Origin of the sequence: Enterococcus sp. AZ177, from assembly GCF_050544585.1 — a bacterium.
In the GTDB taxonomy this organism is placed as follows: Bacteria; Bacillota; Bacilli; order Lactobacillales; family Enterococcaceae; genus Enterococcus_L; species Enterococcus_L plantarum.
The window spans coordinates 2,190,318-2,247,988 of sequence record NZ_CP172944.1 but is presented as its reverse complement, the minus strand read 5'-3'; the positions used below and the strand labels follow the sequence as shown (position 1 = coordinate 2,247,988).

Genomic DNA, 57,671 nt, shown 5'->3' with positions numbered 1-57,671 from the left:
AATATGAAACAAGGAGAGACCTATTTAATGTATACATTAGGAATAATCATGTTGGACTATTCTTTTGATTTAGAAATGAGCGAGAAACTTCATTCCTATGGGTTTGAATCAAAAGAAATCAAAAAAATGGACCAATTAAGTGAAGTTGATGGGATTTTAATAAATGTAAATCAAAAAATAAACAATCATACAATCAAAGGGTTAGAGTGGTTGACTAATTTGAAGAAAGAAAAGTGTGGCGTTCCAATATGGTTGTATACAGATACTCCTATGACACCGATTGAACGGAAGTTGTGTCTTCATTTAGGGGCTAACGGTATTCTTGTTAGGGATAGCGAAGAAGAAGAGAATGACTTTATTATAATGAAAAATATATTAGGGTGTCTCGTTCAGCCAGAAAACTCATCGTTGGTCATTCTAAATAAAGAAGCACACAGTTTGTCATTTAATGGTCAGGAAGAAATTAGTTTTACACGATTGGAGTTTCAGGTGTTTTCTTTTCTTTATGATCATGCGGGTGAAGTTGTTACATATCAACAGATTTCCGATTATTTATGTAATGGAGAGCGGGAAGTCCAACAGTACCGTATCTCGAATATCATTTTTCTGATTCGGAAAAAATTAGGAGAAGAAGGAAAGGATTTAATTCGAACAATCCGAACGAAAGGGTTCCAATTAAATAAAATGCTTGTATAAACGGAGTGTTTGTAAATGCCTTGAATCGGGCTTTCTTTTCAAAATACCATATCTATTAGGAGTTGTTAAACGTGAGAAAAAAAATGAGTCTAGTCCTTTTGATTAGCTGTTTAGGTGTATTATGTCTAAATTTGTTTGGGAATACAAAGATTAATGCAGCGAATGAAACACTAGATAAAGAGTCATCAGTTTTCCAAAATGTTAGTTTATCAAAAATCGAGCAACAAACGGGCACTGTAGCGAAAAACTCGCTTAAAAACGGAGAATCAATTAATTATGATGATGTTTTTCAAGTGAAATACCATCTATCAATCCCCGATGAGATGAAGCTTACAAAGAATCAAACATTTACTACGAACCTTCCCTATCTTACCCCAAGCAGTAAAGAACCAGTTGAAGTAAAGGATAAAGACAAAAATATCTTAGGGAAATGGAAAATGATAACAGACGCTAAGGGGTCAAAGCGATTGTCGTTTCAAGTAAGTGATTTTTTCGTCGAATCAAAGAAACACGAAGCAGATATCGAATTTACTGCTCGTCTAGATTCTTCAATCACAAATAAAAAGCAGATAGTATCATTTAAATTTGAGACCAAGAAAGAATCCGATTTAGAATTAACGGTTTTAGAGGTTCCTTTCTTAGATGGTTCAACCGAAAAAGTAAACACTAAAATACCAGAAAAATCAATAGTAAAAGGTGACGAAAAAACTCGGTCTAAGAGAGCAACTGTGGTGTCACCAAGAACAAAAAATGCAACTGTGGAAAATAAAGCGGCTACCTATTCAATCAAGGTGTATACAATAGATAAAGAGGATCACAGCATACCTGTTAATGGGGTAATTGCGCTTTTTTCTTACGATAATCTATCAGAGGCAATAAGAATAGAGACGACAGTGAATGGTCAGCTTACATTTACTGATCTACCAGCTGGGAGGTATCGGGTTGCTGCTGGGGCAAGCCAAAGCGCTGGTTATTATGCACGTGTAGGAGTAGCAAATTATCATGAGTTCATTGTACCCTCTACTAATCAAACAGCTACTGTTGAATATTTGAGAGGTTGGGGAAGTGTTAGATTGACAAAGCAAGATGAGACAACTGGCGCTGTTCTTCCAGGAGCAGAATTTAAATTAGTAAAAAATAATCCAGATAATTCAATTGAAGTGGTGAAAGAAGGGATAGTTTCAACAAATAAAGGGATTGTTCAAGTTGATCAGCTTTTTGTAGGAAATTATTCATTCATTGAGACTAAAGCACCAGAGGGGTATATTCTTGATAGCACCCCGATAGTGGTTAGTCTCAAACATGAAATATTAGTGTATCCAGATCCTAAATCTAAACCACTTTGGACTCCTGAGAGCAAGAAAACTAAAACAAATAAAAAAGCAGATATAACAATGAGCAGTAGCACAGTTCCAACAAATTTAAATTTTGGAAAGACGAAAATTCAAAATTCTAGAAATGAAACATTCACTGCCACAGAGTATGGGTTTCCAACAGTTGGAAAAGTAGTGATTGATGATACGCGTTCCAATGGTGGCTGGACATTAAAAGTGAAGCAAAACTCAGATTTTGTTGCGACTGATGGTAGTCCTTTGGTGAATACAACGCTTGATGTTGCAATCGGTCGCGTAACGAATACAGCTTCTAATTTACCGAGTTATATAAGACAAGTCGTTTCGTTAAAAAGCGGGGTAGAAAATTCGATTGCTATAGCGAAAACGACAGAAGGAACAGGGAAAACAACGATTCCTTTGGATAAATTTTCGTTGACTGTTCCAAAAGAAACAACTAAGAAAATAAGTCAATATAATTCGTCGCTCACTTGGACACTTTCAGATGTTCCACAATAGATTCGATCAAATACGTTATCAAGCTTGAAAAAGCTTAATATAAAAAATATTTTTAGGGGGATTTTAAATGAAAAAGTTGATACATGCAACGTTATTATCTGGATTAGCATTAACTGCGATTGGGTTTTCCAATCAATCATTAGCTGTAGATAAAGACACGAAATCAACAAATGCAACAATTACCTATACAGAAGGGGATATGACGATTGATCCTGGAGATGGAAGTTTAGGCTCGGGTTTACCTGACAATTTAAACTTTGGTGCACACAAAATTCAAAATAAAACAGCCGAAAATTGGATAGCTACTGACAATGGAATGGAAGGTGGTCCAGTTACGACTGGTAAGCTGACAGTCAATGATGCTCGAGGAACCAAAGCAGGTTGGAGTGTGAAAGTGGTTCAAACATCTCAATTTACAGAAAAAGGTGGAACTGGACAATTAACGAATGCTGCATTAACTATCAAGACCGGTTCTGCGACGAATACAGGAGGAACAAGACCTACAAGTGGTAAAATCAATAATTCACTGACCTTAGTTCCTGGTGCTGGAGGAGAGCAATTGATATTTGGTGCTAAAGTAGCAACAGGTGATGGAATTTCAACATTAGAATTATCAAAATTCGAGCTGGCTGTACCAGTTGATACTGCTAGAAGAGCTGTAGAGTATCAATCTACATTGACTTGGACATTATCTGATACACCAGCACCATAAAAGAGTAACTAGATAAATTTTGAGAGGGATAACAATGAGTAGCAATCAAAAACGATTTAATTTTTTCGTTATAGGATTCGTTATCAGTTTATTTTTTGGCACAACTACAGTTGTTTACGCCACAATTGATGAAACATTTGCTGGATTTACAACAGATGCCAAATTACCTGATAATCAGTACACAAAAGAAGTCACTTATTTTGATTTGAAGATGATACCTAGTCAAAAACAAGAACTAGAAGTTATATTAACGAATGCTTCCTCTAAGGAGATTGTTGTTGTCCCTTCAATTAATCGTGCTCAAACAAATCGAGCAGGTGTAGTGACCTATTCGGTTAAAAGTGAAACAAACAATGCGGGTTTAACGTACAACATTGAAGATATTATAACCATTGCTGAAAAAGAGATCGTTTTAAAAGCCCATGAACAATATAAGCTAAAGTTGCAGGTGGAAATGCCAGAACAGCCATTTGAGGGTATTTTAGCTGGAGGATTATATTTATACAATAAAACAACAGCTAAAACAGAGGGGAACATAAAAAATCATTTTGCTAGAGAAATTGCCTTGATTCTGAGAACGACAGATAATAGTGAAGAAATACTCGGTGATTTAGCATTGACAAAGGTGCGTACGGATCAAGAAAATGCCAGAAATGTTATTAGTTTATTATTAGAGAACGCGCAACCAGCTTATTTATCAGCAGTGGACTTTAAAGGAAGCATAACAAAATCCGGCTCTCAAGAACCGCTGTTAACACTAGAAAAAAAGAATCTGTCGATTGCGCCAAATAGCACATTTGATTTACCGATTCCTCTAAATGGTGAGCCGTTTAAAGCTGGGAAGTATGAGTTTAAAGGTACAGCTACTCAAAAGGAAAGAGTCTGGCAATTTGACCAAAAATTTCAAATCACATCAGAAGAAGCCAAGAAATTAAACCAAAAAGATGTAAGTATCAAAAAAGAAACTATTTTTGAGAACCGTCTAGTTCTGATATTGATAGGTCTTCTAGTTTTGTTACTACTGATTCTAATCGTTTTACTTTTCCGTATATATAAAAAGAAACGTGCTAGAAGAAAACGGAAAGACCAACGAAGGAAAAAGAAGAAGCGAACGAAGGTGTTGAAAAAGTAGCTAAACAGAGAATCTACACAGAAAGGATTAGGATATGAAAAAATTAGTGTATATCATGGGTTTCATGCTCCTTTTTACCGTTTTATTAAGTTCGAACTATTCAGCAATGGCACAAGAGTACAATGGTCCCGCGAACATAACGACTGTTGGGGGAATACGCTTTTATGAAACAGACGATACAGAAACAACTACTACTTCTGATTCGTCTAATACAACAGAAACAGAGACTTATGAGAAACCAAAAGAGCTTTCGAGCAAACCGCGCTTTCCAAATACAGGAGAGACAAGTACGCGCTTTATACTTGTTATTGGTCTAGTATTCGTTTTTATAGCATTTGTAGGGTTGATGAACAAGAGAAGTAAGAAATAAACAATTCATTATGGGTTACTAAAGTATCAATACTTTAATAATAAAAAAAGTTTTTTAAGGAGAGATTGACAATGAAATTGACAAAATTAGTAATGAGCGGTGCCGCCTTGGCCACAATAGTAGGAATTGGGGCGTTAAATGCAGATGCAGCAACTTATAAAGACGCTACAAATGCCGCAACAAATGGGAATATTAGCTTTACGGATGATGGAACAAATAATATTCCAGATCCAGAAAATCCTGATAAACCAACGAATCCAGTTGATCCGACAGATCCAGATAATCCAGATAAACCAGGCGGCAATGAAAATCCAGGAGATTTAAAATTAGTTGTCGTGCCAGATTTTGATTTTGGCTCACAAAAAAAATCTAGTGGAGAAGTAACTGCGAATGCGAAAGTTGTTGCAGCATGGGATGAGAATAAAAATAAGGTTTATCGTGCACCATGGATCACGACGCATGATATGAGAACAGAACGCGATACGGGTTGGACTGTTTCAGTAACTTCAGGCCAATTTACATTGACTGGTGCGGGGAATCAAAACAAAGTAATCAATGGTGGCGAGATCGTATTGACAAATGCAAATTATGAAGGCTCAAGTACTACTAAACCAACCATTCATTCAAAAGCGGTTGGAAAAGACATTGCTACAGGATTAGTTTTAACACCTGGAACAGAAGTTTCAATAGCAAGTTCTGATTCGTCAGGAGCTCAAGGAATTGGTGATTATTCACTAGCATTAGGAACAAATGGTAACGGGACGTATAAAGCAGATTCAGTTACAGATGGCGTAACATTTAGAATGCCAGCGAAGACAGCTGTTGAAACAGGAGAATATCAAGCTGTATTAAATTGGGAATTAAAACCAATACTAATTCCTTTCGGATAATAAAATGAAATAGGAAAACTGAGGTATAGCTCTTTGAGTTGTACCTCAGATTTATAATGATTGAGTGGATGGTAGAATTACATGTTTTTTGAGGATACTCATTTACGTATTGCTCGTTATGGACTTTTATCTTAAACTCTAATTTCCAAGAAGGAGCAGTTAGATGCGTAAACTGAATAAATATATTTTATGCTTAGTAGGACTATGTTTGTTTCTTTTTTCAAGAAACGAAGGACACGCTGCGGAGTCAACGAAACAGGGAGGCACAGGAGCGGCTTTTTCTGTTGAGGCTATTTATCCTGAGAATCAGCAAAGAGGAGAAAGTGGTTACTATGATTTAAACGTCATACCAGGAAGTAAGCAAGAAATAAAAGCAAAAGTAAAGAATTATTCTGATCATACGATAGAGGTTTTTATTGACGTCACACGAGGAACTACTAGTGATGGTGGCGTTATTAGCTACAAAGAATTTGATAAAGAAAAAGATAGTAGCATGTTAATAGATATAAAAAAACTAGTACAGGTGAAGGAACCTATAGTGAAACTAGGCGCAAAAGAGAGTAAAGAAATAGTAGCTGAGTTAAGCGTACCAGAAGCTCCTTATGAAGGCCAATTATTAGGCGGACTTCACTTCTCAGAAAAGTATCAATCGTCTGAAGAAGACCAAAAGAAATCCGTGATCAATACTTTTTCTTATAGTCTTCCAATCATATTGACGGAATCAAGTACAAAAGCTGAAAATAAACTAGACTTGATTAAGGCAGAAGCAGGACAACGGAATTTTCATAATTTTATTGAAGCGATCCTACAAAATCAAGCACCTAGTATTATTCATAAAATGACAATTGATGGTAAAGTGATCGCTAAAAAGACGAATAAGGTAATCTATGCTCGAAAAGAAGATGCCTTTCAGATGGCACCTCATTCAACAGTAAGATTTGGTTTTGACATGAAAGACACTGAAATGATTGCTGGAAATTATGAAATTGTCATGAACGTGACAGCTGATAAACAGAAGTATGCGTTAAAAAAAGAATTCACGATTTCGAAAGAAGTGGCAAAGAAATTCAACGATGAATCTGTCTATTTACAAAAAGAAGATTCGAACCTTCTTTTATGGTTAATTATGGGAACTGGTGGCACCTTAATAGTCCTTATGTTGGCTATAATTATTTGGCGGAAACGAAAAAAGAGAAAACGTATTCAAAAAAGAAATGCAGCTAAACGTAAAAATAAAAAGAAAAGTAAAAAGAATAAAAAAGTAACTGAAGGATAATTATTTTAAAGGATGGTACAAAGGGAGACTATTTTTTAAAGAGAGAAACGCAATGATCCTGTGTTTTTCACTTGTAAATAATTAATCCTTATCAAAAAGTAATTAAAAATAAACAATTTACATGTTATTTTTTTAGTGGTACAATCAAAAAGGGGGTAAACAAAAAAATAAAAAGGGGATGGAAATGTATGGTATCAACAATAAGAAAGAAAATGCCGTTAATTATTTGTACTTTAATTGCTTGTTTTGCGTTACTTAGTATCAATTCAAGTGTGGCTTCAGCTGATGAAGGAAATTCGCTCACTAGAGCAGAAGGCAAATTAGTTCATGGCGTCTATACAGAATATTTTAGAAGAGATGGCATTAATTATATTCCAGTTGCAAGTCAATATGAAAATAGCAATTTAGATTTTGCTTGTAGTTTTAACAGAGAACCTTATCCAGGTATTAATCCGAATAATGGCTTTAGAGTAATTAAAACTGCCTATGTTAAACTAAGTGGTTCAGGTACTTACATGTTTATGACAAGTACTACTGGAAATACTCAAGTCTATATTGATGATGTTCTTGTTCAACCAACCTATCCATATGTTAATTTGCAAGCTGGTCAAATCATCAAGATCAAAGTCGTTAGTAATTTCCCAACGAATGCACAAAGTAAAGCTGGGCAATTCGTTACGGATTTTTATTGGAAATCTCCAGAAATTGGTCTTAATTTTCCAGCACAGCAAATTGCACAAGAATTGCTTTATACAACGCCCGATTTACAAGGTATAGATATCGTTGTTCCTGATACATTGGTTCATGGCGTTTATACAGAGTATGAAAGGCGTCAACCAATGGGGACTTTTATTCCTGTTGCAAGTCAATTTGAAGACGGTACACTTGATTTTAGGTGTCAATACAACAAGCAACCTTACCCAGGAATAGATCCTGCAGCGGGTTTCCGCGTGAAGAAAACAGCATACATTCAATTAAAAGATACTGGAACATACAGATTTTATTCTGCTAACAGTATTGTAATTCCACAAATCTATGTTAATGATGTACTTGTTCAAAATAGTTATCCAGTGTATCTTCAAGCGGGTCAGATTATCAAAGTGAAGGTAGTAGCAGCATTCCACAAGCCTTCTCCAAGTAATGGTTACAACTATGACTTGGCGTGGTCGACACCATCTAGTCCAGCTCCGTATAAACTAATTCCACAAGAATTACTTTATACAACACCAGACTTAAATGGCGTTTAAAAGAACCGAGTAGTAAATTGTTTACCCCTTTTAATACGTTATGATTCTAGAAATACGTAAAAGTAACAATGATAAAACCTCCCAAAGCTAAATATTTCCCCTTTCACGTGGTTTAATTCGGTAAGGATAAACCAAAAGAGAGAGAATATTTTATAGTTTTGGGAGATTTTTAGTATAAAAATAGTTAAAATTTTTTTGAGAAAGGTGGATAATATGAAAAAAATTAAAATGAAACATATGTTTTTAGCTCTAATGATTATTGTAAGTTTTTTGACTTCTGGTGTATCTGTAATGGCAAAAGGGAGCAACAGTAAAGCGGAAGGAACAGCTTCTATTAGTGCAATCCTGTTTGAAGATGTAAACGTCAACGGTCAACAGGAGACGGATGAGCCTGGAATGGAGGGAATCACCGTCAGATTACTAAACGAGTCTGGAACAGAAATTACGAAAACTATAACGAATGCACAGGGGAAATATACATTTGATAAGCTTGTATCAGATGTATATCAGTTAAAAGTAGACTATCCAGAGGGGTATATAAAGGTTACAAATGGATCTGTAAATTTCTCTTCTAGTGGGCTTTCTTTCCCGTTTGAACTAGATGAGGGGGAAATGTTTACGGATGCCTGGATTGGATTCCAGTCTACAGACCCAACTGTAACAGGAACCGTTTTTAATGATGAAAATAAGAGCGGTGATAAGGATACAGCAGAAAAAGGTTTTGCAGGAATCGAATTAGGTCTTTATGTAGCCGGAAGCACAAATCCTATTCAAACAGTCAAAACTGATGCAAATGGAAAGTATTCTTTTGTAAAGATTCCACCCGGTAAAACTTACGAAATAAAGCCAATTTCACTGCCATCCCAATATGAAATAATTAAAAATAGTAATTTTGATGAGAATGGGAAAAGCATTCAATTCGTTTTAGAAACACTAGATAAAAAATACAATGTAGACTTAGCATTATATGAAACGATTCCAGTAACTGGTATCAATGTGGAACCAAAAGAATTGATTCAGTATGTTGGAGATACTGGCAAATTGACAGTTACAATTACTCCAGAGAATGCAACGTATAAAGAGGTTTCTTACATCAGTGACGATCCAACTGTTATGACAGTGGATAAAGATGGAAACTGGGAAGCTAAAAAAGTTGGAGTTACGGTTATAAAAGTCAAGACTGAAAATGGCTTAACGTTTGAGGTAAATGTAACAGTCAAAGAAAGAGAAGGTGTTGGCGCTACATTCTATGACTATCCAAGATATTTGGGCTATTTTATACAGAAAGGAACAGGGACCGCGAAAAATTTTGATGATGATTATAATAATGTAGAACCTTACAAAGGTCTAGGAACTGATTATTATAAGGTAAAAAAAGTAGGATATGTGACGCTTAAAGACACTGGTCTTTATACTTTCTCGATTGAGGTAGATGATAATGGTGCCGTTTATTTAAATGACGAAAAAATTATTGATCGCGATAATATCACTGGAGGAACATTAAAGAATTTCCGCTATTTCAAAGCAGGACAAAGGATTAAAATTACAACGGAGCATTTTAATAAAGAAGCGCCGGTTTCCTATTTTCATTTAAGGTGGCAAACACCAAGTAACCCTTATTCTCCAAAAGCAATTCCAGATTCTGAAATTACAATGGAATAACTAGTTCATTTAGTCGCTATAACAGGTTGCTTACAAAAATGTAAGCAATCTGTTATTTTTTTCTATGGTGTGTTCGAATTATTTGGACTAGACTAACAACGTAGAGAAAAGGAGCGATAATGATGTTACAAGTAGAAAATTTATCTAAAACGTATGGACAAGAAATTAAATATGAAGCCTTAAAAGGATTGAATTTGACCGTTAATGACAGTGAATTTATTGGGATCATGGGGCCATCTGGAAGTGGAAAAAGTACCTTTTTGAACCTATTAGCAACAATCGATCAGCCAACAGCTGGACAGATTTTAATGAATGGAAAAGATCCAAATCAGCTGAATCAAGAGGAAATTGCTAAATTCAGACGAAGAGAGTTAGGCTTTATTTTTCAAAGTTTTAACTTGATGCCAACTTTAACTGTAGAAGAAAATATTGTATTACCCTTAACGTTGGATGGCGAAAAAATCTCAGTGATGAAAAAGAAACTTACTATTTTAGCGGACCGTTTAGGTATTGCAAGTTTATTAAAAAAACGAACTGCAGAAATTTCAGGTGGGCAGGCCCAACGTGTGGCTGTGGCTCGGGCAATGATTCATCAACCACAATTATTATTGGCGGATGAACCGACTGGAAATTTAGATACAAAATCATCAAAAGATGTAATGCAATTGTTGCAACAATTAAACGAAGAAGAAAAAGCAACGATTTTGATGGTGACTCACGATCCTCTAGCTGCAAGTTATTGCAAGCGAATTGTGTTTATCAAAGATGGTGAACTGATTGATGAGATCCATCATAATGGAAATCAAAAAGTGTTTTACGATGAAATCATGGTAAAACTATCTGAGATTGAAGGTGTCGATAATGAATTTTAGTCAATTTGTTATTCGAAACACTTTACGAAACAAACACCTGTACATGGCTTATTTCCTAAGTACCTTATTTTCTGTCATGGTGTTTTTCACATTTACGGTATTTGCTTTTCATCCAGCATTGTCTAATGGGCTAAATAAAAACGCACAAATGGGCATGCTGGCTGCAGCGATCATTATTTATGGTTTTGCATTTTTCTTTGTTCTTTATTCGATGGATGTGTTTATCCAATCTAGAAAAAAAGAATTTGGCCTGTTGATGATTCAAGGGATGAGCCCAAAGCAATTGAAAAAAATGATTTTTATTGAAAATCTAGTGATTGGATTTTTTGCGACAATCATTGGAAGCATTGCTGGAGTTGGTTTTTCACAAGTGATCTTATGGTTAAGTAATAAATTGATGCATGTGAATTTTGGTTTCTATTTTCCAGTACAAGCACTTGTTCTAACGATTATTTCGTTTGCTGTACTATTTTTAGCTATTTCGGTTTTCATTCAGTTCCGCTTACCAAAGTTGAGTTTACAGGAATTATTGAAAGCAGGAGATATCGGCAAAGGAACCATCAAAAGCTCACATATCAAAACTTTCTTAGCTATTTTGTTGATTGGCGTAGGATATGCAGTGGCTCTTTTAGTTAAAGGAATGCTAGTACCGATTGTCATGATCCCTGTGATTTTTCTCGTTGTGGTGGGGACACGTTTTTTATTCAATCAATTAAGTGTTTCAATTATTGAAGGATTGAAAAAGAAACAAACTATCTTTTGGAAAAAAACGAATATGGTTGTTTTTTCTGATTTAGCTTTTCGTATGAAAGATAATGCACGTTCATTTTTCTTAGTATCGATTATTTCCACTGTGGCCTTTGCCGCAATCGGTACATTGTATGGTTTTCAAAATATGATTTTAGAAAGTATGAACCAAGTACCATATGAATTCCAAATTTCAGGAACAGCGGAAGAAACAGCCGCTATAAAACAAAACTTCTCTCAATTATTGGCAGATAAAGGGATCCATGTTGAAGAAGGAGACCTAACGACCTATAAAAATGGAGATCAGGTTGAATTGATAAAAGAATCTGAGTATAATCACCTTGCAAAAATAGCAAAAAAACCAACCCTTCAAACGGAGGGGAAAGCGATTCAGCTGTTACCAAGCAACGTGACGGGAATGGAAGAAGCAAAAGTAAATGAAGTGACAGTAGCAGATGATGTGATTTTACCGATTACTAAAACAGAGAAAACGACTGTTGTCTCGGCTTACGGTACAACGGTTGTCGTACCAGATGATACAAATGTTCAAAATATGGAAAGTACGATCACAACTGTTTGGCAACCGCAAAATAGTAATTATGACGAATTGGTATCTGTAGGGAAATTCCAAGATAAAAATATGCCATTTATAGCAAAAAGTTATTCGCAACAAATGATCACGAATGGATACGCCCCAATTTTATTTGTGGGAATTTTTATCGGAATAGTTTTCTTTGTATCAGCTGGAAGTTTCCTTTATTTCAGATTGTATAGTGATATGGATGTCGATGTGGAGAAATTTAAGATGATTTATAAGATGGGGTTGGCGAAAAAAGAATTGAAGAAAATGATCTATCAACAAGTAGGTATCTTGTTCTTTACACCGATCATTGTCTCTGTGATCCACGGAGCGGTAGCGTTAACTGCAATGTATCATATGTTCAATATGGGGATGCAAATAGCTGGCTGGCAAGTGTTAGGCGTGTTCGTCTTGATTCAAGTTGTGTACTACTTGATAGCTCGTGTATTCTATTTTAAAAAAGTATATCGTTTAGTTCAAGCATCATAAAGACATACTAAGATTAGAGGGTAAACTCATCGACGGATAAGTTTACCCTCTATTTTTAGGTTTATAGTAAGAAGTGAAAGGAAGATCGACCATAACCTCTGCCAACGAGAACTCATCCACCCACTAGGCAACTCGAATTGTCTTGCTGCTTCACAGTAAGAAGCACCTGTCGTTTCTATAAAGTGTAATACATCTCGCTTAAATTCACTAGTATATTTTGTCAGTGAACGGTGTCTTTTGAGCCCTTCTTTCCCAAATAATTGATAGGAGTGTTTCCAATTGTAAATTAAGGCATTTGATGGGAGTCCGTATTTTTTAGCCAAGGCTCGTCCGCCCAGCGGGCTTTCTAGGTACTCTTTCACTAGCTTTAATTTGAATTCTACCTCATAATAACTCACAAAAAACAACCTCCAAAAATTGTATTTTTCACGTACAACTTTTGGGGATCACATCATTGTATCCTACTCACATTCTGTGATTAATCAAGGTTCCACGATTCCTTGGTCATCAATCCGACCAGAGAGTTCAACATCATTATCAGCGTAAAAAGATAGAGGAGTCTCTGAAGTTATAGGAGACTTTACAGCTTCTACTATGTCTTTTTGGAATTGTTTTATTCCCTCATCTGTTGTTGTGTCATATAAAACAGAGGGATGGCCTAAATCAAATGACAGGGGTTCACGATGTTTGTTTTGGATTTGGATTACTTGCTTTTTCAATGCTTTAGCATAGCCTAATTCGTAGTAACTATTCGGATCATGACTAGATAAATCAGTAATAATCAAATCCGCTTTTTCTAAACCATCATGAATTTTTTGCTCTATTTGGCGTTGATCTGTATCAAGATCAACTTTTAACAGGTCAAATGTTAATTTGTTTTTAACAAAGGCATCTTGAATGTAGCCAAACAGTAAATCGGTGTGACCTTTAAAATTACTGGTATTTTCATTGATTGGTGTTGTAAAGAAGCATACGTTTGTTTTCATAAAAAAGACCTCTTTTCTTATCTTTAAGTATAGCAACGATTGGAGAGTGAAACAAACAATACGAATGGAGATTGTTGAAGGGAAAATCAAAGGAATAAGAAATGTCTAAATCTGCGGACTAACCTAGATAACATATAGACAAATCGGGTACAATAAGTTATAGTATGAAGCGAATGTTTAGAAGAAATGAGGAAGAAAACTAGTGGAAAAAGCGTCCATTTATGGTTTAACAAAAGAAGAGCTGATCGCATGGTTCATCGAACATGACGAGAGAAAGTTCCGGGCCACTCAAGTATGGGAATGGCTTTATATTAAACGTGTCATGGCATTTACCGACATGACGAATTTATCAAAAGATGTCATTGAGTTATTAGAAGAAAACTTTATTATCAATCCTTTACGCCAAGTAATCATCCAGGAAGCAAAAGATGGCACAGTGAAATATCTTTTTGAATTACCAGACAAAAACATGATCGAAACGGTCTTGATGCGCCAAGAATATGGTATGTCTGTTTGTGTCACAACACAAGTGGGGTGTAATATTGGCTGTACTTTTTGCGCAAGTGGGCTACTGAAAAAACAACGCGATTTAACCGCAGGAGAAATTGTCGCTCAAATCATGCTGGTTCAACATTATTTTGATGAGCGTGGTCAAGGTGAACGAGTGAGCCACATTGTGGTAATGGGGATCGGTGAGCCGTTTGATAATTACGATAATTTAATGAACTTCCTACATACGATCAATGATCCTAAAGGTTTGGCAATTGGCGCACGCCACATTACTGTTTCAACAAGTGGGTTAGTGCCTAAAATCAAGGAATTTGCAAATAATGGCCTACAAGTCAATTTGGCGATTTCTCTTCATGCACCGAATAACGACGTTCGAACATCGATCATGCGTATCAACCGTAGCTTCCCAATTGAGAAATTAATGGAAGCAGTCGATGAATATTTGGAAAAAACGAATCGTCGAATCACATTCGAATATATCATGTTGAGTCATGTCAACGATCTACCAGAACATGCACAACAATTAGCTGATTTGTTAAAAGATAAGAAGAAGTTGACGTTTGTTAACTTGATTCCCTATAATCCAGTCAGTGAACATGATCAATATAGTCGTAGTGAAAAAGCGGATGTTATGAAGTTCTATGATATTTTGAAGAAAAACGGTGTTAACTGCGTTATTAGAAAAGAATATGGTACAGATATTGATGCCGCTTGTGGACAATTGAGAAGTAAGCAAATCAAAAAAGCAAGCAAAACTCGTTAGTTAAACCATACTAAGACAGAAGTTTATTTCCGAAGGGATTACTTCTGCCTCACTGTTTATTTGTATTTAGGGTGTGAAACAAAAGTGATTGTTACTTTTGTTTCACACCCTTTTGTTATTTTTCAGGTAAAATAGTGAAGCCATAATCTACAATATGTTCTTTTAAATAACGTAAATATTCTTCACCCATCGGAGATAAGGACATTTGAGCAGGTCGAATCCAACCAATCTCCATTGTTTCGTCCACTTCAAGAGGTAATGCCACAATGTTTTCATCATTTAATTCACGGCTTAATACACCTGAACTGATCGTATAACCGTCTACTCCAATCAAAAAATTGAACAACGTTGCTCGATCACTAACACGGATACTTTTTTTATTGTAACGTGTACTTAAAATTTCTTCTGAAAAGTGAAAGGAATTAAATTGACCTTGTTCAAATGAAAGGTAAGGGAAATCTTCTAAATCTGCTAAAGTTACTGATTTTTTTCCAACCAAAGGATTCTTTTTACTAACAAAAACATGTGGATGAGCGGTAAATAGAGGTTGAAAGAGTAGTTGCTTTTCTTTTAATAATTTACGGATCACTTTTTCATTAAAGGTATTCAAGTATAAAATACCTAACTCGCTTTGAAAGGTACTGACATCTTCTATAATATTATTGGTTTGTGTTTCACGAAACGTAAATTCATATTCATTTTTTTCGTAAGATTTGATCAATTGTACAAATGCATGAACAGCAAACGCATAGTGTTGCGCAGAAACTGAAAATAATCTTCGACGAGTTTCGGTGCCTTTGTATTTTTCTTCCATCAAATCGACTTGCTCCAGAATCTGACGAGCATAGGATAAAAATTCAGTTCCTTCTGTGGTAAGAACCATTCCTTTTTGTGTGCGTTGAAAAATCTGAATATTCATTTCTTCTTCTAATTCCTTTACAGCTGTTGAAAGGCTTGGCTGAGTGATAAAGAGATGTTTTGCCGCTTCATTGACAGAACCTAATTCCACGATTTTTACGATATAATCCAATTGCTTGATCCGCATGATCTACCCCCCTCTTTTTAATTAATCGTATTGAACCTACGTAACTTTGCGTTGATAATTATAATTAAATAAGCTTAGATTTCAACTTGGATCACTTGTACGCCCTGTTTCTCGATTTCTCGAATCACTTCAGGAGCAGCAAATGTATCTGTGATTAAATAATTAATATCTTTAATCATTCCACTCGTAAAATTAGAGGAAAATCCAATTTTACGATAATCTGCAACAACAATCACTAAGCCATTTGTTCGTTCAATGATGAGCGAATTTATTTTAGATTCATGTAAGACGGAAGTAGTAATCCCATTTTCGATACTAAGCCCAGAGCATCCGATAATTGAAATGTCAGAAGACATTTTTGAAAAAGAGTCAATTGCAATATCCCCCACTAAGGCTTCTTTAGGAAAACGAATTTCACCACCGGATAAAATCACGGTTGAATTTGGATTATGATCCAGATTGGCGACTTTGACATTATTTGTGACAATCGTTACACGTTTATTTTCTAAATTTTTTAAAGAGGAAAGCGCTGTAGAGCCTGTGTTGATAAATAATGTATTGCCCTCTTTAACAAATTCGGCTGCTTTCTTTGCAATCACATTTTTTAAAATTTCAATTTCTTCATTGTAATCTTCTATACCAGTTTTTGGAACGATTTGTGCTTTTCCATGAGCGCGTTGAACCAAGCCCATCTTTTCCAGCGCCGTTAGATCACGACGGACAGTTATTTCTGAAACACCAAGTTTCAGGCTTATCTCTTTCACTAACAAACTTGTTTCTTTATTCAGTAATTCAAGTAGTTTATCTCTACGATTTTTGATTGTTTGGTGCGAGCTTTTCATTTAAAATCCTCCCTTCTAAATCATTTGAGCAACTGCAAGTGTATTGCCAAGTGTTTTAGCTTCTTTTAACGAACGATATCCTTCCGGCAGCCTATTTAGCTTAAGTAAACACTGGCCTTTTAGGTAGAGCAGATAAGTTAACTCTCGGTTATTTAATCGATTTTGATCAATTAAATTTAATTCACTTAAACAGTTGTTATTTCTATTTTGATGAAAATATCTTACTCCAGCAATTTCATTCCATGAAAACAATCCCCGCATTTGCTTCTTCTTAACATTTTTTAGTTTAAACAAATTTTCTAGACAAGTATTTAAATTTTCTTCATCTTTTAAAAAAGAAAAGCAATACATTTGCGTATGATAATAGATGAAGAGGTAATCGAATGTGGAGTGAAAGAAATGGTGATTCTTATGTAAATGTTTCAAACAATCAGGGTAATTCCCTTCGTCTAACAAACATAAGCTGTCAAAAATAATAATAGACTGTTTGAAGCCATTAAACAAATCTTTTTTTTGCAGTTTTTCTTTTAGAGCGATTGCTTTTTTCAACTCACACTCAACAGTCAGCGCAACAATCATTTTTTCGTAGATACATTTTAAATACTCAAAAAGGAGAACTACACTCAGTACAATACCGCCAAGACCACCAAAAATAAGCTTTGCTCCTACTTCATGAGTATGAGTGATCAGATAGCAGATATAGAGGGCAAACAACCCATAAACAATCCATAAAGAAATTTTTTTTCCAACATAAATAATTTTCCAAATTAAATGCTTCATATTTCTCACCTCACCGAAACTATATCATAAAAGGGTTGATATGAACATAAAAAAAGACAAATAAAGCTATTTGAAATCATTAAATGACAAAAACGTTCTTAAAAAGTTTTAAACGATCATATAAATAGATTGAAAACGTTTCATAATATTGTAAAATGAAAATGTAATTGAGATTAAGACAATTCGGAGGGATCATATGGCAACAATTCATGATGTAACAAAAGAAAGTTGGATTTTAAGTACTTTTCCTGAATGGGGAACCTATTTAAATGAGGAAATTGAGCAAGAAGACGTCAAAGTGGGAACAGTTTCCATGTGGTGGTTAGGCTGTACAGGAATTTGGCTAAAATCACATGAAGGAACAAATGTTTTATGCGATTTATGGTGTGGTACAGGAAAACGATCACATGGTAATGGGAAAATGAAAAAGGGACATCAGATGATGCGGATGAGTGGATGCGAAAATATGCAGCCTAATCTTAGAACACAACCTTTTGTGATCGATCCGTTTGCAATCAAAGATGTGGATGCTTTGGTTGTTACTCATATTCATTCGGATCATTTAGATATCAATACGGCTGCAGCAGTTCATCAGAATTGCCCTGATGCCCGTTTTATTGGACCGAAGGAAGTTGTTGCTACTTGGTTAAAATGGGGGATTCCTGAATCGAAAACAACAATTGTAAAACCTGGCGACCGTGTTTCGATCAAAGATATAGAGATTGTCGCTTTAGAGGCTTTTGATAGAACAGCCTTAGTAACTTGCGAAGATCCAGAAGTGATATTAAAAGGTAGATTACCGCAAGATATGGATGAAATTGCCGTTAATTATTTGTTTGAAACGAGCGGAGGCAGTATTTATCATGCTGGTGATTCTCATTATTCTAACCTGTTCGCCAAACATGGTAATGAACATAAAATCGACGTTTGTTTAGGTGCCTATGGAGAAAATCCTCGGGGAATCACGGATAAAGTAACATCAGTCGATATGTTGCGTATGGCAGAAGCTTTGAATGCAAATGTTGTTATCCCCGTACATTATGATATTTGGGCAAACTTTATGGCTGATCCAAAAGAAATTACAGAAATCTGGAAATTTAAAAAAGATCGCTTAGACTATCAATTTAAACCTTTTATTTGGCAAGTTGGTGGAAAATTTACGTATCCAAATGATAAAGACAAACTTGAATTTAACTTCTATCGCGGTTTTGATGATGTCTTTACAACAGACAACGATACACCATTTCCATCATTTTTATAAGAAGGGAGAAACTGGATGTTAAAGTATTTTTACGATAATAATTTGATTCGATTCTGTGAAGAAACACCTGAAAATTGGGAAGAGGCTGTGATTCTTAGCTGTCAGACTTTATTGGAAAAAGGAATGATCACGCAACAATATATAGATGAAATCGTAGAATGCGTTCAAAAGTATGGACCATACATCGTAATCGTTCCAGGCGTAGCTATGCCACATTCGTCAGAAGACAGTCAAGGTGTTTTAGGAACAGCGATTTCATTTACAAAAATGAAACAAGATGTGAGTTTTGAAGAAGGGAATACGGAAAAAAATGCTCGTTTATTTTTCACATTAGCAGCTAAAAATAGCGAAGAACATGTAGAAAATATTTCGAGATTATCAGAAATGCTGATGACAGATGGATTGATTGAAGCATTGATGACAATTGAGACGATTGAGGAGTACAAAAACGTGATGGCAACTTTTGATCTATAGAGAGAAGGGGAGTAAATGACACAAGTAGTAGATTTTCTGATGGGGATTTGGGATTATTTCGCTGCAAATATTTTAACACAACCAGCATTTTTAATTGGGTTTATCGTTCTATTAGGTTATGTTCTGCTAAAAAAACCATTGTATGAAAGTATTGCTGGTTTTTTAAAAGCAACTGTTGGCTATTTGATTTTAACTGTTGGATCTGGTGGTTTAGTTAATAATTTTAGACCAATCCTAGTTGGTTTAAAAGAACGTTTCAATTTAGATGCCATGGTCATTGATCCTTATTTTGGTCAAAATGCTGTAACAGCAGGAATTGAAGAAACGTTTGGACGAACATTTAGTGATACGATGATATTATTATTGATTGCGTTTGTCATGAATATCTTATTGGTTCGATTTAAAAAATATACAAAGTTACGGGCAGTTTTTACAACTGGTAATGTTCAAATTCAACAAGCCGCAACGGCATTTTGGATTTTGTTGTTTTGCTTTCCTGATTTAGATCAAATTCAAATACTGTTGATCATGGGCCTTATTTTAGGCTGTTATTGGGCTGTCGGTTCAAACTTAACAGTGGATATCACGCAAGATTTAACTGAAGGGGCAGGCTTTGCAATCGCACATCAACAGATGTTTGGTGTTTATATCTTCGCTCGATTAGCAGAAAAAATGAAAAAAGATAAGAACAATCGCAAATTAGAAGATGTACAATTGCCAGGATTTTTATCAATTTTCAATGAGAATATGGTTGCAACGTCCATTTTGATGCTCTTCTTCTTTGGGGTTATTTTAGTTGTATTAGGGCCCGCATATTTGATTGAGGCAGGGTTTATGGTAGAAGGACAAAGTTTTGTTTTCTATATATTACAAACAGCATTGTACTTTGCGGTTTATCTCGCTATTTTACAACTAGGAGTGCGAACTTTCGTTTCAGAGTTAACAGAGTCATTCCAAGGAATATCGAATACGTTGTTACCAGGTGCAGTGCCGGGGATCGATGTTGCGGCGACATTTGGCTTCGGTTCGCCCAATGCAGTTACGATAGGTTTTTTATTTGGTGCGTTAGGACAGTTTATAACAATCGGATTATTGATTCTATTTAAATCACCAGTGATCGTTATTGCCGGCTTTATTCCATTATTTTTTGATAATGCGGTGATTGCTGTTTATGCAAACAATCGTGGTGGATTTAAAGCTGCTTGTATGTTCCCGTTTATTTCAGGTGTGATTCAGGTACTAGGATCTGCTTTGATAGCAGCATTTATCGGCTTGTCGCAGTACGGTGGATATATAGGGATGTTTGACTGGGCAACGGTTTGGCCAGTGATGACTTTAGTGATGAAATATTTAGGTTATTTTGGTGTCGCATTCGTAGTTATTTTGTTACTGGCAATTCCACAATTGCAATATCGAGCAAATCCTGAAGGCTATTTCTTGATAGCTGAAGACTATGATGAGTATGTAAAAAAAATGGCGGCAAAAAAATAAAGGGATGTGGGCTTAGTCATGATGTTTTACATGGAAACATCATGACTGAAGATGAACCGATATTGAAAAGTACAAGACGAAGTGAAGTATTAATACCCTATCATCTTTAACTATGTAGACTATTTTTTTGAAAAATATCAAAAGAGCTCTTTCAGCTTTTAAATTTAGGAGGAAATTAAAATGAGAGTATTAGTATCATGTGCAAATGGATCAGGAACAAGTTTAATGATGAAAAAAAGTGTTGAGAAAGCATTGAAAGAATTAGGCTTTAACATTACGAATATTCACCATTGTGCAATTTCAGAAGGGAAAAGTACTGCAGGACAGTATGATGTTGTATTTTGTCCGATGAATTTTCTAAACATGTTCGAAGATGCTAAGAAAAAGGGAATTACAGTTGTTGGTGTGAAAAATGTCATGTCTGCTAAAGAAATCAGTGAACGTGTGCAAGAAACTGAATTAGCTACTAAATTTAAATAGTTAAGGTAGAAGTGATTGCATCGTGTTTAAGAGTACTCTAATCATATAAGCAGAAGCAATTTTTAAAAGTTTGAGTACTTCTGCTTATATGATTAGTTATCACAGACAGTAGTAAGGAGAGAAAGTAATGAGTAGACCTAATTTACAGGTAGCATTAGATCATTCAGATTTACCCAGTGCAATCAAAGATGTGGTAACAGTCGGTGAAATTGTAGATATCGTGGAAGTTGGAACGATTCTTTGTTTGCAAGCGGGAGAAGACGCTGTTCGCTGTATTCGCGCATTGTATCCAGATAAAAAAGTAGTTGCAGATACTAAATGTGCAGATGCTGGCGGCACTGTGGCAAAAAATTGTCGAGAAGCCGGGGCAGATTGGATGACGGTCATATGTTGCGCAACGATTCCAACAATGAAAGCGGCAGCGAAAGAAGTTGAAGAAGTTCAAGTCGAATTGTATGGTGACTGGACATATGAACAGGCTCAAAAATGGTTGGATGCGGGTATTTCCCAGGCGATTTATCACCAAAGTCGAGATGCACTCTTAGCAGGTGAAACATGGGGAGAAAAGGATTTAGCAAAAGTCAAAAAATTGATTGAGATGGGCTTTAGAGTTTCGGTTACTGGCGGATTAGATGTGGAAACATTGAAATTATTCAAGGACCTTGATGTCTATACATTTATTACAGGTCGAGGTATCACAGCTTCAGTTGATCCTAAAAAAGCAGCCATGGATTTTCAAAATGAAATAAGACGCATTTGGGGGTGACATGGATGACTACAATCGGAATCTACGAGAAAGCGCTCCCGAAAAATATAAGTTGGAAAGAACGTCTTTTACTTGCAAAACAATTAGGATTTGATTTTATTGAAATGTCGATCGACGAAACAGACGAACGCCTAACAAGAGTAGACTGGACAAGTGCCGAGCGTAAAGAAGTGAGAGAAGCAATTGCTGAGACTGGTGTGAAAATATTATCCATCTGTTTAAGTGGACATCGGCGTTTTCCTTTTGGTTCAGAAAATCCAGATAAAAGAGCAACTGCGTTGAATCTAATGGAAAAAGCGATTCATTTGGCATCTGATATTGGTATACGAACCATTCAACTTGCAGGTTATGATGTTTATTATGAAGCAAAAACTTTGACATCAAGAGAATACTTTATTGAAAACCTAAAAAAAGCGGTAGCGATGGCTGCATCAAAGGAAATTGTTTTGTCAATAGAGATCATGGATGATCCATTTATTAACTCTATCTCTAAATATTTAAAAATCAAAGAGCAAATTCGGTCACCATACTTACAGGTATATCCTGATTTAGGAAATTTATCTGCGTGGGCAGAAAATGATGTTGGCTATGAATTAGAAATCGGGATCGATCAAATTTCTGCGATTCATTTGAAAGATACGTTGGCTGTAACGGATCAGTTTCCCGGAAAGTTTAAAGAAGTACCATTTGGTAGTGGCTGTGTTGATTTTTTAGGATGTCTCAAAACTTTAAAACGTTTAGAATATGCAGGTCCATTTTTAATTGAGATGTGGAGCGAAAATAGCGATAAACCTGAAAAAGAAATCCAACAAGCCAAAGCATTTCTTTTTCCATTCTTAAAGGAGGCGGGCTATAGTGTCAACTAAAATATTGATTGAAGAAATGAAAGAACGTGTTTTCTCTGCAAACTTGGCTTTGCCAGATGCTGGATTAGTCAAGCTTACTTGGGGAAATGTCAGTGAAATCAATCGAGAGGCCGAACTGATTGTTATCAAGCCTAGTGGTGTTCCTTATTGTAAAATGGAGGCTTGCGATATGGTTGTGACTGACTTGAATGGTGAGGTAGTGGAAGGCAAATTAAAGCCATCCTCTGATTTAGCTACTCATATTGAATTATACAAAGCATTCAACGAGATTCAGTCAGTGGTCCATACTCATTCAAAAAATGCAGTCATATGGGCACAAGCTGGTCGGGGAATACCAGCATATGGTACCACTCATGCAGATACATTTTATGGTGTTGTTCCTTGTACGCGACAGTTAACATCAGAAGAAGTTTCTTTAGCTTACGAACGGGAGACAGGAAAAGTGATCATAGAAACATTTAAGGAAAAAAATATTGCCCCTTTAGTAGTTCCTGGGGTACTAGTCTATGGTCACGGACCCTTTACTTGGGGAGAAACACCTCAAAAAGCTGTAGAAAATAGTATTGTTTTAGATGAGATTGCTGAGATGGCGTCTGTAACAGAAGTTGTAAATGATTCGATTTTGCCAATACCTCAATATCTTTTAGATAAGCATTATTTTAGAAAACACGGTGCAAATGCCTATTATGGACAAACTTAAAATAAATTATTTTCATTAGAAAGTACAGATAAGTCTAAAGAAGGCTTTGTCTGTACTTTTTTTTGGGCAGTACTTGAATTTACGTTCAAAAAAGCTATACTAGTAAAATAACTTATAAGAGAGAAAGAGGATGAGTATGGAGCAGAATCAATTAAAACGTGAAATTTCTTTATTTGGCGCTTTTTCAACAGTTATGGGTACTGTTATTGGAGCGGGTGTTTTTTTTAAAACAGCAAGTGTGGTTAGTTTTGCTCAATCATCAAGTTTAACCATTTTTGCCTGGATATTAGGGGGTATTTTAACGTTATGTGCGGGATTAACGAGTGCTGAATTAGCTACGGCTATTCCAAAAACGGGTGGAGCTGTTAAATATATCGAATATACATATGGAAAGCTACCAGGTTTTTTACTTGGTTGGGCGCAAAGTGTGATTTATTTTCCTGCTAATATTGCGGCATTATCGATTATTTTCAGCACACAATTTATTCACTTATTTCATTTGTCTAGTGACTTTCTTTTGCCGGTAGCCTTGGTAACTGGATTAAGTGTCACCTTAATCAATTTGTTGGGAACTAAAGCAGCTTCGAATTTGCAATCATTTACACTGGTTATAAAAATGATCCCAATTGTATTGATTGTGTTGGTAGGTCTTTTTATGCCAGCCAATGTTGAGGTATCCGTGATTCCCATTAAAGCTGGTGGAGATAGTAGTTTCATCCAAGCACTTAGCGGTTCCTTACTAGCGACTATGTTTGCTTATGATGGTTGGCTGGGAGTTGGGGCTGTGGCTGGTGAAATGAAACGACCAGAAAAAGATTTGCCTAAGGCGATTTTTTTAGGCTTAACGTTTATCACCTTTGTATATGTTTTGATTAATTTTGTTTTTCTTAAAACATTACCAATCGAACAACTTTCTGGAAATTTAAATGCTGCATCAGAAGCTGCTATTCATATTTTTGGTTCGATTGGTGGTAAATTAGTCACTATTGGCATTTTGATCTCAGTCTATGGGGCGTTAAATGGGTACACGTTAACAGGGATTCGAGTTCCTTATGCATTAGCATTGGATGGGATGATTCCATGTAGCAAGCAATTTCAAAAATTATCCAAAAGATTTGTCGTTCCGTACATTTCTGGAATTTTTCAATTTGGCATTGCAGCAATCATGATGTTTTTAGGTAGTTTTGATTTATTGACAGATATGTTGATCTTTGTTATGTGGCTGTTTAGCTTATTGATTTTTTCTGCGGTGTTGATTCTAAGAAAAAGAGAACCAGAGCTGAATCGTCCTTATAAAGTTCCATTTTATCCGGTTATTCCTATTATAGCGATTTTTGGAGGACTATTCATTCTAATCACTACGTTGTTCACACAAACACTATTAGCAAGTGTTGGTATTGGTATAACCTTGCTAGGAGTTCCAGTCTATCTATTAAATCAAAAAGTAAAAGGATTAAAAAGTAAATAATCTTCATTTATTGTCAAAAATTTATCACTTTGTACTAAGAGATTGAGAAAATCTTTAAAGATTATTTGGTATAATAAAGTTGATCTAAGTCTTTGTCGTTAGATAAAGCAGTGCTCTTGTTCAACCCTTTTGAGCAAGAGCTACTTTTTCTCAAAAATTTTAATAAAATTAACAATTTCTGAAAGTTATTCCAATCAATTTTTTAGTATAATAGATATATCAAAACGATAAACTATTTTGGGGAAGATAGTGCATCAGAACTCTTGATAAAGCCGTAAGTGTTGATTTTCAACATTTAGGGCTTTATTTTTATTTATTGGTAAATGGACAGAATCAAGAAATAATGAAACACTATTTTTAAACGTATATTTGGATTTAGAGAATGAGGTGAAACTAATTTTTAGTTTTGTCTCATTTTTTTCTTTTTTACACAGATAATGCATAAAGTTGCGTATATTGTTTTAAGGAGGGAAGAAGATGGATATTAAAGAGCTTTCTTTAAGGCTAATAGAATGGGGACTGACAGAATATGTACAAGATATCTATATTTTGCCAACGGAGAATAAAGTTCAAGTATTTACAAGGAAAGGAAAGCACAAAATAATTTTTAAAGAATTAGATGAAGAAGATGGCGAAAAATTAATTTTTCATTTTAAATTTATTGGCAGTATGGATGTTGGCGAAAAAAGAAAAGCACAGGTTGGCGCTGTGACTTATGCGATCAATCAGAGAGGGATACGATTGCGATTATCGACAGTAGGAGATTTTAGACAACGGGAGAGCTTAGTGATTCGCTTTTTACATGTTTTTGGCAATAGTCAGGAAAATTATTTTTTACCAAAACAATTAATGAGTGTCAGAAAACATATCAAACGTCGTGGATTACATCTATTTTGTGGACCGGTTGGATCTGGTAAAACGACACTGATGTATAAGTTGGCAAAAGAGACAGATCAATTTCAGCAAGTGATTACAATAGAAGATCCAGTTGAAATTGAAGAACCATCATTTCTTCAGTTGCAGACCAATACTAAAATCGATCTGACTTATGATGTGTTGATCAAGGCCTGTTTACGTCATAGACCAGACATTTTGATCATTGGTGAAATTCGAGATGGGCTTACAGCACAAGCTGCAATCAGAGCCGCGTTAACTGGACATACAGTATTTGCAACGATTCATGCGAGAAGTGTGACTGGAGTATATGAAAGGCTGGCTGAATTAGGCGTTCAGCAAAGAGAAATCGGAGAATGTGTAACAGGTATAATTTATCAGCGATTATTGCCTTTTAAGATGACTAACAACAAAGAGTTAAGTGGATTGCTTATGGATTATAATTTTTCAGAAAAAATGTCTTCTAATTGGTCAGCTGAATTAAGAAAGGTTTGGGCGTATGGATTTATCGATAATCAAACATTTGAAGAAGAAAAAGAACATTAAACTATCAAGTATTCAACAGCAATTGTTTATCCAGTTGTTAGCAGATTTATTGAGTAATGGATTTACGATTCAAGAAAGTTTAATGTTTATGAAAAAATCTCGTTCAATTTCAGAATCTGTTATCGATTACTTGATCGATAAGATGGAACGTGGTGATTCGTTTTATGGTAGATTAGCTAGACTAGGATTTAAGACAACAATCGTTACTCAAATTGAATTTGCTCAAACACATGGTGATATAGCAGGAACATTAAATAAAATCAAACAACATATGAAACTTGTGGACAAACAGCAGCAAAATTTCTATAAAGTAATCAGTTATCCGATACTACTTTTGCTTTTTTTAACCGTTGTTTTGATAAGTATTCGTCAAGTGTTACTACCTCAATTAATGACAAATGGCACAATTCAAGCCGATAATATCGGAATCAAATTTATTCGGCAAAGTCCATATTATATACTGACCATTTTATTGGCATTAACAAGTATGATTCTTTTGACACGTTGGTATTTGAGCAAAAAAACCTTTTTAAAAAAAGCTGAATTTATTGCGAAGATACCACTTGTAGGTAATCTATATAAAGAATACAATTCAGCATTTTTCGCACTTGAATGGGGTAAATTATTTTCTCAAGGATTAGAGATCAAAATGGTCATCCAGTTGATGCGCGGAACTGATCAGATATCTTTGATGAGTGAACTGGCGGAAAGGATTGAAGAACAATTGATGTCAGGCTATACGTTTTATGAACAGTTACCCAGATTTAGTTTCTTTTCGCCAGAGTTATCGTTGATTATTCAGCAAGGACAGATAAAAGGGAATTTAGGAAAAGAGTTAATTTTATATAGCGAACTTTGTTGGCAGCATTTTTTTAAGCGCATGGAAAAAATAATTCAATGGATCCAACCAATTATTTTTTTAATTGTTGCATTATTGGTAGTTAGTATTTATGCTGCAATGCTTTTACCTATTTATGGAGGAATGGAGGATTTTTTATGAACACGCAAAAACAACGAATAAAATATAAAGGATTTACCTTGTTAGAAATGCTTGTAGTACTATTGATTATTTCTGTTTTAATCTTACTATTTGTTCCAAATCTTTCAAAACATAAAGAAGGTGTAGATAAAAAAGGCAATGAAGCAATTGTTAAGATCGTTGAAACACAAATCGATCTTTATACTATGGAGAAAAATCAATCCCCTACTGTAGAGCAGTTGTTAAAAGAAGAATATATTACCCAAGAGCAGTACGACAAGTATCAGGCGAGCAAGTAAGGATTATGAATGTGAAGGGATTTACATTAATAGAATCGTTAATAGTGTTGTTTATTTGTACGGTATTTATGTTACTACCAACACTTAGTATTAATAAATGGAAACAAGCTTTGGAGGTTGATCAATTTTTATCGTCTTTTGAGAAAAAATTGCTTTTTACACAGCAAATGGCAGTTGTAAATACAATCGATACACAAATTATATTTTTGGAGCAGGCTAAACAAATTAAGTTTAAAGATGGACAAGTAGTTGAAAAGGGACTCACAATACCAGTATCGTTACAAACTGTTGGACCAGATAAGCTTACGTTTAAAAAAGGTTCTGGAAATATCGACAAACTATCCAAATTTTCTTTTTCATGGACGGAAAAAAATCAATTGATTGAATTTCAATTTCAATTAGGGAGTGGTCGCTATGTTAAGAAAATCAACCGGTTATAGCGGCTATGTTTTCCTTGAAAGTTTGATTGCATTAGGGTTAATGTGTTTGATTATTGGCAGTTATCTTTCATTAAATACTTTTTTACTAAAAAAGAATAAACACGCAACTAATCAATTAATACTTTACAGAGTTTTATATGAAGAAATGAAACACTTTGAAAATTACGGAGGACCGCTGTTACGAGATATTCATACAGAGAATGGCGACTATCAACTACGCGTTTATCAAGTTGCAAATAAGTTGATCGAAGTGGAGGTTATAGGTGAAAATGAGCATTTTGAAATTAAGAAAGAGTAACCTACGGAATGATCTTTTAGGATTTACATTATTAGAATCATTACTTGCGCTGTTCCTATTATCAATTATTTGCATGCTTTTTTCAGCTTCAATTAAAAATGCAGCTATTGTAACGAATCAACTGAAAAGTGAGCGGCAAAAAGAATGGCAGATTTTTGTGATCCAACTAGAAAATGAATTGAGAAATTGTCGTTATGAAAATACCCAAATAAACAAAATAATGCTTAGAAATAAAAAAAATAACAAACAGGTTTGGATCGAGCATAAATTAGGCAAAATTGTAAAAGTAGAAAACGGAGGGTATCAGCCTCTTTTAATGGGGGTCAAACAAGTCAAGTTTGTAGAGGAAGATAAATCTGTCGTAATAAAAGTAATATTTGAAAATAACTTAAATGTTACTGCAAAGTGGATTATCACGCGTGAGCATGAGTATGAATATGAATAAGAGATACAAAGGTGGCGTATTACTTACAGCATTATTATTTGTTTTTTTGTTTAGTTTCATTTTTACATTCGTTTTGGAAGATTTTCAGCTCACACAAAGATTTACCAAAAAAACCAAAGAGTATTATATCGCTAAGACAATGTTGAGCATGTTTCTTGCAGACCTTAAAGCAGAGAAGAGAGCACTTGTAAAAAAAGGACAACAGAATTTTTCCACAGGAATATTACGGTACGAATATAATCAACCAATATTACACGTTACCATTCATTTAAACCAAACAACATATAAATTTCAAGAACAATATCAAGAAGAAAACAAACCAAATCAAACTAAGTCATCTAACTAACTGAATAGTGAAATGACAAGAATTAAGAATCTGTGAAATGTGTATCAAACTTATGCTAAAAAAGACTAATACAGCGATTCGTTTTTAAATGAAAATCAATTAGAAGTCTTTTATTATTTTCCAAAAAAATGAGAGTAGTTCAATGATTTTCAAATATTATTAGGAAATTGATTGATTATTGTCTGATTTTTCGTTAAAATAGAACAGGTATAAAAATTGTTATATTATAGAAGGAAATTGAGGTGTTTCACTTGTTCCCTGAGAAAATAGAAAAGGCTTTCGGTTTAATGGAACAGGCTATCGGATTACTTAAACGATCTTTGGATACTTCTTTTTTAGATGCCTACATTGAAAATGGTGAAAATATCATTGATAATTTTCAAGTGCGTGTGCAAGACGATGTGCCAGATGGACAAACTGTTCAAAAACTTAAAGACATCTATGAACAACTACAAGCAATCGAATTAGAACCAGAAGAGATTAGACGTTTGTCACAGTTGATTTTACTTAAAGGGAATAAAGTAGAATCCTTACAGGCAAATCATCAATTAACGCCGGATAGTATTGGCTTTTTATTTGTTTATTTGATCGAGCAACTGTATAGTAAAGAGCAATCGCTAAAAGTATTGGATATTGCAACTGGGATGGGAAATCTACTTCTGACGATCATTCTCAACTTAAACATAGCGAAGTATACAGCTCAAGGCTTTGGTGTGGATATTGACGATACCTTATTGTCTGTTTCAGCAACGAACAATGAATGGACAAAGGCTGCAATACAACTATTCCATCAAGATGGATTACAGGACTTACTTGTCGATCCTGTTGATGTAGCTATCAGTGATTTGCCAATCGGTTATTATCCGAATGATGAAAAAGCAAAAGACTTTGATTCAGCAGCAGAAGAAGGCCATAGCTATGCACATCATTTATTGATGGAACAAGCAATGAAATTTGTTAAACCAGACGGATATGGACTATTTTTGATACCAACCAATATTTTAGAGACAGAACAAAGTTCATTCTTCAAAAATTGGCTGCAAAAAAATGTGTATCTACAAGGGATGATTCAGTTGCCTGATGAACTTTTTAAATCAGTCCAATCAAGCAAAAGTATTCTGTTTGTACAAAATAAAGGTAAACATAGTGAACAAGTAAAAGAAGTACTAGTTGCAAAACTAGGTTCATTAAAAAATCCTGCAAAAGTAACTCAATTTTTTAAACAATTTGAGGCTTGGAAGTCTTCGAATTTAAAATAAAACAACTGATAAAGAGGAGAGTATTATGTCTAAAACAATTGCAATCAATGCTGGAAGTTCAAGTTTAAAATGGCAGTTATATCAAATGCCAAATGAAGAAGTTATCGCTAAAGGAATCGTTGAACGTATTGGTTTAAATGATTCAATCTTCACAATTAAATACGGTGAAGATAAGAAATATGAAGAGATCATCGACATTAATGATCATGATGTTGCAGTAAAAATGTTATTAGATAAATTGACTGAATTGAACATTTTAGCTTCTTATGATGAAATTACAGGTGTTGGTCACCGTGTAGTTGCAGGTGGAGAAGACTTTAAAGATTCTGTTGTGATCGATGATGAAGTGTTAGCAAAAATCGAAAAATTAGCAGATCTTGCACCTTTACACAATCCAGCAAATGCAATGGGAATCAAAGCCTTTAAAAAAATCTTACCTGATATTATCAGTGTTGCGGTTTTTGATACAGCTTTCCATACAACAATGCCAAAACATAATTTTTTATACAGCATTCCAACTGAATACTATGACAAATACGCAGCTCGTAAATATGGGGCACACGGAACAAGCCACAAGTATGTTGCAGACCGTGCAGCAGAAATGCTGGGTCGCCCAATTGAAGAATTAAAAATCATTACTTGTCACCTTGGTAATGGAGCTTCAATCACAGCGGTTGATGGTGGTAAATCTGTAGATACATCAATGGGCTTCACACCGCTTGCTGGCGTAACAATGGGCACTCGTTCTGGAGATATCGATCCTTCTTTACTGGCTTACTTAATGGAAAAACTTGAATTAACAGATATCAAAGATATGATTGATATCTTAAATAAAAAATCAGGTTTACTTGGTTTGACTGGTATTTCTAGTGATATGCGTGATTTAGAAGCAAACATGGACAAAGAAGCAGTTCAAGTAGCATATGATATCTTTACAGATCGTATTCGTAAATACATCGGTAGTTATGTAACTGTATTAAACGGCGTTGATGCAATTGTCTTTACTGCGGGTATTGGTGAAAATGATTCACACGTTCGTAGCGAAGTAATCAAAGGTATGACTTGGTTCGGTTGTGAGCTAGATGATGATAAAAACAATGTTCGTGGAAAAGAGTCAGTTATTTCTACTGAAGAGTCTAAAGTAAAAGTATTGTTGATTCCAACAGATGAAGAATTAATGATTGCTCGTGATGTCGAGCGTCTAAGAAAATAAATTTTAAATTAAAAAGAAGCAACTCGCCTTTTAACGAGTTGCTCCTTTTTTTGTATCAATTCATTCATTATCTTGTTGAACGGGTATTTTATTGTCTAAGTCAGTTCTTACGACTAGAACATCGCAAGCTGCATTACGAATAACATATTCAGAAACAGAACCAATAAACAATCGTTCCACAGCATTTAAACCAGTAGCACCTAACATAATCAAATCAACATCATGATCTTGAGGCAATTGTTTAGCGATTAAAGGTTTTGGTGAACCGTATTCAATCACACTAGAGACTCTTTCACAGCGCTGTTCTTTAGCTTGTTCCTTGTATCCTTCTAATGTTTGTTTCGCCATTTCAGTAGCTTGTTCAGCTAACACACCATCAAAAGAAGAAACGGATTGGAACGCTCGTGTGTCAATAACATGAGCTAATAATAATTCTGCATCATTTCTCATAGCAACATTCATTGCTTTTTGAAAAGCTAGTTCCGCCTCAGATGAGCCGTCGACAGCAACCATGATTTTACGATAATTTTGTAACATTTTAATCACTCCTTTCAATTTTTGAAAATACATAATTCATTATACTTTAATTGTAGAACAAAATGACAAAAAAGCAAATAAAAAAAGAAGATACAATTACAGAATCTTCTTGGCTAACATCACGGTAAATATAGCTGAAATAGCAAGTAAACTAAAAATATAGAACAAAGAAAAAAAGGTCAAATTAAAGATCCCAACTAAAATACCGATAGCAGCTAAAATCAAATAAAAAATACCAAACTGATGTAAGAACTGAATAGTTTCATCAGGTTCACCGTCGTGTATCAATGGTAAAAAAACGTGTGCCTTTTTTAATAAATAGAGCCCAATAATAACTAATAAAGCCACAGACATAAAAATAAGTATGCGAACCATGCATCAAACCTCCGTCAAATAAAAAACAATTTGCACTTCGCAAATTGTCTAAAAAACTAAAATAAAAATGGTAAAATCCGTCGATGCCGTTATTCGTCCTATAGTATTGAACCCGCAAACAAAGCAGGTGGGTTCCACGACTGACAGCTTCGAACTACCAAATGATAAGGCATGTTACCAGCTTAGGTACCAGAAGGATCCCTAGATATCAATAAAATGTTCGGTCAACACACAAAAAAGACAACGCGTACATCACAGATTTACCATCTTTATAATAGCACAATATAAACCAAACAGCAACGAGGGTGCTTAGATTTGAGAGCGGATCGTTTTTTTATTTCTTATTCTTTTTCCACTCTTGAATGCGTTGATACTGCTGGTGCAATGCTTGTTCATATTTTCCATTATCGACAGGTTCATAGTAATGAGCTTGTTTTATTTTATCAGGAAGGTATTGTTGATCGACCCAAGCATTTTCAAAATTATGAGGATATTGATAGCCAATTCCACGATTCAATTCTTTTGCGCCTGAATAGTGACTGTCTCGCAAATGATCAGGAACATCTCCAGCTTTTCCTTCTCTTATGTCGGCTAAAGCTGCGTCAATTGCGCTGATAGCAGAATTTGATTTTGGAGACAAGCATAAATCGATAACTACGCTGGCAAGTGGAATCCTTGCTTCTGGGAAACCAAGCTTTTCAGCGGCTTGGACAGCTGTTATCGTGCGAGCAGCTGCGGGCGGATTACCTAACCCAATATCTTCGTATGCAATCACCATCAAACGACGACAAATAATCGGTAAATCACCTGCTTCAACTAGTCTAGCTAAATAGTGAAGTGCAGCATCAACATCACTGCCACGAATCGATTTTTGAAATGCGGAAATCACATCATAATGGGCATCGCCGTTTTTATCATGCGTCAATGCTTTACGTTGGACACATTCTTCAATGATCGAAAGAGTGATCTCGACTTTTTTATTTCCATTTTCAGGTGTGGATTTTACAGCTAATTCAAGTCCGTTTAAAGCGCTACGTAAGTCACCATTTGTAGCACGTGATAAATGGAGCAAAGCTTTTTCTTCTAATACAACTGAAAATTCGCCCAAACCTCGCTCTGTATCCGTTAATGCTTCTTTGATTGCTTTTTGAATATCAAGTTCGGTCAAGGGCTTGACTTCAAAAATTTGTGTTCGACTTCGAATGGCTGGATTGATTGTAATATATGGATTCTCAGTCGTTGCCCCGATCATAATGATGCGACCACTTTCAAGATGAGGCAATAAAAAATCTTGTTTTGTTTTATCTAAACGATGAACTTCATCTAATAATAAAATCACAGTTCCACTCATTTTTGCTTCTTCGGCGACAATTTGCAGATCTTTTTTTGTATCTGTTGCAGCATTCAGTAAGCGAAAGGCGTAGTTTGTAGAACCCGCAATGGCACTGGCGATGCTGGTCTTACCAGTACCAGGTGGACCGTATAAAATCATAGATGAAAGCATGCGCGCTTCAACCATCCGACGAATGATTTTCCCAGGCCCAACAAGATGTTGTTGCCCAACGACCTCATCTAAATTGCGTGGTCTCATGCGATAAGCTAAAGGTTTTTGCATGGTTGAACCTCCTTATTTTAAAAGCGTAGCGGGCTCGTTAAGCTCTGACAAAGAAATAGGGAAAGCTGAGAATGGCTCTCTAATCTAAAACCAGATGTTCTCTTTTTTTCGAAACGTAGCCCAAGTCACTTAACAAAATTTCATTATCTAGACATTATACCATAAAGAACGTACGTTTGCACAAAGGGTCGTTTTGTCCATTAAAACAAGAAAAAATCAGACTTTATCTTACGAAACGTTTGTTTTTTCAATGGATAATAGCCCTAGATTCGTGTATGATAAGAGATGGTGAAAAATAATGGAAAAAACGATACATTTTTTTAATACAAAATCAACAGAAGAGATTGCTCAATTCTTATTAGGGATGTACTTAGTGCATGAGACAGATGCTGGAATACTTAGCGGATATATCGTTGATACAGAAGCCTATTTAGGCCCTGAAGATGAAGCGGCTCACAGTTTTGGATTAAGAGAGACCCCACGGCTAAAAGCTATGTATGATAAGCCGGGAACGATTTATTTATACACAATGCATACACATTTAATCTTAAATATGGTCACTCAGGAAAAAGGCAAACCTCAAGGAGTTATGATTCGTGCCAGTGAACCTGTGGAAGGACTCGAACAAATGGAAGCAAATCGTAATGGACGAAAAGAAATGGAATTGTCAAATGGGCCTGGAAAACTGGTTTCAGCTTTAGGAATCACTAAAGAATTATATGGGCAATCGATTTTCGATAGTTCGTTGCGTATTGTTCCTGAAAAAAGAAAAATACCAAAAAAAATCATTTCACTTCCTCGTATTGGAATCCCTAATAAAGGTATCTGGACGGAGCGACCTTTACGGTATGTTGTTTCAGGAAATCCTTATATCTCAAAACAAAGAAGAAGTGATATTGATCAAAAAGACTTTGGTTGGAAGGAAGAAAATAAATGAAAAAAGTAACGATGTTAACTTATTTAGATCAACAAATTACCAAGAAAATCACAGAATATGATGTAGCTCTTGATTGGAACAGCAAAAACCATATAATTGAGGTTGTTTTTCGTTTGTTTGCTGAAAATACTACTCATGAACAAATTGATGATGCACAGGGAACAGTTTCAGAAGAAGAAATCATTGAATTTGAAGACAGTATTTTGTTTTATAATCCTGACAAATCTTCTTTAGCTGAGGAAGAGTTTCTAGCGGCCATTCCTTATGAGGGCAAAAAAGGAATCAAACAGTCTGTGCTGGATGGTTTTGTCGATTATTTAAATGATGTTTTAACAGAAGGACAAAATGATTTGTTAGACTTTTTAACGGATGAAGGACAAGTAGTATTTGAGTTGAAATGGTCGGAAGAAGCTTTTAAAGAAGCTGTTCAAAAGTATCAAAAAGCAGATGGTGATACATATATCGCTTATCCAAGCTATTAAAAAGAGGTGATCGTATGAAGTGGACAGAAGTAAAAGTTGAAACAGCTAGTGAAGCAGTTGAAGCAATCTCTAATATTATGATGGAAGCAGGAGCCAGTGGTGTTGCTATTGAAGATTCTTTAGATGTAGAAAATTTCAAAAGTGATCTATATGGAGAATTGCTTGATAAAGAACAATTTACTCATATCAAAGACGGTGCTTTGGTCATGGCTTATTTTCCTGAGACGACTTTTCTACCAGAAATACTCCCTTTTATTAAGGAAAGTATTACTCGTTTACCAGAATTTGGGCTTGCAATCGGTAAAAATGAAGTGACTGTAAGTGAAGTAGCTGAAAGTGATTGGGCGACAGCCTGGAAAAAATATTATCACCCAGTTCGTGTGACTCGCTTTCTAACAATTGTACCAAGTTGGGAAAAATATGAACCGCAAGATACGGTTGAAAAAATAATTACGTTAGATCCAGGAATGGCTTTTGGGACAGGGACGCATCCAACAACTCGCTTAACATTACAAGCACTGGAAACTGTATTGCGAGGAGGCGAAACGCTTCTTGATGTAGGAACTGGTTCAGGTGTTTTAAGTATTGCAAGTAAACATTTAGGCGCAAAAGAAGTTTATGCGTACGACCTAGATGAAGTAGCTGTTACTGCAGCAAAAGAAAATATGGATATGAACCCAATCGCAAGTGATGTCCATGTTTCAGCCAACGACTTGTTGAAAAATGTAACGATTGAAGCAGATGTGATCGTAGCCAATATTTTAGCGGATATTATTACTTTGATGATCGAAGATGCTTGGCATTTATTGAAAGATGATGGAACATTGATTGTTTCTGGAATCATCCATGAGAAAAAAGAGATGATTGTAGAGAAAATGATAGAAGCAGGTTTTCTTGTAGATCAGATTTTCCAACAAGGAGATTGGTATGCGATTATTTTAAAGAAAATAGAGGAAGAGTAAGATGCAACGTTACTTTCTAACTGAACCTTATGAAGCGAAAGAGCACTATACGATTATGGGAGAAAATTATCACCATATCGTTCGAGTAATGCGAATGGAACCAAAACAACACGTTTTCTTGGTATTTAGTGATCGGTTAGCAATCATTGCTGAAATCACCGAAGTGACCGAAGAAGCCGTTTATTTAAAAGAAATTAGTAAAGAACAAGCTAAAAAAGAACTACCAGTCAACGTTACGATTGCTTGTGGCTATCCTAAAGGGGATAAACTAGAATGGGTGGTACAAAAAGGAACAGAGCTTGGTAGCCACAAATTTATAGGATTTCCAGCTAAAGCATCTGTTGTGAAATGGGACAAAAAAAAACTAGCTAAAAAAACTGAACGTTTAAAAAAGATTGCGACAGAAGCAGCTGAACAATCTCATCGCCAGTTTGCACCAGATATTGTATTATTAGAGAAAGAACAAGAGCTGATCGATGTTTTTTCTAGTTATGACAAAGTGTTGATTGCATATGAAGAGTCTGCAAAAGTTGGGGAACGTAGTCGCTTTGCAACAGCACTTTCTGAATTAGTTATTGGAGAATCATTCTTGATTATTTTTGGACCAGAAGGTGGTTTTTCGCCAACTGAAATCGAGAAATTTCAAGAACATGGTGGGATTATTTGTGGTTTAGGACCACGGATTTTACGTGCAGAAACGGCGCCGCTATATGCGTTAAGCGCCATTAGTTATCAATTTGAATTAGTGTAAGGTTTAGGGGGCTATTTATGGAGTTAGAGTTGCAACGACTTTCAATTATGTTAATGGATCCATCGTTTACAGATCAACGGTTCACAGAAGAAATTCTTTTTTTAAAAGAATTTCCTGTTCGTTCAATTTTTGTTTTACCTTATAATGTTGCAAGAGCAAAGCAATTATTAACAGGAACGAAGATTCAAGTAGGCAGTTTCGTTGATTTTCCGCTAGGTCGCGGAACATTAGCAAAAAAGGCATTTGAAACAGGACAGTTGTACAGAGAGGGTGCATCGGATGTTTTTGTGACTATGGCACCAGAAGATTTGAATATATATGGGAATCAGAGTTTTCAGGCTTTAGAGCAGCTATCATTTGGACGAAATGCTCTAGGGTTCTTTATAGATAGCACGGATATAACGGATGAACAAAAGCAGATCGTCACGATGAATCTTGCAGAGCTAAATGTCAGTGCTATTTCTTTAGGGGTAAATTTAACGATGGAACAAGCAATTTATGATATGAGTATTTTCAGAACAAGGAGAAAAAAACGAATGACTTTTCAAGTGAACGTCAAAGCGCCAACCTTACTTGAAATTGAACTTCTTTTTCAAGCTGGGGCGTCTTATATCGGAATCAGTAACGGTCGTGAGATTTTACCGTTGATCTCGAAATGGAATTAAAATTTGAAGAATTGAAAATCCAGAAAAATGTTAGTATAATAAAAGATGTTGGAAGTGCTACTGTTTCAAGTGGTACTTTTCTTTTTTTAAAACGATCGATCATTTACATAAATAAAAAGAGTGCTGAACCGTTAGTTAAAGGAGCATAACTAATGTGTTAGAACAACACGTAGTTTTTAACTGATGCAGATAAAGGAGTGTGAGAACCATGCCAAAAGAGGAAATCATGACAGGACCAGGTGTTATTAAGCTTGTGTCAAAATATATGGAACCTCAACATGTTGCTTTTGTTCAAAAAGCATGTGATTATGCTGAAAAAGCGCATGAAGGCCAAGTCAGACAGTCAGGTGAACCTTATTTTATCCATCCAATCCAAGTGGCTGGTATTTTAGCAGAATTAAGGATGGATCCACATACAGTTGCAACAGGTTTTCTACATGATGTAGTAGAAGACACAGATGTAACATTAGAAGATTTAGCGAATGAATTTGGTGCAGACGTTGCGATGCTGGTAGACGGTGTAACCAAACTTGGAAAAATTAAGTATAAATCCCATGAGGAACAATTAGCTGAAAATCATCGAAAAATGCTATTGGCAATGGCGCAAGATTTACGCGTGATCATGGTGAAGTTAGCTGACCGCTTACACAATATGCGTACATTAAAGCATTTACGAGAAGATAAACAGCGCCGAATTGCTCAAGAAACCATCGAAATATATGCGCCTCTTGCTCATCGCTTAGGGATCAGTCGTATAAAATGGGAGTTGGAAGATACCGCACTGCGCTACATCAATCCAAACCAATATTATCGAATTGTTAATTTGATGCAAAGTAAAAGAGATGAGCGCGAAGCGTATGTGGAGGAAGCAGTAGAGGATATTCGTTTAGCGACAGAAGATTTAGATATCTATGCTGAAATCTATGGTCGTCCAAAACATATTTACTCGATTTATCGCAAAATGAAAGATCAGAAAAAACAATTCAACGAAATTTATGATTTACTAGCGATTCGCGTTATCGTTGATTCAATCAAAGATTGTTATGCTGTACTAGGTGCGATTCATACGAAATGGACACCGATGCCTGGGCGTTTTAAAGATTATATCGCGATGCCTAAGGCGAATATGTATCAATCCATCCATACGACTGTTATCGGACCAAAAGGCAATCCAGTAGAAGTTCAAATCAGAACCCATGAAATGCATCAGATTGCTGAATTCGGGGTTGCTGCTCATTGGGCCTACAAAGAAGGTAAGACTGAAAAGGTTGATGAAGATACTGACACAAAACAATTAAGTTGGTTCCGTGAAATTCTTGAATTGCAAGATGAAAGCTATGACGCTTCTGAATTTATGGAAAGTGTAAAAGGCGATATTTTCAGCGACAAAGTTTACGTATTCACACCAACTGGTGAAGTAACGGAATTGCCTAAAGGTTCTGGACCGCTAGACTTTGCGTATAGTGTGCATACTGAAATCGGCAATAAAACAACCGGTGCGAAAGTCAATGGTAAAATGGTTCAGTTGGATTATACATTAAAAAATGGGGATATCATTGAAGTGTTGACGTCTCCGAATTCCTTCGGTCCAAGTCGAGATTGGTTGAAAATGGTTGCGACTAGTAAAGCACGAAATAAGATCAAACGATTCTTTAAAATCCAAGATCGTGAAGTGAATATTATCAAAGGGCATGATGCCATCAGCAAATATTTAATGGAACATGGATTTACACCCAAAGAATTTTTAAGTAAAGCGAAAATGGCAGAAGCGTTGGATCGTTTCAATTTCCAAACAGAAGATGATTTGTATGCAGCCGTAGGGTATGGTGAAGTCAGTGCTCAAGTAGTCTTTAATCGTTTGACTGAGAAGGAACGGAAAGAGCAAGAAGTAGAACGCCAAAAACAAGAAGCAGAGGAATTGATGACACAACCAGTCAAAAAAGAATCTGATAAAATGAAAGTTCGTCACGAAGGCGGAATTGTGATTCAAGGAGTTGAAAACCTACTTGTTCGAATCAGTCGTTGCTGTAACCCTGTACCAGGTGATGAAATCGTCGGTTACATCACAAAAGGGCGCGGCGTTTCAATTCATAGGGCAGATTGTCCTAACGTACAGCATCAAGAAGAACTTGCGCAACGTTTGATTGAAGTTGAATGGGAAGATACGAATAATTCAAATAAAGAATATGATGCAGATTTAGAGATTTATGGCTACAATCGCAGTGGGTTATTAAATGATGTTCTTCAAGTCATTAGCTCAATGACAAAAAACTTAGTCAGTGTGGAAGCCAAGCCAACGAAAAATAAAATGGCAATGATCCATGTGACAGTGAAAATCCAAAATCTAGCACATCTAAAAACGATTGTCGATAAAATCAAAAACATACCGGACGTTTACAATGTACGACGGACCAATGGCTAGGAGGGACAATCTATGAGGGCAGTCATCCAGCGAGTTACGCAAGCTGAAGTTACCATTGATCAAAAAAGTGTTGGAAAAATAGAGCAAGGATTCATGGTTTTACTCGGCATCCATGAAACTGATAATGTCGAGGATGTGGCGTATTTAGTTCGTAAAATCAGTAAGCTTCGTGTATTTGAGGATACAGCTGGTAAGATGAATCTAAGCATTCAAGAGATCCAAGGTAGTATTTTAAGTGTTTCTCAATTTACGTTGTACGCAGATACTAAAAAGGGCAACCGTCCTAGTTTTATAGAAGCTGCCAGACCAGAGGCTGCAATTCCTTTGTATGAGCTATTCAATAAACAACTGAAGTCACTAAATATTCCAGTAGAAACAGGAGAATTTGGCGCTGATATGGCGGTGTCATTGATCAATGATGGCCCAGTAACAATTATTATAGACACAAAAGATAAATAAGAAAGCATCATTCCTGCAATGAGACTAGTAGGGATGATGTTTTTTAATAAGTTACGGAAAAAAGTCATGCACGGAGTAAATGCTTGGTATAATAAAATAGAAAAAGATTGTTGAGGTGTAAGATGAAAAAATATAAAGAAGCGTTATTACCAAAGCTAGAAAAATTACCTGTTCCAGAATTACAAGAAACTCTGGCGGCTTTAAGTGAGTGGTTGAGACCCTTGGTTACATTAGAAGAATTAAAAGATTTTCAAAAAAGAGCCGTAGCATTCAGTGTTTCTGATGGTGTACTATTGCAAAAAGACCTAGAGAAACAGGCAGAAAACACGAACGGCAGCTGGCTAGCACCTCTTTGGGAAGAAAGTTATTTAGAGAGCCGAGGCTATTTACAAAGTGAGTCAAATTTTGCCATGGTTATTGATGACAGCTATTACGATCGAATCAAATCGAAAGAGGCACGAGCGGCACAACTTATTTATCAAATGACCAATTGTTATCTTCGTTTCGTCGATGGAACCTATCCAATCGAATATACCAAACAGAATCAACATGTCGATATGTCATTTTACTTAAATTTTTTTAAAAGTTGCAGAATACCAGGAAAAGAGCGAGATTCTTTTCATAGAGGCGAAATGAAACCTGCTGAGAATTATGTCGTCATTTTTGTAAACGGTACCTATTTCCGTTTAGAAGTAACTAACCATCTAGGAGAAATTAACTCTTTAGAACAAATAGCTGAAAATTTGAACTTTATTTTATCTTGTAGAATTTTACCAAAACAAGGGGAGCATTTAATTCCTTATTTAACAGGAGTTGAAAGAGCGCAGTCAAATTTGATTTATCAACAGCTCAAAAAAGAAGAATTGAATCGTCTAAACTTACAGCAAATCGAAGATGCATTATTTGTACTGAGTTTTTCCGATGGCAAAGACGAATCAAAAGAAGAGCGAATCAACGAAGTATTATTGAATACAAATCACCAATTTTTAAGCAAAACAATGCAAGCAATTATTACGAAAAACGGTTATATCGGTTTTAACATGGAACATACAGCAATCGACGGCGTACCAACACTAAATTTACTGACCAAGATTTTTGAATCATTCGATAATGTAGAACACGCGCCAACAAAAAAATCTTCTTCTGAGTTGGTTCAAACATTTGAATGGGCCTTAACAAACCAAATGATCAGTACTTTAGAAGAAGCCCGAACACATGTCGAAATGGAAAATAACTCTTATGTTCTTATGCATCATGTTCTCTCAGAAATTGGTAAAGAACGGATGAAAAAAGCAAAGGTAAGTCCAGATGCGTTCTTTCATATTGCTTTAGCGATGGCACAGCAAAAAGTGTTTGGCAAGCTAAAATCTGTTTATGAACCAGTTGCTATGCGTATGTATTTTGAAGGTCGGACAGAATCTGCTCGTTCGATCAGTCAAGAGAAAAAATTAGTTGCCGAAGCATTTTACAATTCAACAGAATCAGGATCTAAGGAAACATTAGTCGAATTATTCTTTGCAGCAGCAACAGCCCATTCTGATCGAATTGCGCAATGTCAAAAAGGAAAAGGAGTTGAACGCCATTTATTTGGTCTTCAAAAGATGGCACTTAACCCAGAGGAAGGTCGAAGTTTTTTCTCAGCAGAAGCGCTTAAAATACTAGGGGATGACTTTATATCAACTACTGGTATTCCGTATGATATAGTAGAGTCCTTTAGCTTTGGACCCGTTAATAAAAAGGGATTTGGTCTTTATTATGGCATTTTAGATAAGGAAATCATTCTGACTTTGTCTGCAAAAAAAGGGTATCAAAACGAAGCAAGGCAACTGATTGAAGGGATTTCCACAGCACTGACTGCTTTGACAGAACTTTTAGGAATTTAGTAAAAACATACTGAAAATAATGAGTAGAGCCATTTTACTCATCATTTCCAGTATGTTTATTTTTTTGAAGGTTAAACTGTAGAATTCTGGTAAAAATAGTCCATTAGTTAGCAATTATTTAAATAATTTGTCGATTCGGTGATAATCTTCATCAGTCAAATGAACATCCAACGCTTTGACGTTGTTGATGACTTGTTCTACCTTTTTTGCTCCTGGGATAACAACATCAACGAAAGGGTTTTTGATGTACCATGCGAGCACGACTTCTGCGACACTGGCGTTGTACTCTGCTGCAATCTGTTTAAGTTGGTTGACTTTATCGAGAATTACATTGAAGCGTTCAACCTGGAAATCTGGTTTTTTACTGCGTAAATCTTCAGGTGGAAAGGTGATGTTATGTTCATATTTTCCTGTTAATAAACCAGATGCTAATGGGAAATAGGGAACAAAAGAAATCTGATTTTCTTTTAAATAAGGCAGTAATTCTTGTTCTGCTTCACGATGAATCAAACTATATTCATCTTCCACAATATCCACATAACCATCTTGATTTGCCTCTTTAATCTGATCTAGACTGAAATTAGAAACACCAATCGCTCGAATTTTTCCTGTTTCTTTTATCTTTTGCAAAGCAGCTACTGCTTCATTTTTAGGGGTTGTTTCGTCTGGGAAATGAATGTAAAAAATATCGACATACTCTGTCTGTAGCCGTTGTAATGCTTCGTCAACAGAACGTGCTAAAAATTCTGGTGTATTATTAAAGGCACCATCTTTAGCCGGATCATGAGCGGCTTTTGTGGCGATAATTACTTTACTGCGGTCAAATTCTTTTAATACCTCGCCAATCAATTCTTCTGAACGACCCATTCCATAGGCGAAAGCGGTATCTAGTAAAGTAATACCATTTGTTAAAGCGGTATGGACAATTTCTTTCCCAGTATTATCATTCAAATTTGGAAACAAATTATGACCACCAACAGCATTTGTACCTAAACCTAGAGGAGTTGAGTGGACCTCTGTTCTTCCAATTTGTACGTTTTGTGTCATTCTGATTCCTCCTAACTTATTTCTTTTAGTGTAGTTTATAGAAGTGAATCAGTGAAGTGTTTTGTTTTAAAAGATAGTGGAAAAGCAAAATAAACATTCTTTATTTGATATTGCATGTGAAATTAGTCGAATCCCTATTGACTTTATGAGGAAATTTTAGTAGTTTATATATAATATCAAAAATCAATGAAAGAACGAGTACATTTCAATCTAATCGTATAAGAGAAAGTTGTCGTGGCTGAAAGCAACTTCATTAGAGAAATCGAAAGACATTCTGGAGATGAACGGATAAAAGCCGTTCCGTTACGAGCGTTAATCGTTAAAGGAAAGAGCAATCTTTCAAACTTAGGTGGTACCGCGTATGTCTATTCATTCGCCCTTGTATTTAATACAAGGGCGATTTTTGTTGTGAATCACTATGATTGGCTGCGCCAGAATAGATGATGAACAATACTTGGCGAACGAAGTGAGAGAAGTTACCATACTAGTGAATCACCAAAAGCCCAATCCCAAAAAAGCAAAGAAAAAAATTGTGAGTTGCTTTTTAGGTCTGTAAGCATAGCGATTGGCTGCGCCAGAATAGATGATGAACAATACTTGGCGAACGAAGTGAGAGAAGTTACCATACTAGTGAATCACTGAATCACTGAATCACTGAATCACTGAATCACTGAATCACTGAATCACTGAATCACCAAATCGCGCTAATAAAGGAAAAAAGAATCGACGATAAAATAAGTGAAAAGAGTATAAAAAATAAAACCTCACTTATACCTAGGACGAAAAATCGTTGTCCCAATAAACAATAACTAGGAGATGAAACAAATGAGTTATCAAAAACCAAAAGGAACCAATGACTTATTACCAGGAACTTCAGAAAAGTGGCAGTTTGTTGAAGAAACTGCTCGTTTGATTTTTCGTGATTACCAATATGAAGAAATCCGTACGCCGATTTTTGAACATTATGAAGTAATTTCTCGTAGTGTAGGAGATACAACAGATATCGTGTCAAAAGAGATGTACGATTTTTACGATAAAGGAGATCGTCATGTAACATTACGTCCAGAAGGAACTGCACCAATCGTTCGTTCATTTGTTGAAAACAAACTGTTTGGACCCGAATTTACGAAACCGTATAAAACGTATTATATGGGACCAATGTTTCGTTATGAGCGTCCGCAAGCAGGTCGTTTAAGACAATTTCACCAAATCGGAGCAGAAGCTTTCGGTAGCGAAAATCCCGCAGTGGATGTCGAAAGTATGGCAATGGCTTTAGACTTTTTCAAACAATTAGGCATTAATCAAATTCGATTAGTGATCAACTCTTTAGGCGATAAAGCTACAAGAGCGGCATATCGTCAAGCTTTGATCGATTATTTAGAACCAAAATCCGCTGAATTGAGTGAGGATTCAAAACGTCGTTTGCACGAGAATCCATTGCGTGTATTAGATAGTAAAGATAAAAAAGATCAAGTGATCGTAGCAAATGCGCCATCAATTTTAGATTATCTAAGCGAGTCATCAAAAGAACATTTTGAAACAGTTCAAACAATGTTAAATGAATTGAACATTCCGTTTGTAGTGGACAGTAATATGGTTCGTGGATTGGATTATTATACAAATACCATTTTTGAAGTGATGAGTGAAGCACCAGGTATGGGCGCACAAGCAACGATTTGTGCTGGCGGACGTTATGATGGGTTAGTTGAAGAATTAGGCGGACCAGCAACACCTGGTTTTGGTTTTGCGATGGGGATCGAGCGTGTCTTGATTACTATGGAAGCCGAAGGTGTTGTGGTGCCAGTAATCAACGACATTGACGCTTACGTGGTCGGAATTGGTGAGCAGACAAATATTGAGGCATTAAAACTTGTTCAAGCAATCCGTGATTTTGGTTTCTCAGCAGATCGTGATTTTATGAACCGCAAAGCAAAAGCCCAATTTAAAACTGCCGCTAAAGTAAACGCCAAACTTGCCTTGACCTTAGGGGAAACAGAATTAGCCGAGGGAATCGTTAACGTAAAATCAATGGCTAACCGTAATGAAAAATCATTCCCACTATCAGATATTTATGAAAGATTTGATAAAGTCTATGATGAAATGATGACCGTGATGTTTGATGAATAAAGAGTAAAAATGAAAAGGAGCAAAGACCAATGACAAAAAGAACAGTATACTGTGGAGAAGTCTCAGCAGATTTAGTAGGACAAGTGATTACATTAAAAGGGTGGGTACAAAAACGTCGTGACTTAGGCGGAGTTATTTTTATCGACCTACGTGACCGTGAAGGAATTGCACAAGTGGTGTTCAATCCAGCCCATTCAAAAGAAGCTTGGGAAATTGCAGATAAATGTCGTAGCGAATATGTAATTGAAATTACTGGAGAGCTGACGTATCGTGATAAAGAAGCAATCAATCCTAAAATGAAAACCGGTGAATTTGAAGTGATGGCAACAGATATCACAATTTTAAATACAGCAAAAACACCACCATTTTTGATTGAAGATGAAAACAATGTCGGCGATGAAATCCGTATGAAATACCGTTATTTAGACTTACGCCGTCCAAAAATGACTGCAAACTTAAAATTACGTCATGAAGTAACCAAATCAATCCGTCATTATTTAGACGATACTGATTTTATCGATATCGAAACACCTTATTTTGGTAAATCAACACCAGAAGGCGCGCGCGACTATTTAGTGCCATCACGTGTACATGCAGGGCATTTTTATGCATTACCACAATCACCACAAATCTTTAAACAATTATTGATGAATGCTGGTTTCGATCGTTATTACCAAATCGTTCGTTGTTTCCGTGATGAAGATTTACGTGGTGACCGTCAACCAGAATTTACACAAGTCGATTTAGAGACAACTTTCTTATCGCCAGAAGAAATCCAAACAATGACTGAAGAGATGCTAGCGAAAGTGATGCGTGAAACAAAAGGGATCGAAGTGACATTACCATTCCCACGTATTAGCTACGACGAAGCGATGGCACGTTATGGTAGTGACAAACCTGATACTCGTTTTGATATGGAATTGATTGATATCGCAGATGTAGTAAAAGATGTTGATTTTAAAGTCTTCCAAATGGCGCTAGAAAATGGTGGGCAAGTAAAGGCGTTGAATGCTAAAGGTGCTGCTGATAACTATTCAAGAAAAGATATGGATAACTTAGGTACCTATGTAAGTCAATTTGGTGCCAAAGGACTTGCATGGTTAAAAGTAGAAGAAGACGGTCTAAAAGGGCCAATCGCGAAATTCTTAACAGAGGTTTCTGATGACTTGATCAAAGCGACAAATGCAGAAGTTGGCGATATTTTGATGTTTGGTGCTGATAAACCTGAAATAGTTGCAGCATCATTAGGTGCCGTACGTTCGCGTTTAGGGAAAGAATTAGGATTGATCGATGATACTAAATTCAATTTCTTGTGGGTCGTTGATTGGCCATTGTTTGAATACGATGAAGAAGCTGGTCGCTACGTATCTGCACACCATCCATTCACCCAACCGAAAGAATCAGATATTGAACTACTTTCGACAGATCCAGCAAACGTTTATGCCGAAGCTTACGATATTGTTTTGAATGGTTACGAACTAGGTGGCGGTTCATCACGTATCCATAAACGTGAGTTGCAAGAAAAAATGTTTGAAACGCTAGGCTTTACAAAAGAATCAGCACAAGAACAATTTGGTTTCTTGCTAGATGCCTTAGATTATGGTTTTCCTCCACATGGCGGGATTGCTTTAGGATTAGACCGTTTAGTGATGTTATTAGCTGGCGAAAATAATATTCGTGAAGTAATTGCCTTCCCTAAAAATGGGAAAGCAGCTGACCCAATGACAAGTGCACCAAGTGTAGTTTCACCATTACAATTATTTGAATTAAATATCGATGTCACGGCTGTCGATGAATAGAATTTGCTGAAAAACGGTTGGGAGAAATTCCCAATCGTTTTTTTACGGTCAAAACAAGATCGTCGCGTCAATTGAATGGGCCAATTAAACTTTAGACAGATGAATTACGTTGTTTATAATTCGTTTACATTTATCCTTTATACTGGTTTTAATCTATTATTAAAGGAGGGATTACGAGAATGAAAAAGCAATTTTTATTGAAGACGCTACTATTGTTTTCGTCATTGCTACTTTTTTCAGCCTGTCAAACGAATAAAAGTGAGAAGACACAACCAACGGAGGAGAGTACGGATATGGGAATTAAAAAAGATGAACGTAGTCAATCTACTAAAGAAGAGTTAGAGCATACAACGGAAACAACAGAATCTACACGCAAAGAGTTTGCTAACGGAAGCTTGATCCAAGCCGTAAATGAAAAAAATGCTGAAAAAGTTCAAGAAATACTGAAAGATAAAGACTATCCGATCAATGAAAAAAATGAACGAGGAGAAACATCGCTTCTGATTGCAACGCATCAAAATTTCATTGAGATCGCCAAAATCCTGATTGACGCGGGAGCGGATATTAATGTACAAGATTTAATTTCTGATAGTCCTTATCTTTATGCTGGAGCGCAAGGGAAAACTGAAATTTTAAGCTACATGCTGGAAAAGCAAACACCTGATCAACAAAAAGTAAACCGCTTCGGTGGAAATGCATTGATTCCAGCAGCAGAAAAAGGACATCTTGAGAATGTGAAATTACTATTAAAAGATGGACGTGTAGAGATTGACCATCAAAATAATTATGGCTATACTGCCCTTATCGAAGCGGTAGCTTTGACAGATGGATCTCTTGTATATCAGCAAATCGTTACTGTTTTATTGGAAGCGGGAGCAGATAAAAATTTAAGAGATAATACTGGACGGACAGCTGAAGATTACGCTAAAAATTTAGGTTATACTGAAATATTGAAAAGCCTAAATGCCAATTAAGATTGAATTTTTCAAAAGCTTGATTCGTGTAACGAATAAGTATTTTCTTCTATTCTGAAGATTGTCCTTTTTTTCTTATCCTAAAGCACGTATAATAAGAACCAAATGAATCAAGTAAAGTGAGGCTACCTCTACATGAAAAAATTTTTTGAAAGTTTACCTGTCCATGATTATACGACAAAACTTTCAGTGTCAATCGTTTATGCGATTTTGGCATCTGTTGCGATGAACTTCTTTTATCAACCAGGAAATATCTATTCCAGTGGAATTACAGGACTAGCTCAAATTCTTACAACCTTATCAACGAATATCGTAGGGTTTAAAGTACCTGTATCGATTACGTTATATGCTTTAAATATCCCGCTATTTTTTGTGGCTTGGCTAAAAATTGGTAAAAAATTCACCGTTTTTACCTTTTTAACGGTCACATTAACCTCAATTTTTATGCAGATTGTACCGCAAACAAGTTTATCTAATGATCCCATTATTTGTGCGATATTTGGTGGAGCAGTGATGGGATCTGGGATTGGGTTTGCTTTGAAAAATGGTCTTTCATCAGGTGGATTGGATATTTTTAGCATCACGATCCGTAAGAAAACAGGACGTTCAGTAGGATCGATATCCATGTATTTCAATGGATTAATTATTTTCGTAGCAGGATATTTGTTTGGTTGGCAGTATATGTTTTATAGTGCGTTGTCAATTTTTGTCAGTGGTAAAGTAACAGACGCCGTGTATACGAAGCAAAAGAAAATGCAGGTTATGATCATCACAAAAAATCCAGATGATGTAATCGATGGTATTCAACAGAAAATGAGACGAGGCATTACGATTATCCATGAAGCAGAAGGGGCATATCGCCATGACAAACAAACGCTACTACTGACAGTCGTGACTCGTTTTGAATTACCTGCGTTAGAAGCTGCCATGAAAGAATCTGATCCATCTGCGTTTGTCAGCATTTCTGATAATGTAAAAATTCTCGGTCGCTTTTATGAAGAAGATCTATAAGGTATGATATCATCTTAAAAAATCCAGAGTAGGGTCTGGATTTTTTTATTTGTACTAAAACTAGAAATGAGAGCGTGGATCGTGTTTGTGATTGCATGCTAAAGTATAGGATCAACTATTATGAATAGAGTGGTTAATTAAAAAAATAATCTCTTTTTCTTGAAAAGAAGAATGAAAACTGTTAAACTATGTATGTAAGATTGAGGGACGCTTTTATGACTGTTAAAGAATTTAACAATGAAAAAGAAGAACATCAATCCTATTTTTTTAAAGTTCATAGGTCGTTTTAAGTCTTACTTGGACGTTTTTGGACCAACGAAGGAGCGCATCATGCTAGATGAATTGAAAATGATTGAAGCAGTTGCTCCAGATTTGCTCGATGTAATGCAGGAAAGGTTTCATATTCTTCGTAATATATACTGGATGCAGCCTATTGGACGTAGAAGCCTATCTGATAGTATGGGAATAACAGAAAGAGTCTTAAGAACTGAGACAGACTTCCTGAAAAATCTTCAACTAATAGAAACTTCTAAAAGCGGAATGACATTAACTGAAAAAGGCTTAGGTGTTTATCAAGGTTTAGAGTCGATGATGAATCAACTACTTGGCATGCATCAAGTCGAAAAAGAAATCAGTCAATACTTTGGAATCAAACGTTGTATCGTTGTAGCTGGTAATAGTGACAATCAGGATAAAGTTCTTTATGAGTTCGGAGATATTTTGACCAATTCGTTGGATTTGCTTTTACCTGAAGGACGTAATATTATTGCAGTGATGGGCGGAACAACAATGGCAATGACTGCAGAGCACATGGGAACACTTGAAACAGAAAAGAGACATAATCTGTTTGTTCCAGCTAGAGGTGGAATCGGTGAAGCAATGACGGTTCAAGCTAATTCGGTAAGTGCTGTAATGGCAAGTAAAACCGGTGGTCATCATAGAGCATTATATGTTCCAGAACAGTTGAGTCTTGAAACGTATAATTCACTACTGCAAGAACCTTCGATCCAAGAGGTGTTGACGCTGATTGAACAGAGCAATTGTGTTGTTCATAGTATTGGACGCGCGTTGCATATGGCAGCACGTCGTAAAATGTCAGATGACGAAATGGTTATGTTAAAGCAAAATAATGCTGTAGCAGAATCTTTTGGCTATTTCTTTGATGAAGAGGGCGAAGTTGTTTATAAGATTCCTCGAATCGGACTTCAGTTAAAAGATGTCCAGAAAATTTCGAATGTCGTTGCAATTGCAGGCGGTAAGTCGAAAGCTAAAGCAATCCGCGCTTATATGAAAAATGCACCAAAACAAACGTGGCTCATCACAGATGAAGCTGCCGCAAATGAGATTTTAAAAGGGGTAACCCTTTAAAATAAAAAAATTTTTGATTTTCATAAGGAGGAAATCTTTAATGACAGTTAAAGTAGGTATTAATGGATTTGGACGTATCGGACGCTTAGCATTCCGTCGTATCCAAGATGTAGCAGGAATCGAAGTAGTAGCAATCAATGATTTAACAGACGCTAAAATGTTGGCTCACTTGTTAAAATATGACACAACTCAAGGACGTTTCAACGGAACTGTTGAAGTTCATGATGGATCTTTCAACGTAAACGGTAAAGAAGTTAAAGTTCTTGCTAACCGCAACCCAGAAGAATTACCATGGGGCGACTTAGGCGTAGATATCGTTCTTGAATGTACTGGATTCTTCACTTCAAAAGAAAAAGCTGAGTTACACTTAAAAGCTGGTGCTAAACGTGTTGTTATCTCTGCTCCAGGCGGAAATGACGTACCAACAATCGTTTATAACACGAACCACGATATCTTAACAGGTAAAGAAACAGTTATCTCAGGTGCTTCATGTACGACTAACTGTTTAGCTCCTATGGCTAAAGCTTTACAAGATAACTTTGGTGTGGTTGAAGGTCTTATGACGACAATCCACGCTTACACAGGTGACCAAATGACTCTTGATGGACCTCACCCAGGTGGAGACTTCCGTCGTGCACGCGCTGCAGCAGAAAACATCGTACCTAACACTACTGGTGCTGCTAAAGCAATCGGTCTAGTTATACCTGAATTAAATGGTAAATTAGATGGAGCTGCTCAACGTGTTCCTGTAGCAACTGGTTCATTAACTGAATTAGTAACAGTTCTTGACAAAAAAGTAACAGTTGAAGAAGTAAATGAAGTGATGGCTAAAGCTGCTAACGAATCTTACGGATATAACACAGACGAAATTGTTTCTTCTGATATCGTAGGGATGACTTTCGGTTCATTATTCGATGCTACTCAAACAAAAGTAATGACTGTTGGCGATCAACAATTAGTGAAAACTGTTGCTTGGTATGACAACGAAATGTCTTATACTGCACAATTAGTTCGTACTTTAGAGTACTTCGCTAACTTATAAGATTCATTCTTATCATTAGTGAAATTTGAACAACTGTGAAATAATAAGCGGGGAAGCAACGCGCTTCCCCGCTTTTTTTATAAGTTTAAGATAATCATTCTTTTAAAAAATTAAAAATAGATAGGAGTAACGTTTAATGGCTAAAAAGACTATCAAAGATGTAGACTTAAAAGACAAAAAAGTTCTTGTACGTGTCGACTTTAACGTACCTTTGAAAGATGGCGTGATCACGAACGACAACCGTATCGTAGCGGCACTTCCAACAATCAAATACGTAATAGACAATGGTGGGAAAGCAATCTTATTCTCTCACTTAGGTCGTGTTAAAACAGAAGAAGATAAAGCCGGCAAATCACTAAAACCAGTTGCTGAGCGTTTAGGCAAATTATTGGGCAAACCAGTAACGTTCGTTCCAGAAACTCGTGGTACTGAATTAGAAACTGCTGTTAACAACATGAAAGACGGCGATGTTTTAGTATTTGAAAACACTCGTTTCGAAGATATCGACGGTAAAAAAGAAAGCGGAAATGACGCTGAATTAGGTAAATACTGGGCTTCTTTAGGCGATGTATTTGTTAATGATGCATTTGGTACGGCTCACCGTGCACACGCTTCTAATGTAGGAATTGCGTCAACTGGTATCCCAACAGTTGCTGGATTCTTAATGGAAAAAGAAATTAAATTCGTTGGTGAAGCAGTAACTGCACCAAAACGCCCATTTGTTGCTATCTTAGGTGGCGCAAAAGTTTCTGACAAAATCGGTGTTATCGAAAACTTGATCTCTAAAGCAGATAAAATCCTTATCGGTGGCGGAATGACCTATACATTCTACAAAGCGAAAGGAATCGAAATCGGTAATTCTCTTGTTGAAGAAGATAAGGTTGCTTTAGCAAAAGAGTTGATTGAAAAAGCTGGTGACAAACTAGTATTACCAATCGATTCAGTATGTGCTAATGAATTCAGCAATGATGTTGAAACAGTTATCACTGATGGTGAAGCTGTCCCAGAAGGCTACATGGGCTTAGACATTGGACCTAAATCAATTGAATTGTTCACTAAAGAATTAGAAGGTGCAAAAACAGTTGTTTGGAACGGGCCAATGGGCGTATTCGAAATGAGCAACTTTGCAAAAGGTACGATTGGTGTATGTGAAGCAATTGCTAACTTAGAAGATGCAACAACAATTATCGGTGGAGGAGACTCTGCTGCAGCTGCAATCCAATTAGGCTTTGCTGATAAATTTACTCACATCTCAACTGGTGGGGGCGCAAGCTTAGAATTATTAGAAGGTAAAGAATTACCGGGATTAGCGGCAATCAACGAGAAGTAAAAAAGTTGAACAAGCCTATTTTGATCTCAAGTATTACTGGAGAAAAATTTTAGCGATGCTTTTTATCGTGAATTTTATTCAGTAATACCGAAGAGAGATGGCTTGTGAAACTGGATTGGTTTGATCAATCTATACCACAAAAAAGAAAAGGATGTGCTTTTCCATGCGTAAACCAATTATTGCTGGTAACTGGAAAATGAACAAAACGGCTTCAGAAGCAAAAGATTTTGCAGAAGCTGTAAAAACAAAAATCCCTGCAAATAGTTCAGTAGATTCTGTTATCGGTTCTCCTGCTTTATTCTTACAAGAATTAGTAGAAGCAGCTAAAGGGACTGAATTAAAAATCTCTGCACAAAACTGCTACTGGGAAAATTCAGGTGCATTCACTGGTGAAACGTCTCCAGCAGCACTTGCTGATCTAGGTGTTGACTATGTAATCATCGGTCACTCTGAACGTCGTGAGTACTTCCACGAAACAGACGAAGACATCAACAAGAAAGCGAAAGCAATCTTTGCAAACAACATGACACCAATCTTCTGTTGTGGTGAATCTTTAGAAACATACGAAGCAGGCAAAACTGCTGAGTGGATCGAAGGCCAAATCACAAAAGGGTTAGTTGGTTTATCAAACGAGCAAGTATCTTCAATGGTTATTGCTTATGAACCAATCTGGGCCATCGGAACTGGTAAATCTGCTGATGCGAATATCGCTGATGAAATTTGTGGCGTTGTTCGTGCAACAGTTGAAAAATTATATGGCAAAGAAGTATCAGAAGCTGTACGTATCCAATACGGCGGTTCTGTAAAACCTGAAAACATTGCTGAATATATGGCAAAAGAAAACGTTGATGGTGCTTTAGTTGGCGGAGCGAGTCTTGAAGCTGACTCTTTCTTAGCTTTACTTGATGCTGTTAAATAATCACGTCTTATAACAATATACGCAATTAATCAAAGATTCATTGAGTATTCCATGAATTATGCAAAAAATGTTTGCATAGCGCACGGTTATTCACTACAATCATAATTAAGGGAATCGAATCCCCTTAGTATAAAACAAACTCAAAGGAGAGACAAAACATGTCAATTATTACTGATGTTTATGCACGCGAAGTCTTAGACTCACGCGGTAACCCAACAATCGAAGTAGAAGTATACACTGAAAGCGGTGCTTTTGGTCGTGGAATGGTTCCATCTGGTGCTTCAACTGGTGAATACGAAGCGGTTGAATTACGTGATGGCGACAAAGCTCGTTACTTAGGTAAAGGGGTTGTTAAAGCAGTTGACAACGTAAATAACATCATCGCTGAAGCAATTATTGGCTACGATGTACGTGACCAAATGGCTATTGATAAAGCAATGATCGATTTAGATGGAACTCCTAACAAAGGTAAATTAGGCGCAAACGCTATTCTTGGTGTTTCAATCGCTGTAGCCCGTGCTGCTGCTGATTACCTAGAAGTACCTTTATACCACTACTTAGGCGGATTCAATACTAAAGTATTGCCAACTCCAATGATGAACATCATCAATGGTGGATCTCATGCTGATAACAGTATCGACTTCCAAGAATTCATGATCATGCCTGTAGGTGCTCCTACATTCAAAGAAGCTTTACGCTACGGTGCTGAAGTATTCCACGCATTAGCTGGAATCTTAAAAGCGCGCGGTTTAGCTACTTCTGTAGGTGACGAAGGTGGATTTGCTCCTAACCTTGGTTCAAACGAAGAAGGTTTTGAAGTAATCATCGAAGCAATCGAAAAAGCTGGCTATGTACCTGGTAAAGATATCGTTCTTGCGATGGATGCTGCTTCTTCTGAATTCTACGATAAAGAAAAAGGTGTTTACGTTTTAGCTGATTCAGGTGAAGGCGAAAAAACAACTGAAGAAATGATCGCATTCTACGAAGAATTATGTGCGAAATACCCAATCATCTCAATCGAAGATGGATTAGATGAAAATGACTGGGATGGTTTCAAAAAATTAACTGTTGCTTTAGGCGACAAAGTTCAATTAGTTGGTGACGATTTATTCGTTACAAACACAACTAAATTAGCTGAAGGAATTGAAAAAGGCATCGCGAACTCAATCCTTATCAAAGTGAACCAAATCGGTACTTTAACTGAAACATTCGAAGCAATCGAAATGGCTAAAGAAGCTGGCTACACTGCAGTTGTATCTCACCGTTCAGGTGAAACAGAAGATTCAACAATCTCTGATATCGCTGTTGCAACAAACGCTGGTCAAATCAAAACTGGTTCATTAAGCCGTACTGACCGTATTGCAAAATACAACCAATTATTAAGAATTGAAGACCAATTAGGCGAAGTTGCTGAATACAAAGGGTTGAAATCTTTCTACAACTTAAAAAACAAATAATTTTAGTTGATTATAAAGCAAAAAGGGACAACTGATTCATGAATCTTTTCTCCTTATACTCATACGTAAAAGCTCCTCTTGCGAAAGTAAGAGGAGCTTTTTTATTAACTATCAAGCTTCATGAAGTATCCTTCTATTATCAAAAATAAAAAATCGGTGCTATACTAAAAAGAAAATAGAGGAGGGTGTATCATGAATCAATCTGATCTACAAGCTATCATGAAAAAACAACAAAATTTTTTTAACACAAATCAAACAAAATCGGTTTCTTTCAGAAAAGAAAAGCTGGAACAACTTCTGACGAACGTAAAAAAACATGAAGAAGATTTTTACTGGGCTTTTGAAAAAGATCTTAAAAAGCCTAAAGCTGAAGTATATGCAACAGAATTTGGATTGGTACTCTCAGCAATCAAAGATATGCTTAAAAATCTTGATAAATGGACGACCCCTGTAAATAAACCTAGAGCTATATCATCGTTACTAAATAAAAATACAGTTATTCTAGAGCCGTATGGTACAGTGTATATAATTGGTCCCTTTAATTATCCCCTTCAATTGACGTTAGTACCCTTAATTGGCGCACTTGCAGCTGGTAATTGTGCACTTGTAAAACCATCTTCAAAAACACCGAATGTAGCCGCTGTAATTGGGGCTATTGTGGGTGAAACATTTGATGAAGAGTATGTGAAAGTTCTTTCGCCAAATTCAATTGATAATGCGACAGTTTTAAAAGAGCGGATGGATTTTATCTTTTTCACAGGGAGTACTAAAGTTGGAAAAATCGTGATGGAATCAGCAGCTAAACACTTGACTCCAGTTGTTTTAGAGCTTGGAGGGAAGAGTCCAGCAATCGTTACAGAGCAAGCGGATATCGAAATAGCAGCTGAACGTATTATTTGGAGTAAACTGCTGAATACGGGTCAAACATGTATTGCAACCGACTATGTTCTGGTAGATGAAAAAGTGAAACGTGAATTGATTCACGCGATGAAAGAAAAAATAATCGAATTTTACGGAAGAAACATTCAAGAAAATCCTGATTATGGTCGAATCGTTCAAGGGGATGCAATGGCTAAATTTAGTCAATTAATTAATGAAAATCAGCAATTTCTGATTTATGGAGGAGAGTATGATCAGCAAACAAGATATGTCGCACCAAGTCTTTTCGATATCGGTTTAAGCCGAGATAATAGCTTGATGGAAGCAGAATTGTTTGGTCCGCTATTACCGATTTGTACGTATCGAAACATAGATGAAGCTATTACCTTTATTAAAGAAGGGGAAAAAACATTAGCTTTATACTTATTTTCCGATGATAGGGATATTCAGAAAAAGATCTTACAAGAAATCTCTTTCGGTGGGGGTGGTATCAATCAAACGATTCTTCATGTTGCCAATGATGAATTGCCTTTTGGTGGAGTAGGCGCTTCTGGGATGGGGAACTATCATGGTAAATACAGTATCGAAACCTTTTCTCATAAAAAAGCAATCGTTTATGGAAGAAAAGATTCTATGGCAAAATTGATTTATCCACCCTATGATCAAAAAAAATTCGACTGGTTAAAACGATTGTTATAACCCTTTCTACTAAAATAAACAAGCTAAAAAGCACAGTTTGAAAAATGACTGTGCTTTTTAGTTCTACGACGAATCTACCTATTTTCTGTGTGCAACGAAAGCGATAATAAATCTTATCCCTGTAAAGATGAATACCATCATTCCAGCAAAAATAAAAAGAAATCCTATCGGGATAAGATAAAAGTTTTCATGTAGAATTCCTATTGCATCAATATATTCTACTGAATTAGCTTTTATAAAAAAACATGCAAAGCCAA

Annotated in this window: 57 protein-coding genes, 1 other RNA gene, 1 pseudogene and 1 other annotated feature (1 of these 60 only partly in view); of the genes and pseudogenes, 48 read left to right on the top strand and 11 right to left on the bottom strand. The window is 36.0% G+C overall.

Annotated elements, in window-relative coordinates:
• Positions 1–27 precede the first annotated feature (27 nt).
• From IGJ34_RS10995 to IGJ34_RS10945, 11 genes are all read left to right on the top strand, one after another.
• Positions 28–696, top strand: coding sequence for a winged helix-turn-helix domain-containing protein (locus tag IGJ34_RS10995; protein WP_206837354.1), 669 nt, complete (start codon positions 28–30; stop codon positions 694–696).
• Between the two features lie 71 nt (positions 697–767).
• On the top strand, positions 768–2,546 hold the full coding sequence (locus tag IGJ34_RS10990) for an MSCRAMM family protein (protein WP_430597461.1): 1,779 nt from the start codon (positions 768–770) through the stop codon (positions 2,544–2,546).
• Between the two features lie 67 nt (positions 2,547–2,613).
• Complete coding sequence (locus IGJ34_RS10985; RefSeq protein ID WP_430597460.1) at positions 2,614–3,258, top strand: WxL domain-containing protein; 645 nt, start codon at positions 2,614–2,616, stop codon at positions 3,256–3,258.
• A 34-nt stretch (positions 3,259–3,292) separates the two neighbouring features.
• Positions 3,293–4,390 carry a DUF916 and DUF3324 domain-containing protein gene (locus tag IGJ34_RS10980; protein ID WP_430597459.1) on the top strand — a complete coding sequence of 366 codons (1,098 nt, stop codon included), beginning with the start codon at positions 3,293–3,295 and terminating at the stop codon, positions 4,388–4,390.
• A gap of 34 nt (positions 4,391–4,424) precedes the next feature.
• The gene (locus tag IGJ34_RS10975) at positions 4,425–4,760 is read left to right on the top strand and encodes an LPXTG cell wall anchor domain-containing protein (protein ID WP_206837364.1); all 336 of its coding nucleotides are present in this window, start codon (positions 4,425–4,427) and stop codon (positions 4,758–4,760) included.
• 71 nt (positions 4,761–4,831) lie between these two features.
• On the top strand, positions 4,832–5,650 hold the full coding sequence (locus IGJ34_RS10970) for a WxL domain-containing protein (protein WP_206837367.1): 819 nt from the start codon (positions 4,832–4,834) through the stop codon (positions 5,648–5,650).
• A gap of 163 nt (positions 5,651–5,813) precedes the next feature.
• Positions 5,814–6,926: a DUF916 and DUF3324 domain-containing protein gene (locus IGJ34_RS10965; protein ID WP_430597458.1), complete on the top strand. Its 1,113-nt coding sequence runs from the start codon at positions 5,814–5,816 to the stop codon at positions 6,924–6,926.
• 188 nt (positions 6,927–7,114) lie between these two features.
• Positions 7,115–8,173: a hypothetical protein gene (locus IGJ34_RS10960; protein ID WP_430597457.1), complete on the top strand. Its 1,059-nt coding sequence runs from the start codon at positions 7,115–7,117 to the stop codon at positions 8,171–8,173.
• Between the two features lie 213 nt (positions 8,174–8,386).
• Positions 8,387–9,835 carry an SdrD B-like domain-containing protein gene (locus IGJ34_RS10955; protein WP_430597456.1) on the top strand — a complete coding sequence of 483 codons (1,449 nt, stop codon included), beginning with the start codon at positions 8,387–8,389 and terminating at the stop codon, positions 9,833–9,835.
• A 122-nt stretch (positions 9,836–9,957) separates the two neighbouring features.
• Complete coding sequence (locus tag IGJ34_RS10950; protein WP_430597455.1) at positions 9,958–10,707, top strand: ABC transporter ATP-binding protein; 750 nt, start codon at positions 9,958–9,960, stop codon at positions 10,705–10,707.
• Positions 10,697–12,523, top strand: coding sequence for an ABC transporter permease (locus tag IGJ34_RS10945; RefSeq protein WP_430597454.1), 1,827 nt, complete (start codon positions 10,697–10,699; stop codon positions 12,521–12,523). Before IGJ34_RS10950 ends, IGJ34_RS10945 begins: the two co-directional genes overlap by 11 nt.
• 26 nt (positions 12,524–12,549) lie before the next feature.
• Here the strand turns inward: IGJ34_RS10945 and IGJ34_RS10940 are convergent, their stop codons facing one another.
• A complete protein-coding gene (locus IGJ34_RS10940; RefSeq protein ID WP_206837386.1) occupies positions 12,550–12,921 on the bottom strand; it encodes a transposase in 372 nt (123 codons plus the stop codon).
• 84 nt (positions 12,922–13,005) lie between these two features.
• Entirely contained in the window at positions 13,006–13,509 is a 504-nt protein-coding gene (locus IGJ34_RS10935) for a hypothetical protein (RefSeq protein ID WP_206837391.1), read from the bottom strand.
• A 202-nt stretch (positions 13,510–13,711) separates the two neighbouring features.
• On the opposite strand from IGJ34_RS10935, the gene rlmN reads away from it, so the two are divergent.
• Positions 13,712–14,782 carry a 23S rRNA (adenine(2503)-C(2))-methyltransferase RlmN gene (rlmN, locus tag IGJ34_RS10930; RefSeq protein WP_206837395.1) on the top strand — a complete coding sequence of 357 codons (1,071 nt, stop codon included), beginning with the start codon at positions 13,712–13,714 and terminating at the stop codon, positions 14,780–14,782.
• A 115-nt stretch (positions 14,783–14,897) separates the two neighbouring features.
• Here rlmN and IGJ34_RS10925 read toward each other — a convergent pair whose 3' ends face one another.
• The 3 genes from IGJ34_RS10925 to IGJ34_RS10915 all read right to left on the bottom strand — a co-directional run bounded on the left by IGJ34_RS10925 (position 14,898) and on the right by IGJ34_RS10915 (position 17,449).
• Positions 14,898–15,827, bottom strand: a complete 930-nt coding sequence (locus IGJ34_RS10925; RefSeq protein WP_111247732.1) for a LysR family transcriptional regulator — start codon at positions 15,825–15,827, stop codon at positions 14,898–14,900.
• A gap of 74 nt (positions 15,828–15,901) precedes the next feature.
• Positions 15,902–16,669, bottom strand: coding sequence for a DeoR/GlpR family DNA-binding transcription regulator (locus tag IGJ34_RS10920; protein WP_430597453.1), 768 nt, complete (start codon positions 16,667–16,669; stop codon positions 15,902–15,904).
• Between the two features lie 15 nt (positions 16,670–16,684).
• Positions 16,685–17,449, bottom strand: coding sequence for a hypothetical protein (locus tag IGJ34_RS10915; RefSeq protein WP_430597452.1), 765 nt, complete (start codon positions 17,447–17,449; stop codon positions 16,685–16,687).
• A 196-nt stretch (positions 17,450–17,645) separates the two neighbouring features.
• Here IGJ34_RS10915 and ulaG point away from each other — a divergent pair, with 196 nt between their 5' ends.
• The 17 genes from ulaG (at position 17,646) to IGJ34_RS10830 (ending at position 31,674) form a co-directional block, all read left to right on the top strand.
• A complete protein-coding gene (ulaG, locus tag IGJ34_RS10910; RefSeq protein WP_430597451.1) occupies positions 17,646–18,710 on the top strand; it encodes an L-ascorbate 6-phosphate lactonase in 1,065 nt (354 codons plus the stop codon).
• Between the two features lie 15 nt (positions 18,711–18,725).
• Complete coding sequence (locus IGJ34_RS10905) at positions 18,726–19,184, top strand: PTS sugar transporter subunit IIA (RefSeq protein WP_430597450.1); 459 nt, start codon at positions 18,726–18,728, stop codon at positions 19,182–19,184.
• Between the two features lie 15 nt (positions 19,185–19,199).
• Positions 19,200–20,675, top strand: a complete 1,476-nt coding sequence (locus tag IGJ34_RS10900; protein WP_430597449.1) for a PTS ascorbate transporter subunit IIC — start codon at positions 19,200–19,202, stop codon at positions 20,673–20,675.
• Between the two features lie 180 nt (positions 20,676–20,855).
• Positions 20,856–21,155, top strand: coding sequence for a PTS sugar transporter subunit IIB (locus IGJ34_RS10895; RefSeq protein ID WP_069655171.1), 300 nt, complete (start codon positions 20,856–20,858; stop codon positions 21,153–21,155).
• 127 nt (positions 21,156–21,282) lie between these two features.
• Positions 21,283–21,921 carry a 3-keto-L-gulonate-6-phosphate decarboxylase UlaD gene (locus IGJ34_RS10890; RefSeq protein WP_430597448.1) on the top strand — a complete coding sequence of 213 codons (639 nt, stop codon included), beginning with the start codon at positions 21,283–21,285 and terminating at the stop codon, positions 21,919–21,921.
• A gap of 5 nt (positions 21,922–21,926) precedes the next feature.
• A complete protein-coding gene (locus tag IGJ34_RS10885) occupies positions 21,927–22,787 on the top strand; it encodes an L-ribulose-5-phosphate 3-epimerase (RefSeq protein WP_430597447.1) in 861 nt (286 codons plus the stop codon).
• Positions 22,777–23,487 carry an L-ribulose-5-phosphate 4-epimerase gene (locus IGJ34_RS10880; protein WP_430597446.1) on the top strand — a complete coding sequence of 237 codons (711 nt, stop codon included), beginning with the start codon at positions 22,777–22,779 and terminating at the stop codon, positions 23,485–23,487. Before IGJ34_RS10885 ends, IGJ34_RS10880 begins: the two co-directional genes overlap by 11 nt.
• 136 nt (positions 23,488–23,623) lie before the next feature.
• Complete coding sequence (locus IGJ34_RS10875) at positions 23,624–24,955, top strand: APC family permease (protein ID WP_430597445.1); 1,332 nt, start codon at positions 23,624–23,626, stop codon at positions 24,953–24,955.
• Positions 24,956–25,432: 477 nt separating this feature from the next.
• Positions 25,433–26,395, top strand: coding sequence for a competence type IV pilus ATPase ComGA (gene comGA, locus IGJ34_RS10870; RefSeq protein ID WP_069655176.1), 963 nt, complete (start codon positions 25,433–25,435; stop codon positions 26,393–26,395).
• Entirely contained in the window at positions 26,349–27,395 is a 1,047-nt protein-coding gene (comGB, locus tag IGJ34_RS10865; protein WP_430597444.1) for a competence type IV pilus assembly protein ComGB, read from the top strand. Before comGA ends, comGB begins: the two co-directional genes overlap by 47 nt.
• A complete protein-coding gene (comGC, locus tag IGJ34_RS10860; RefSeq protein WP_111247722.1) occupies positions 27,392–27,673 on the top strand; it encodes a competence type IV pilus major pilin ComGC in 282 nt (93 codons plus the stop codon). Before comGB ends, comGC begins: the two co-directional genes overlap by 4 nt.
• 5 nt (positions 27,674–27,678) lie before the next feature.
• On the top strand, positions 27,679–28,113 hold the full coding sequence (gene comGD / locus IGJ34_RS10855) for a competence type IV pilus minor pilin ComGD (RefSeq protein WP_069655179.1): 435 nt from the start codon (positions 27,679–27,681) through the stop codon (positions 28,111–28,113).
• On the top strand, positions 28,088–28,411 hold the full coding sequence (gene comGE, locus IGJ34_RS10850; RefSeq protein ID WP_069655180.1) for a competence type IV pilus minor pilin ComGE: 324 nt from the start codon (positions 28,088–28,090) through the stop codon (positions 28,409–28,411). Before comGD ends, comGE begins: the two co-directional genes overlap by 26 nt.
• A complete protein-coding gene (comGF, locus tag IGJ34_RS10845; RefSeq protein WP_242596257.1) occupies positions 28,383–28,856 on the top strand; it encodes a competence type IV pilus minor pilin ComGF in 474 nt (157 codons plus the stop codon). The genes comGE and comGF overlap by 29 nt, the downstream gene beginning before the upstream one ends.
• Positions 28,843–29,202: a competence type IV pilus minor pilin ComGG gene (gene comGG / locus IGJ34_RS10840; protein ID WP_242596258.1), complete on the top strand. Its 360-nt coding sequence runs from the start codon at positions 28,843–28,845 to the stop codon at positions 29,200–29,202. The genes comGF and comGG overlap by 14 nt, the downstream gene beginning before the upstream one ends.
• Positions 29,203–29,453: 251 nt before the next feature.
• Positions 29,454–30,461, top strand: a complete 1,008-nt coding sequence (locus tag IGJ34_RS10835) for a class I SAM-dependent methyltransferase (RefSeq protein ID WP_430598534.1) — start codon at positions 29,454–29,456, stop codon at positions 30,459–30,461.
• Between the two features lie 25 nt (positions 30,462–30,486).
• Positions 30,487–31,674: an acetate/propionate family kinase gene (locus tag IGJ34_RS10830; RefSeq protein ID WP_069655183.1), complete on the top strand. Its 1,188-nt coding sequence runs from the start codon at positions 30,487–30,489 to the stop codon at positions 31,672–31,674.
• 60 nt (positions 31,675–31,734) lie between these two features.
• Here the strand turns inward: IGJ34_RS10830 and IGJ34_RS10825 are convergent, their stop codons facing one another.
• The 4 genes from IGJ34_RS10825 to IGJ34_RS10810 form a co-directional block, all read right to left on the bottom strand.
• Positions 31,735–32,211 (bottom strand): universal stress protein, encoded by a 477-nt coding sequence (locus IGJ34_RS10825; protein ID WP_430597443.1) that lies wholly within the window; start codon positions 32,209–32,211, stop codon positions 31,735–31,737.
• Positions 32,212–32,307: 96 nt separating this feature from the next.
• Complete coding sequence (locus IGJ34_RS10820) at positions 32,308–32,586, bottom strand: hypothetical protein (RefSeq protein ID WP_069655185.1); 279 nt, start codon at positions 32,584–32,586, stop codon at positions 32,308–32,310.
• Between the two features lie 70 nt (positions 32,587–32,656).
• Positions 32,657–32,850, bottom strand: a non-coding RNA gene (gene ssrS, locus IGJ34_RS10815) — 6S RNA.
• 70 nt (positions 32,851–32,920) lie between these two features.
• Complete coding sequence (locus IGJ34_RS10810) at positions 32,921–34,201, bottom strand: replication-associated recombination protein A (RefSeq protein WP_430597442.1); 1,281 nt, start codon at positions 34,199–34,201, stop codon at positions 32,921–32,923.
• A gap of 298 nt (positions 34,202–34,499) precedes the next feature.
• Here IGJ34_RS10810 and IGJ34_RS10805 point away from each other — a divergent pair.
• The 9 genes and pseudogenes from IGJ34_RS10805 to IGJ34_RS10765 all read left to right on the top strand — a co-directional run bounded on the left by IGJ34_RS10805 (position 34,500) and on the right by IGJ34_RS10765 (position 42,762).
• Positions 34,500–35,199: pseudogene (locus IGJ34_RS10805) on the top strand (DNA-3-methyladenine glycosylase).
• Positions 35,135–35,620 carry a DUF3013 family protein gene (locus tag IGJ34_RS10800; RefSeq protein ID WP_069655188.1) on the top strand — a complete coding sequence of 162 codons (486 nt, stop codon included), beginning with the start codon at positions 35,135–35,137 and terminating at the stop codon, positions 35,618–35,620. The pseudogene IGJ34_RS10805 and the gene IGJ34_RS10800 overlap by 65 nt, the downstream one beginning before the upstream one ends.
• A gap of 14 nt (positions 35,621–35,634) precedes the next feature.
• Positions 35,635–36,582, top strand: a complete 948-nt coding sequence (prmA, locus tag IGJ34_RS10795; protein WP_069655189.1) for a 50S ribosomal protein L11 methyltransferase — start codon at positions 35,635–35,637, stop codon at positions 36,580–36,582.
• Position 36,583: 1 nt separating this feature from the next.
• The gene (locus IGJ34_RS10790; protein WP_206837430.1) at positions 36,584–37,333 is read left to right on the top strand and encodes a 16S rRNA (uracil(1498)-N(3))-methyltransferase; all 750 of its coding nucleotides are present in this window, start codon (positions 36,584–36,586) and stop codon (positions 37,331–37,333) included.
• 17 nt (positions 37,334–37,350) lie between these two features.
• Positions 37,351–37,998 (top strand): deoxyribose-phosphate aldolase, encoded by a 648-nt coding sequence (locus IGJ34_RS10785; RefSeq protein ID WP_206837434.1) that lies wholly within the window; start codon positions 37,351–37,353, stop codon positions 37,996–37,998.
• Positions 37,989–38,147: a hypothetical protein gene (locus tag IGJ34_RS10780; RefSeq protein WP_167351529.1), complete on the top strand. Its 159-nt coding sequence runs from the start codon at positions 37,989–37,991 to the stop codon at positions 38,145–38,147. The genes IGJ34_RS10785 and IGJ34_RS10780 overlap by 10 nt, the downstream gene beginning before the upstream one ends.
• Before the next feature lie 59 nt (positions 38,148–38,206).
• Positions 38,207–40,420 (top strand): RelA/SpoT family protein, encoded by a 2,214-nt coding sequence (locus tag IGJ34_RS10775; protein ID WP_069655192.1) that lies wholly within the window; start codon positions 38,207–38,209, stop codon positions 40,418–40,420.
• 12 nt (positions 40,421–40,432) lie between these two features.
• A complete protein-coding gene (dtd, locus tag IGJ34_RS10770; RefSeq protein ID WP_430597441.1) occupies positions 40,433–40,879 on the top strand; it encodes a D-aminoacyl-tRNA deacylase in 447 nt (148 codons plus the stop codon).
• Positions 40,880–41,001: 122 nt separating this feature from the next.
• Positions 41,002–42,762 carry a choline/carnitine O-acyltransferase gene (locus IGJ34_RS10765; protein WP_430597440.1) on the top strand — a complete coding sequence of 587 codons (1,761 nt, stop codon included), beginning with the start codon at positions 41,002–41,004 and terminating at the stop codon, positions 42,760–42,762.
• Between the two features lie 114 nt (positions 42,763–42,876).
• Here the strand turns inward: IGJ34_RS10765 and IGJ34_RS10760 are convergent, their stop codons facing one another.
• The gene (locus IGJ34_RS10760) at positions 42,877–43,809 is read right to left on the bottom strand and encodes an aldo/keto reductase (RefSeq protein WP_430597439.1); all 933 of its coding nucleotides are present in this window, start codon (positions 43,807–43,809) and stop codon (positions 42,877–42,879) included.
• 177 nt (positions 43,810–43,986) lie between these two features.
• Positions 43,987–44,193, top strand: a binding site (T-box leader).
• 441 nt (positions 44,194–44,634) lie between these two features.
• Between IGJ34_RS10760 and hisS the strand changes: the two genes are divergently transcribed.
• The 10 genes from hisS (at position 44,635) to IGJ34_RS10710 (ending at position 57,414) form a co-directional block, all read left to right on the top strand.
• Positions 44,635–45,936 carry a histidine--tRNA ligase gene (hisS, locus tag IGJ34_RS10755; protein ID WP_430597438.1) on the top strand — a complete coding sequence of 434 codons (1,302 nt, stop codon included), beginning with the start codon at positions 44,635–44,637 and terminating at the stop codon, positions 45,934–45,936.
• Between the two features lie 29 nt (positions 45,937–45,965).
• Positions 45,966–47,735, top strand: coding sequence for an aspartate--tRNA ligase (gene aspS, locus IGJ34_RS10750; protein WP_069655198.1), 1,770 nt, complete (start codon positions 45,966–45,968; stop codon positions 47,733–47,735).
• Positions 47,736–47,914: 179 nt separating this feature from the next.
• A complete protein-coding gene (locus tag IGJ34_RS10745; RefSeq protein ID WP_206837447.1) occupies positions 47,915–48,709 on the top strand; it encodes an ankyrin repeat domain-containing protein in 795 nt (264 codons plus the stop codon).
• A 135-nt stretch (positions 48,710–48,844) separates the two neighbouring features.
• Positions 48,845–49,720, top strand: a complete 876-nt coding sequence (locus IGJ34_RS10740; protein ID WP_069655200.1) for a YitT family protein — start codon at positions 48,845–48,847, stop codon at positions 49,718–49,720.
• A 330-nt stretch (positions 49,721–50,050) separates the two neighbouring features.
• Entirely contained in the window at positions 50,051–51,088 is a 1,038-nt protein-coding gene (locus tag IGJ34_RS10735) for a sugar-binding transcriptional regulator (protein ID WP_111247709.1), read from the top strand.
• Between the two features lie 40 nt (positions 51,089–51,128).
• A complete protein-coding gene (gap, locus tag IGJ34_RS10730) occupies positions 51,129–52,130 on the top strand; it encodes a type I glyceraldehyde-3-phosphate dehydrogenase (RefSeq protein WP_069646063.1) in 1,002 nt (333 codons plus the stop codon).
• Positions 52,131–52,266: 136 nt separating this feature from the next.
• The gene (locus IGJ34_RS10725) at positions 52,267–53,460 is read left to right on the top strand and encodes a phosphoglycerate kinase (RefSeq protein WP_430597437.1); all 1,194 of its coding nucleotides are present in this window, start codon (positions 52,267–52,269) and stop codon (positions 53,458–53,460) included.
• Between the two features lie 163 nt (positions 53,461–53,623).
• The gene (gene tpiA / locus IGJ34_RS10720; RefSeq protein WP_069655203.1) at positions 53,624–54,379 is read left to right on the top strand and encodes a triose-phosphate isomerase; all 756 of its coding nucleotides are present in this window, start codon (positions 53,624–53,626) and stop codon (positions 54,377–54,379) included.
• Between the two features lie 158 nt (positions 54,380–54,537).
• Positions 54,538–55,836: a phosphopyruvate hydratase gene (gene eno / locus IGJ34_RS10715; RefSeq protein ID WP_010771434.1), complete on the top strand. Its 1,299-nt coding sequence runs from the start codon at positions 54,538–54,540 to the stop codon at positions 55,834–55,836.
• A gap of 192 nt (positions 55,837–56,028) precedes the next feature.
• Positions 56,029–57,414, top strand: a complete 1,386-nt coding sequence (locus tag IGJ34_RS10710) for an aldehyde dehydrogenase family protein (RefSeq protein ID WP_430597436.1) — start codon at positions 56,029–56,031, stop codon at positions 57,412–57,414.
• A 78-nt stretch (positions 57,415–57,492) separates the two neighbouring features.
• On the opposite strand, the gene IGJ34_RS10705 is transcribed toward IGJ34_RS10710, so the two are convergent.
• Positions 57,493–57,671, bottom strand: the end of a protein-coding gene (locus tag IGJ34_RS10705; protein ID WP_111247736.1) for a DUF3955 domain-containing protein. The gene runs 301 nt beyond the window's last position; only the last 179 of its 480 coding nucleotides appear in the window; its start codon lies beyond the right edge, outside the window — the gene reads right to left on this strand; it ends in the stop codon at positions 57,493–57,495.

Coding starts and splice junctions, on each gene's coding strand:
- IGJ34_RS10995 (WP_206837354.1), top strand. CDS start 28: ATGTATACATTAGGAATAATCATGTTGGACTATTCTTTTGATTTAGAA.
- IGJ34_RS10985 (WP_430597460.1), top strand. CDS start 2,614: ATGAAAAAGTTGATACATGCAACGTTATTATCTGGATTAGCATTAACT.
- IGJ34_RS10980 (WP_430597459.1), top strand. CDS start 3,293: ATGAGTAGCAATCAAAAACGATTTAATTTTTTCGTTATAGGATTCGTT.
- IGJ34_RS10975 (WP_206837364.1), top strand. CDS start 4,425: ATGAAAAAATTAGTGTATATCATGGGTTTCATGCTCCTTTTTACCGTT.
- IGJ34_RS10970 (WP_206837367.1), top strand. CDS start 4,832: ATGAAATTGACAAAATTAGTAATGAGCGGTGCCGCCTTGGCCACAATA.
- IGJ34_RS10965 (WP_430597458.1), top strand. CDS start 5,814: ATGCGTAAACTGAATAAATATATTTTATGCTTAGTAGGACTATGTTTG.
- IGJ34_RS10960 (WP_430597457.1), top strand. CDS start 7,115: ATGGTATCAACAATAAGAAAGAAAATGCCGTTAATTATTTGTACTTTA.
- IGJ34_RS10955 (WP_430597456.1), top strand. CDS start 8,387: ATGAAAAAAATTAAAATGAAACATATGTTTTTAGCTCTAATGATTATT.
- IGJ34_RS10950 (WP_430597455.1), top strand. CDS start 9,958: ATGTTACAAGTAGAAAATTTATCTAAAACGTATGGACAAGAAATTAAA.
- IGJ34_RS10945 (WP_430597454.1), top strand. CDS start 10,697: ATGAATTTTAGTCAATTTGTTATTCGAAACACTTTACGAAACAAACAC.
- IGJ34_RS10935 (WP_206837391.1), bottom strand. CDS start 13,509: ATGAAAACAAACGTATGCTTCTTTACAACACCAATCAATGAAAATACC.
- IGJ34_RS10925 (WP_111247732.1), bottom strand. CDS start 15,827: ATGCGGATCAAGCAATTGGATTATATCGTAAAAATCGTGGAATTAGGT.
- IGJ34_RS10920 (WP_430597453.1), bottom strand. CDS start 16,669: ATGAAAAGCTCGCACCAAACAATCAAAAATCGTAGAGATAAACTACTT.
- IGJ34_RS10915 (WP_430597452.1), bottom strand. CDS start 17,449: ATGAAGCATTTAATTTGGAAAATTATTTATGTTGGAAAAAAAATTTCT.
- ulaG (WP_430597451.1), top strand. CDS start 17,646: ATGGCAACAATTCATGATGTAACAAAAGAAAGTTGGATTTTAAGTACT.
- IGJ34_RS10905 (WP_430597450.1), top strand. CDS start 18,726: ATGTTAAAGTATTTTTACGATAATAATTTGATTCGATTCTGTGAAGAA.
- IGJ34_RS10900 (WP_430597449.1), top strand. CDS start 19,200: ATGACACAAGTAGTAGATTTTCTGATGGGGATTTGGGATTATTTCGCT.
- IGJ34_RS10895 (WP_069655171.1), top strand. CDS start 20,856: ATGAGAGTATTAGTATCATGTGCAAATGGATCAGGAACAAGTTTAATG.
- IGJ34_RS10890 (WP_430597448.1), top strand. CDS start 21,283: ATGAGTAGACCTAATTTACAGGTAGCATTAGATCATTCAGATTTACCC.
- IGJ34_RS10885 (WP_430597447.1), top strand. CDS start 21,927: ATGACTACAATCGGAATCTACGAGAAAGCGCTCCCGAAAAATATAAGT.
- IGJ34_RS10875 (WP_430597445.1), top strand. CDS start 23,624: ATGGAGCAGAATCAATTAAAACGTGAAATTTCTTTATTTGGCGCTTTT.
- comGA (WP_069655176.1), top strand. CDS start 25,433: ATGGATATTAAAGAGCTTTCTTTAAGGCTAATAGAATGGGGACTGACA.
- comGB (WP_430597444.1), top strand. CDS start 26,349: ATGGATTTATCGATAATCAAACATTTGAAGAAGAAAAAGAACATTAAA.
- comGC (WP_111247722.1), top strand. CDS start 27,392: ATGAACACGCAAAAACAACGAATAAAATATAAAGGATTTACCTTGTTA.
- comGD (WP_069655179.1), top strand. CDS start 27,679: ATGAATGTGAAGGGATTTACATTAATAGAATCGTTAATAGTGTTGTTT.
- comGE (WP_069655180.1), top strand. CDS start 28,088: ATGTTAAGAAAATCAACCGGTTATAGCGGCTATGTTTTCCTTGAAAGT.
- comGF (WP_242596257.1), top strand. CDS start 28,383: ATGAGCATTTTGAAATTAAGAAAGAGTAACCTACGGAATGATCTTTTA.
- comGG (WP_242596258.1), top strand. CDS start 28,843: ATGAATATGAATAAGAGATACAAAGGTGGCGTATTACTTACAGCATTA.
- IGJ34_RS10830 (WP_069655183.1), top strand. CDS start 30,487: ATGTCTAAAACAATTGCAATCAATGCTGGAAGTTCAAGTTTAAAATGG.
- IGJ34_RS10825 (WP_430597443.1), bottom strand. CDS start 32,211: ATGTTACAAAATTATCGTAAAATCATGGTTGCTGTCGACGGCTCATCT.
- IGJ34_RS10820 (WP_069655185.1), bottom strand. CDS start 32,586: ATGGTTCGCATACTTATTTTTATGTCTGTGGCTTTATTAGTTATTATT.
- IGJ34_RS10810 (WP_430597442.1), bottom strand. CDS start 34,201: ATGCAAAAACCTTTAGCTTATCGCATGAGACCACGCAATTTAGATGAG.
- IGJ34_RS10800 (WP_069655188.1), top strand. CDS start 35,135: ATGAAAAAAGTAACGATGTTAACTTATTTAGATCAACAAATTACCAAG.
- prmA (WP_069655189.1), top strand. CDS start 35,635: ATGAAGTGGACAGAAGTAAAAGTTGAAACAGCTAGTGAAGCAGTTGAA.
- IGJ34_RS10790 (WP_206837430.1), top strand. CDS start 36,584: ATGCAACGTTACTTTCTAACTGAACCTTATGAAGCGAAAGAGCACTAT.
- IGJ34_RS10785 (WP_206837434.1), top strand. CDS start 37,351: ATGGAGTTAGAGTTGCAACGACTTTCAATTATGTTAATGGATCCATCG.
- IGJ34_RS10780 (WP_167351529.1), top strand. CDS start 37,989: ATGGAATTAAAATTTGAAGAATTGAAAATCCAGAAAAATGTTAGTATA.
- IGJ34_RS10775 (WP_069655192.1), top strand. CDS start 38,207: ATGCCAAAAGAGGAAATCATGACAGGACCAGGTGTTATTAAGCTTGTG.
- dtd (WP_430597441.1), top strand. CDS start 40,433: ATGAGGGCAGTCATCCAGCGAGTTACGCAAGCTGAAGTTACCATTGAT.
- IGJ34_RS10765 (WP_430597440.1), top strand. CDS start 41,002: ATGAAAAAATATAAAGAAGCGTTATTACCAAAGCTAGAAAAATTACCT.
- IGJ34_RS10760 (WP_430597439.1), bottom strand. CDS start 43,809: ATGACACAAAACGTACAAATTGGAAGAACAGAGGTCCACTCAACTCCT.
- hisS (WP_430597438.1), top strand. CDS start 44,635: ATGAGTTATCAAAAACCAAAAGGAACCAATGACTTATTACCAGGAACT.
- aspS (WP_069655198.1), top strand. CDS start 45,966: ATGACAAAAAGAACAGTATACTGTGGAGAAGTCTCAGCAGATTTAGTA.
- IGJ34_RS10745 (WP_206837447.1), top strand. CDS start 47,915: ATGAAAAAGCAATTTTTATTGAAGACGCTACTATTGTTTTCGTCATTG.
- IGJ34_RS10740 (WP_069655200.1), top strand. CDS start 48,845: ATGAAAAAATTTTTTGAAAGTTTACCTGTCCATGATTATACGACAAAA.
- IGJ34_RS10735 (WP_111247709.1), top strand. CDS start 50,051: ATGCTAGATGAATTGAAAATGATTGAAGCAGTTGCTCCAGATTTGCTC.
- gap (WP_069646063.1), top strand. CDS start 51,129: ATGACAGTTAAAGTAGGTATTAATGGATTTGGACGTATCGGACGCTTA.
- IGJ34_RS10725 (WP_430597437.1), top strand. CDS start 52,267: ATGGCTAAAAAGACTATCAAAGATGTAGACTTAAAAGACAAAAAAGTT.
- tpiA (WP_069655203.1), top strand. CDS start 53,624: ATGCGTAAACCAATTATTGCTGGTAACTGGAAAATGAACAAAACGGCT.
- eno (WP_010771434.1), top strand. CDS start 54,538: ATGTCAATTATTACTGATGTTTATGCACGCGAAGTCTTAGACTCACGC.
- IGJ34_RS10710 (WP_430597436.1), top strand. CDS start 56,029: ATGAATCAATCTGATCTACAAGCTATCATGAAAAAACAACAAAATTTT.